The following is a 57,671-nucleotide window of genomic DNA, read 5'->3' as shown; positions in this document are numbered from 1 at the left end:
TGGCGAGTGGCGTCGCGCGGCGACAGCCCCTGCCGCGACATGATCCGTTCGACATTCTCGACGACGACGATGGCGTCATCGACGATGATGCCGATGGCGAGCACCATGCCGAACATCGTCAGCACATTGATCGAATAGCCGGCCGCCATCATCACCGCGAACGTGCCCAGCAGCGCGATCGGCGCAACGATGGTCGGGATCAGCGTATAGCGGATGTTCTGCAGAAACAGCAGGATCACCAGAAAGACCAGCACCATCGCCTCGACCAGGGTCTGGACGACCTTGGTGATCGACACCTTCACGAAGGGCGCGGTATTGTAGGAGATCGCGATCGCCATATCCTTCGGCATTGACGGTCGCAGTTCGGCCAGACGCTTTTCGATCGCGGCGGCGGTGCTGACGGCGTTTGCGCCGGGCCGCATCTGGATCGCGGCAGCGGCGGCCGGCTTGCCATTGCTGCTGACGCTGAAAGCCAGCGTCTGGGCGCCGAGTTCCACCCGCGCCACATCCGATAGCAGAAGGCGCGCGCCGTCAGCCTGCGACCTGAGCGGTATCGCCGCGAATTCCTCCGGCGTGTTCAACTGGCCATGCACGGTCAGCGGCGTCGAGATCATCGTCCCCGGAACCGTCGGCTCGTCGCCGACCCGGCCGGGCGAAACCTGCGCGTTTTCGCGCGTGATCGCTTCCGTCACGTCGGCCATGGTGAGGTTGTAAGCAGAAAGCTTCGCCGGATCGACCCAGACGCGCATGGCGCGCTCGGACCCGAACTGCTGGAGACGACCGACGCCGGGAAGGCGCTTCAGCTCCTCGCTCAGATTGCGGGTCAGGTAGTCGCCAAGAGCCAGTTCGTCGGTCTCGCCGCTGAGCGACTTCAGCGTGATGACCATCAGAAACCCGGATTCAGCGGCCTCGACGCTGACGCCGCCGCGACGGACCGCCGCCGGAAGACGCGGTTCGGCATTCTTCAGGCGGTTCTGCACATCCACCTGCGCCAGTTCCGGATTGGTACCGGGCTTGAACGTCACCGTGATGTTGGCGCCGCCGGTCGAGTCGGCGGTGGATTCGTAATAGAGCACGTTCTTGACGCTCGAGAGTTCCTTCTCGATGGGCGTCACCACGCTGTCATTGACGGTTTGCACGGTCGCGCCGGTATAGGTCGCGAAGATGCTGATGCTCGGCGGCGCAATGTCCGGAAAGCGCGCCACCGGAAGCTTCGGAATGGCGACAAGTCCAGCCAGTGCTATGAAGATCGCAATCACCCAGGCAAAGACCGGGCGGTCGATGAAGAATTGTGGCATGATCTCTGACCTTTAATGCTTGCCGGCCGCCGGTGCGGCTTCTTGTGAGGCGGTAACCGGGCTGACGCGCGTCCCGTCCTGCACGCGATCCTGACCGCGAATGACGATTGTCTCGCCGGCCTTCAGGCCTGACGTGACGACAAGACGTCCGCCGATGACGTCGCCCAGAACCACGTCGCGCCGCTCGGCCCGCCCGTCGACGGTCACCACCACGATCTGCGCCTCGCCGGCGCCGTTGCGCACGATCGCCTCTTCCGGCACCAGCAGCGCATCGGGAAGAACACCGCGCGGCAGTCGCGCACGAACATACATGCCGGGCAGAAGCCTGAGACCGGGGTTCTCCACCTCGACCCGAACCATGGCATTGCCGGTTCCCGGATCGACTGTGACGTCCGAGAGCACCACCCTGCCTGGACGGGGATGCGGCTTGCCGTCCGCGTCCAGAATCTCGACCGGGCCCAGGCCCTCGTCGGCGGCAGACTGCAACCCATCGAGCTTCGTTGCGGGCAGGCGCAGATCGACATAGACGCGGTCCAGTTCCTGCACCACGGCAAGCTCCGTCTGGCTGGAGGCAAGAGCGCCTTCGTCGGCCAGCGTGCGCCCGACATAGCCCTTGATCGGCGACCTTATGGTCGCGAAATCAAGGTCCAGCTTTCGGCGGTGAGCGACCGCTTGGGCCTCGGCAAGGTTCGCCTCTGCCATGGTCAGCTCGTTGCGGGCGTCTTCGTAATTCTTGCGGCTCGTCACGTTTTCCGCCACAAGCGCTTCGGCACGCGCCAACCCTTGCCGCGCATGCGCCAGCGCCCCTTCGGCACGCGTCACCCCTGCCCGCGCGGTTTCGAGATCGGCCTGAAGCAGGGCCGGGTCGATTTCGAAAAGGACCTGTCCGGCCTCGACCTCGGTCCCGCCTTCGGCATACCGCTTCTTGATGATGCCGCTCACCTGCGGCCGGATCTCGACCCGCCGATAGGCCGCCACGCGCCCGGGAAGCTCCTCGATCAGGACGATGCGCTCCAGTGCAAGCGTCAGGGTGGTGACCTGCGCGGGAGCCTGCGTATAAGAGGATGCGCCTTCCGGTTCCGTAACCGCACCGCCTCGGGAAATCAGGAACAATGAGAGGGCGATTACGCAAACGATGAAGGCGATGAGCGAAAAGCGGTGCGGCATGACAGGCGTCCGGATTGATGTATTTCGTCCGCAACTGACACGCGCCCTTCTATAGTCGGTCGAGAAATGATGGAGATTTGGTGGAGATTGTCGATCTGCGCTTGAAACAGCCCTTTCTCCAAGGCTGTGGTCAGCAGAGCGTTTGCGTCGCGATCGCGATCTACGGGGGAACGCCAACGACATCGTAGTGATCACCCGGCGTGCGCATGGTCTGCGCACGGCTCATGGAACAGAATGACGACCGCCGCGCCCTCCGGGGGGCTCAAGCGTGTGCCCAGGTGGCCGACCTTGGCTCCGCCGCGTGGCCGGATTTTAGTCCGTTAACGCGAATGGCGTTTTCTTCCACGCGGCGAAATACCAGAGGCTGTTTCCGGCTCGCTTGGGGATGTTGAAGGCAATGCGTTGCGGGGCGACGAACGTTTGGTGGTTCGGGAAATACCGCCTGTCGATCCTGCCTTTGATTGCGAATTTAATATCATGAGCTTCGAGCCTGGCGCGTCGCTTGCCTATGTCGAAACCCATTTCATGGAACATGGCCTTCTGATCCTTGATGGCGGCGGTGTTTATAGACTGGACAAAGATGGGTATCCGGTGACCGTCGGCGATGCGATCTGGATGGACCCGCATGTGCCGCAATGGTTTGGCGCGCTGGGGCGCAATCCGTCCCGCTATCTCATTTATAAGAACTATAACCGCTCACCACTGGATCCGCGTTGAAACGGGATTATCCGCCATACAGCGCAAAAAAAGCGCCTTGATGCCCCCGTTAAAGGCAAGTGACGAGGTGCTGGGCGTACGCCCCGCAATGCGGCAGCATGAAAGCGGTTTGCGGTCAATGGCGACATCGGTGATTTCGATGAAGGTGATCTGCTCGGTTTTGCGTTGCAGGAAGCGGCCAATGACCATGCTGACACCCATGCCATTTTCTACCATCTGCCTGAGCAGGGCGAACGAATTGGTGGTCATGCTGGGCCGGACATCGACACCGGAGCGGATGAAGGCATCATGAAGCATCTGATGCAACGTCAAAGACGGGTTAGGAAAGATGAACTTTTCACCAGCGACCTCCTCCAGCTTGACATGGCGTCGCTTGGCCAGAGGGTGGTTATTGGGTGTAATCAGGTAGGTGCGGCGTTCCAGGGTCGCCAGAATTTCAAACTCTTCTGCAAAGGGAATATTGTAGCCAAGCCCGACCTCAATATCCCCTTCGCGCAGCCGGGCCAGCATATCAGGCGTATTCTCCACCATGATCGTGTATTTTAGATTGGGGTAATTGCGGTGCAGACTATCCAAAACGCCTGGCAGCAGGTCTGTCGCAAGCACCTCATTGACCCCAAGGCGAAGATGGCCGCGCTGAATGCCATGCAGTTCCTGCAATTCTTCGCGCGCCACGACCAGCTCATTGATGACCGAGGTGCAACGACGCAGCAAAATTTCGCCGGCTTCCGTCAGTTCAAGTCCCACCCGGTCACGGTCACGAATGAAGAGCCCAACGCCCAGCGTTTCTTCAAGATTTTTGATCTGTTTGCTCACGGCAGACGGCGCGATATTCATCTTGTTTGCGGCTGCGCGAAAGGAACCTCCGCAGGCAACCTCGACAAAATGCCGGAGATTGGGAAGGCGGGAGAGAACCGCGCTGCCGGCCATGATCATCCCCTCAAAAGCGGGATACGCAACAATACGAAAAGCAAGTTAGACGGAGTTCCAACGGGGCAACAGCAAGAAGAGAAAAATAGCCTGATTACAAAGCTTTCCGGTATTCTCGCACCAGCCGGGCTCTTCATGGAGCCTGAGGATCTGGAGCGTTTTTCCAGTGATCAGTCTGGCTTCAAGCACCGTACACGACTCCATTGGATTAATTGCATTGGATAGGTCGCCTTGGGGCTTTTTCGATCCAGGCGTGGATTGCGCGCTCAGGATTGTTGATGATCCCTCGCCTGAGGGCGTCAAGGCCGACCCGGAACCATGACCTTTCCCGCCGGCCATGGGGCTTTCGGGCGATGGCTTTCATGGCCATTGTGCGTGTGGCGCACCGATAGGCCCATGTGATGGCGAGGGTGACGAGCAGGCAGTCGAGCTTCTCGGCGGCCCTGAGGCGGGTGTCCCCGAGGTTGAGTCCGCGCGTCTTGGCATCGGCGAACAGGCATTCGATGCTCCAGCGCCTGCGATAGAGGTTGAGGGCCTGCTTTGCCTCCTGCCGGTTTGTGGCAATGATCCGCCAACACCCTCAGGCTCTCTTGACTATGCTGTATTGCTCGACGGGTTGCCTCTATCGTAGTGGCGCTGCCATGCAGAACTTGTCCCATAGTGCTTCCTTCCATGCCATGGAAAAGATCGCACCATCAAATCTCGGGATCAAACACCTAGTTGCAACCTGATGAATTGCCTTCGACAGAGCCTTGTCGGAAATCCGCGCCTTCTTTGCCGCCTTAAGAGGCCGAGCCGGAAATATTCGCACGCTGGAAAAACGACATAAAGAGTGCCGCCGCCGCCGTTTCCGCGCTTTTCGGGTCACGGATGATGGCGATAGGGCGCGGCGCTATCGGATGAAGTTCGCGCAGCACGATCCTCGGATCATTCCGGAACGGCCGGCAGGCCAGTTCCGACAGCACGCTCACCCCCAGCCCATGGCCAACCATCCCTATCGTTGTCGGCACGAACGAACACTCGATCATGCTCTCGCCTTCTTCGATACGCAGTGTCTTCTGCACCATCGCGCGCGTGTTTGACCCCGCCGCGCCGCCAATGAAAGCCTCATTGCGCAGACAATCCCAGGTGAGGTCCTTGTCGTCTGCCAGAGGATGGTTCACGGGGATGACGGCGATAAAGCGGTCTTCATAGACGGTCACCTGCTCAATATCCGACATGGTTTCATCATGAGCGCCAATGCCGATATCGGCCTGGCCGGTGCGCACCAGCGCGACAACTTCTGCATTCAGCGCGTCGCGGACCGAGATCCTGATATCGGGATAGGTCGATTTGAACGCCGCCAGAGTCGGAGCCAGGATGTGGTCGACCGCTGATGGCAGGGTCGCGATCGAGATATGTCCCATGCGCCCTGCCGCAAGGTCACGCAGCCGCGTTGTGGCGCTTTTGACCTCGCCCAGGATCCGGCGCGCTTCCGGCAGGAGTAGAAGACCTGCCGCTGTCGGACGCGCGCGCCGCGCGCTTCGATCCAGCAACCGCAGTTCAACCAACTCTTCCGCCTGCTGGATCGTCGTGCTGAGCGCTGGTTGCGTCACCCCCAGCACAGCGGCGGCAGATGTGATCGATCCGCAGTCACAGACCGTGACAAAGGCTCTCAGATGCTTGGTCGACAAATCGCGCATACATAAGAAAAACATATGTCAGAATAAAATCAAACAATTTTATTTATCGAACCGTTGCGGTGATGATGGCTTCGGAGATGAACATCAGGGAGGATCATATGTTCACCAGATTTCGGGCCGTTGCGACGGCTGTGCTTCTTGTCGCGCCCTTGGCTTCACCGGCGGTTGCGGAAACGCAGCTGAACATGGGCGGGTCCACCAACACGTCGTCCTTCTATCCCTATTACAGCGCGCTTGCGAACGGGATCAGCGCCAATGACGACACGCTGAACGTCACCGTGGTGAGCGCGGGCGGGTTTGCCGCAAACTCCGTGCTGTTGCAGGAAGGCGATCTTGACTTCGGCGGCATATCCCCCGACATCATCGCTGATGCCGAGGAGGAGGGCTATGACGGGTTTCGCGTGCTGTGGTGGACGCTTCCCGCAATCCAGAACCTGATGGCCACCAAGGCCAGCGGCATCACGAACGTCGCGGAATTCGACGGAGAGTGCTTTCACCCCGGCACCAACGGCTCATCGCAGCAGAAGAACATGATGCGTATCCTGAAGGTGCTGGACATTCGTCCCGACCTCTACATGTCCGACAGCGGCGATGCGATCGACGCCATCAAGAACGGTCGCTGCGATGGCCTGATGATGGCCACCCAGGCGCCGCGGCTCGACAGTGCGTCGGCGGAACTGAACCTCACGCGGCCGCTGCAGCCGCTCGGCTATACGGACGACCAGATCGCCGAAATCCGCGAGGCCCTGCCCTGGATGGGGTTTTACGAAATGCCGGCGGGCGTGGTGGAGGGTTCGGAGCCCTACACCGTGCACGCGGTCTGGATCGGCTTTACCGCGACCGATCGCATGGATGAGGATACGGCCTACCGTCTGGTGAAAGGCATGCTCGAATCCCTGCCGCTTCAGCGGTCCGCCCTTCCGGCCATTGCGGACGTCGATATCGCGCAGCAGACGCTCGATGTCGCGGAACAGCCTCTTCATGCGGGAGCCGTGAGGGCTTATCGCGAAGCTGGCTATACCGTGCCTGATCGTCTGCTGCCGCCAGAGATGAAATAGGTCGTCGTGATGTGCCTTCGCCGGTAGGCGAGGGCGCTCGTCACTCCAGTATACGGAAATCGTCATGACATCAGATACCCCTGGGCGGGGCGCGACGCGTCTGCGCACGCTCCTGATTTTCGTCCTGTCTTCGCTGCTCGTGGGCATCACCGCCTGGGGCGCGGTGTTTGGACAACTGCCGAACCTCCAGCATCGCGCAATTGTTCTGTCCCTCGTGGCGGGGCTGGCGGTCCTGGTGACCCCGGCCGGACGCGGCTGGGCCGCAAGAGGCCTCGATGCGGTCATGCTGGGCGTCGTTCTGGTGGCCAGCTTCTGGGTGTACGTCAACTACTGGGACATCATGATGAACCCGGTGGCCAGACGGCCCGAGGCGATCATTCTGGGCCTGGCTCTGGTCGCGGCGATCCTGGAGCTGTCGCGGCGCGCGATCGGCTGGACCTTTGCCATACTGATCGCCATTTTCGCGGCCTATGCCCTGTTCGGGGACCTGTTGCCCGGGCGGATCGGTCATGGCGGCGTCAGCCTGCGGATGCTGACCTCGATGCTGTATCTGTCCACGGACGGCATCTGGGGCCAGGTCTTCAATATCTATGCCAGCTTCCTCATCCTGTTCATTCTGTTTTCCGCGCTGATGATGGCGACGGGCGCCGGCGAGACGATGATGGATATCGCCAAACTGGCCGGCGGACGCCTGCGCGGCGGCCCGGCCAAGATCTCGGTGATCTCCTCGGCGATGATCGGGTCGATGACCGGCTCTTCGGTAACCAATGTCGCGATGACCGGCACATTCACCATTCCAATGATGAAGCGGATGGGATACCGCCCCGAAGTTGCCGGCGCGATCGAGGCCACCGCTTCGTCCGGCGGGCAGATCACGCCGCCCCTCATGGGCGCCGGCCTGTTCCTGATGGCCGAGTTCCTCAACGTTCCCGTCAGTCACATGATGGCGGTGGCGCTGATGCCGGCATTGCTTTTCTACGCCGGCGTTCTGGCATCGGTTCATTTCGAAAGCCTGCGCGAAGGCGTCGGCGCCCTTCCGGCGGAAGAAATGCCCGACGCTACCCGCCTTCGCCGTCCTTCCGTTTGGCTGCCGTTGGCCGCACCCTTCGTCGTGCTGTTGGCCATGCTGTTGCTGGGCTATTCCGTCGCTCTTTCGATCCTGTCCGCCTGTGTCGTTCTGGCGGGTCTGCATCTGCTGTTCGATCCCGAAAACCGCGGCTTTCTCGCACGGTTGCGGGACCTCGCCTCGGCATTGGTGGAAGCCGCCGGCCCGCTGGTGATGCTGGGCGCGTTGTGTGCCGCGGCTGGAATTCTGATCGGCGTGATCGGTTTTGTGGGCATCGGGGTGAAGTTCGGCGACGCCATGCTCGGGCTGGCAGGAGGCCACCTTTTTCCGGCATTGATCCTGGCTGGGGTCGTGGCCATCGTGATCGGAATGGGCATGCCCACCACCGCCGCCTACGTCCTTGCCGCCTCCACCATCCTGACCTCGTTTGATATGCTCGGCGTGCCGGCCCTGAACGCGAACATGTTCGTGTTCTACTTCGCCACACTCTCGGCGATCACGCCGCCGGTCTGTACCGCCGTCTTCGTGGCCGCTGGCCTGGCAAACGCCTCCTGGTGGGCGACTGCGGTTCAGACCGTGCGGTTTGCGGTTATCAAGTACCTTCTGCCGTTCCTGTTCATCTTCCGTCCGGAAACCCTTCTCCAGGGCACACCGCTGGATGTCGCGGTCACGCTTGCCGCATGTCTTGCGGGAACAGTCGCCCTGTCCGCCGGTTTCTCGGGCTGGCTGGTCGGTCCGCTTCACAAGTGGGCAAGGGCTGTGACCGTGGTTGCCGGGGTGCTGCTGCTGTGGCCGACGCTGGCGGTAAACCTGGCAGGGCTTGTTCTGGTCGGGGTCGTCATTCTGGTGACCAGACGCGGCCGCGTGACATCGCTGATTGCCGACAATGCAGGAGCTGCCAAGTGAAGGACATTTTTGCAGACCTGCGTGAGGAACCGCTACCGGGCGGCGGGCGGCTCTGGCGCAGCCGCGACCTCCACGCAGGGCAGCCCTCCATCCTGTTTGTGCATGGCGCCTATCATGGCGCGTGGTGTTTCGGCGGATGGCTGAATGCACTCGCCGGAAAGGGCGTTGGCGTGGCGGCGGTCGACCTGCCGGGCCACGGCGGTTTGCCGCAGCCCGCAGACTATGCCCGACGCGGGATATCCGACTACGCGCGGTGCGTGCAGGAGGCTGCCACCCGTTTGAACGGCCCTCTGGTGGCGCTCGGGCATTCGCTCGGGGCCTTGGTTCTGACGAAGGCCGCGGAAACGGTCGACTTTGAAGCATTGTGCCTTGTTGCGCCTTCTCCCGCTGGCAACCTGCCCGGCGTGGCATCCGTTTCGCCCGTGCCCGCTGACGTGGCGAAACAGCCGCCGGCGCTGGCCGACTATCGCGCGGTCTATCTTGCGGGTTCTGATGTCGCGGAAAAGTGGCATGGGCATCTGGTTGCCGAAAGTCCGCGGGCGCTGAACGAACGCTACGGCCTGAAGATCTCGGTCCAGCCGAGGATTCGGCGCGGCATCGTCATCGAGGCGGGGCAGGAAGACGCGGCCCGTCATCCGCCGGGCCAGGACAAGGCGCTCGCCGCGTTTTACGGCTATCGCTACATTCTGCTGCCCGATGCGGCGCATTGCATGATGCTGCAACATCCTGGATCGGACTCATACCGGGTTTTCGAAAACTGGGCTCTGGAGGAACTGGGGCGGCTTACGCAAGCTGAAGGGATATAGCCGCGCATGTCCGCGCGCGTCGACGGAGCGGAGGCTTCACCGCTCGCTGAAAGGCAGGGTGATCCTGACCTCGGTGCCCTTCGCATTCGGCATGATCCCGATCGTTCCGCCATGACGCAGAACGACATCTTGAACGATAGCGAGCCCGAGGCCGCTGCCGGAGCCGGGTTCGATCTGGCCGAAACGCCTGAAAGCGATATCCGCCAGTTCCGGGGGGAGCCCCTTGCCGTCGTCCATAACCTTGAGCACAGCATTCGCCCCCTCGCGTTCGGTCTGAACGGTGATCGCGCTGAGCCGCGCGCCGCCGTGCTGAAGCGCGTTGTCGACGAGGTTTTTCACGGCCTCGCTCAAAAGGGTCTCGTCGGCCTGGACAACCAGCGCCCCGGGCGCGGCGTCGAGACTGAAAGCCAGATCACGGGACAGGATTTCCGGAGCCACGGCCTCGCATGCTTCTTTCACGATGACATTGAGGTCGCGCGGGTTCATCTGGGCCGGTGCGTCGTAGCGCAGGCGCTCAAGGGAGAGAAGCTGTTCGGCCAGACGCGCGGATTTGCGCGCGGCCATCACGAGTTCGGATTGAAGCTGGGCGCGATCTTCCTCGGTCCTGGCGTCCCTGAGCGCCTCGGCCAGGGACAGAAGAGCGGAGGCCGGATTGCGAAGCTGGTGGGCCGCATCCGAGATGAAGGCCTGGTGGTTCTCGATGCTTTGCTCGACCTGGCCGAGAAGCCTGTTCAACGTGGCGACAATGCCGGAGACCTCTTCCGGAACCGGCCTGCGGATACGGCGGAGATCTTCGGGCGAGCGCAGGGCGATGGCCTCCTGCAGCCCCCTGAGCGGCTTCAGGCCGATCTGGACGCCGAACCAGACCACAACCGCCAGCGCTACCATGAGAGCGGCCATGAGCGCGGCGGCACGGAGGGCCAGGGTGATCGCAAAGGCCCTGCGATCGCTTGCCCGCTGCCATATTGTCACGACCGTTTCGCCAGTCAGATTGCCGATGGTCGTGGTCTCCGACATCCGCAACACCCGCACCGGTTCGCCGCGATAATTGGCCATGTAATAGGTCGGCCCCTCATCGGAGGGCTTCGTTTCCGGGACAGGCGGATAGGCATATCCGGTCACGTAAATGCCGCCCGGGCCGGTGACATGGTAGAATATCTCGCCGCCGCCGGCATCGGAAATGATGCTGCGGGAGCGCTGCGATATGGCATCGCCTTCCGAAATCGCGACGTCGCGGGCAATCGCCAGGCCGGCGGCGAGAAGGGTGCGGTCAAACAGCTCTTCGGCTGTTCTTTTTGCGGCTTCGAACCGCCAGAGACCGAGAAGGCAGGAGACGCACAGAAGCGGTACAAGAATGAGAAGGAATAGCCGCGTGCGCAGCGATAGCGACTTCTTCATGCTGCGTCGACTTCGAGCATGTAACCCAGGCCGCGGGCGGATTTGATATGGATTCCGTATTCCTCGATCCGTCGGCGGAGCCTCGATATATGCGGCTCGATCGCGTTTTCGGCGACATCCGCGCCGGTGCCATAGACGTGCGAAAACAGATGGGATTTCGACACGATCCGTCCCCGCCGTTCCAGCAGACACTCCAGGATGGCGATTTCCTTGCGCGGGACATTCAGCACCCGGGTCTCAAACGACAATTGCCGGCTGGCGCGGTCGAAGACGAGTTTCCCGAGCGTTTCCTGCTCCGAGAAGACCAGGTTGCGTCGGCGCGCCACGGCGCGCACGCGCGCTTCAAGTTCATCCATATCGAACGGTTTCGTCAGATAGTCGTCGGCCCCGGCGTCGAGTCCGGCCACGCGTTCCTTGGTTTCGCCATGCGCGGTCAGCAAAATGACGGGCGTGCCATCTTCGCGCCGCCGGAGGGCGCGCAGGACATCGATACCGTTCATAGACGGCAGATCGATGTCGAGGACAATCAGGTCGGCCCCTTCCTGTGTCAGGAACGCATACGCTTCCTCGCCATCGTGCAGAAGGTCCACGGAATGTCCACGGCTTCGCAATCGGTGGGCAATCCCGTTGGCCAGAGACAGGTTGTCTTCCACGATCGCGATTCGCATGGACATGAATTTGTCACGAGGCGCAAGGTTTGCGCAAGGTTGGCTTGGCAACGTGCGTTCGTCGGAGGAGGGACGTGTTCCCTTATTGAAATTTTCGAATGCGCGCAGGCCCTACCTGCGGCACACTAGGTCCTAGGGAGGAACCAATGACCATTACGCAATTTGCGACTTCGGTAGCCGTGGCAGCTCTGGTGGCATCGCCAGCCGCCGCAGAGGTGGATCTCAGCGGCAAGACGGTTGAATGGGTGATCCCGTTTTCCGAAACCGGCGGCTCGGCAAAATGGGCGAACTTTTTTGCGCCGATGCTTTCCGAAGAACTGCCGGGCAACCCCACGGTTGTCGTCAAGTTCATGCCCGGCGCGGGCTCGACCAAGGGCGCGAACTGGTTTCAGGAGCAGGAATACGAAGACGGCACGCTCCTCTTCGGCACATCCGGTTCGACCCAGTTCCCCTATCTGCTCGATGATCCGCGGGTACGCTACGAATATTCCGACTGGGTGCCGGTGATGGCGTCCGGCACGGGCGGCGTGGCCTATATCAACCCGAAGGACGGCGAGAAGTTCGACGGTTCAGCCAATGCGCTGAAAGATATCAATTTCATCTATGGTTCGCAGGGCGCGACCCGGCTCGATCTGGTGCCGCTCTTGGCATGGCAGATGCTGGGGATGAATGTCGAGCCTGTATTCGGGATCAAGGGGCGCGGTGACGGCCGGCTGATGTTCGAGCGCGGCGAAGCCACGATCGACTATCAGACCTCCTCGAGCTATCTCGGCGCCTCGTCCGACTTGGTGGCCCAGGGCAAGGCCGTGCCGATGATGACCTGGGGCGCGCTCGACGAAGAGGGCAATATCGTCCGTGACCCAACCTTCCCCGACATTCCGACCTTCAAGGAAGTCTGCGAAGCCACCGAAGGCTGTGAAACCAGCGGCGACGCCTGGGATGCGTGGAAGGCATTCTTCGTTTCGGGCTTCCCGGTGCAGAAGATTGCCTTCCTGCCGGCAGGCACGCCCGATGAGGTGGCGCAGACCTATGCCGATGCCTTCGATGCCGTGCGCAAGCGTGACGACTTCGCCACAATTTCCGCGAAGGAAATCGGCAAGTACGAGATCTTCGTCGGTCCGAACGCCAAGAAGGCCACCGAGGCTGGAACCACCGTTTCGCCTCAGGCGAAGGAATACGTCAAGAACTGGCTTCAGCAGGCCTACGGCGTCTCGCTGAAATAGGTCCTCCCCGGAAAGGCCGGCTCGCTTCCTTCGGGACGGGCCGGCCTTGATGGTCCGCCGAAAATGCTTTCTGCGACCGCGGTGGTTGAAGACCATGGAAGGACGGCCGCTCCTGCGGCGCAGATCGTGACGGCGAGGCCATCGCGAGCAGGCCGCCGACCGGTTCGTCCGAACTCAGCCGTCTCAGAAATCGAGCCCGTTTACCGGTCGCAAAACCGCCTGACGCGTTGTCGGGCGGCGGGCAGGGGACGGGACCTAAACGCAATTCGAAGAGGCTTCTCCAATGGATATGTTTGCGAGCGCATTGCCTGCTTTGTCTGATGCCTGGCAGATGATCCTTCAGCCGGGGGTTCTCGGCTATCTGGTGCTTGGCGTGGTCATGGGCCTTGCCGTCGGGGTCTTCCCGGGACTTGGCGGGATCGCCGGGCTTTCGCTGCTGTTGCCGTTCATGTTCGGCATGGAGCCGCTCTACGGCCTTGCATTGATGATCGGCATGGTGGCGGTGGTGCCGACCTCCGACACATTCGCCTCGGTTCTGATGGGCATTCCCGGATCGTCGGCGAGCCAGGCCACCGTTCTCGATGGCTTTCCGCTCGCGCGCAAGGGCCAGGCGGCCCGCGCGCTTTCCGCCGCGTTCACATCGTCACTGTTCGGCGGGTTGGTCGGGGCGCTGTTTCTGACGATCTTCATCCTGTTCGCGCGTCCCGTTGTGCTCGCCTTCGGGCTGCCCGAAATGCTGATGATCACCATTCTCGGCCTGTCCATGGTCGCGGTGCTGGCGGGGCGCGTTGCGCTGAAGGGCCTGGCCGCGGCCGGCCTCGGCATGCTGATCGGCACCATCGGCGAGGCCGATGCCGGCGGCAGCCTGCGCATGGCGACCTACGATATCCCCTACCTCGTCGACGGGCTGGGGCTGGTGATCGTCGGTCTCGGCATATTCGCCGTGCCCGAGATCGTTTCCCTGTTGCGTCAGGACCGGTCAATCGCGAAGGATGCCAATCTCGGCGCGGGATGGGGCCAGGGCATTCGCGACTGGGTGGCCAACAAATGGCTTTCGGTCAGGTGTTCCATCATCGGCGTCATGGTCGGGGTGATCCCCGGTCTCGGCGGTTCCGTCGTGGACTGGATCGCCTATGGGCATGCGGTGCAGACCACCCCTGACAAGTCGAATTTCGGCAAAGGCGAGATCCGCGGCGTGATCGGGCCGGAAAGCTCGAACAACGCCAAGGAAGGCGGCGGGCTCGTGCCCACGCTGCTGTTCGGCATTCCCGGTTCCGGATCGATGGCGATCTTCATCGGCGCCATCGCGCTGCTGGGCAGCGGCGATATCGAGGTCGGGCCGTCGATGCTGCGTGACAATCTCGACATCACCTATTCCATCGTCTGGCTGCTTGCGCTTGCCAATGTCGTCGGCACGGTGCTGTGCATCGCCGCATCCGGCGGCATCGCCAGGCTGACCACCATCCGGTTTACCTATCTGGCGCCCTTCCTGTTCATGCTGATCAGCTTTGCGGCGTTCCAGTCGGGACAGAATTTCGAGGACCTGCTGGCGCTGTTCGGCATCGGCCTGATCGGCATCTTCCTGCGTCGTTTCGACTGGTCGCGCCCTGCCTTCCTGATCGGCTTCGTGCTCTCCAACCCGGTCGAGAAATTCTCCAACCAGGCTGTTCAGATCGCCTCCTTCCGCTTTCGCAACAGCTTCGAGGAGGGGATGTCGTATGTGTTCTCGCCGATCGTGATCGTGTTGATCATCGTCACGCTCGTTTCGGTCGTACTGGGCCTCCGTCAGGCCAAGAGCATCATGGCCGAGGGAGAGGTGCAGGCCGGCTCCAAACGCGCGCCTCTGGTTTTCCTTCTCGTGATTGCCGCTTACGTTGTGACGGCGCTCGTCAACGCGCAGATGATCCCCGACTACAACATGACCGACAAGATCGTACCGCTGGTGATCTGCGCAATCACGCTTGGATGCTGTCTGATCCTGCTGGCGCAGATGATGCTCCGGCCGGAAACGGATGCGATCTTCGCCGACAAGGAGCGTGCCGGGGAGGATGCCGATGCGCCCTACGGGCTGTGGTCGACGCTTGCCTGGTTCGCATCCCTGATTGCGGCGTCCTGGTTCGTCGGTTTCATCCTCGCCTTGACGGGCTTCCTGATCGCATTTCTGCGTGTTCGCGCCGGGGCTGGCTGGCCCAAGGTGCTGATCCTGACGGCTTGCGGAATAGCGCTGATGTGTGTCATGGCCGGAGCGCTTAATCGTGATTTCCCGCCGGGCCTGCTGCAGAGCGCCGTTGATCTGCCCTGGCCACTCAAATGATCGGAGACAGAAGATGACACAGACCGCCATTCCCTTCATTTTCATGCGCGGTGGTACGTCGCGCGGCCCCTATTTCCGCCGCGAAGACCTTCCGGAAGATCGCGATACCCTGGCTTCTGTGCTTGTCGCAGCCGTCGGATCGGGGCACTCGCTCAATATCGACGGCATCGGAGGGGGCGCCGCTGTGACCACCAAGGTCGCGATGCTCTCGCGCTCCGAGGATGAATGGGCCGATATCGACTACTTTTTTGCTCAGGTCTCGGTTGAGGACCGGCTGGTCGATTTCAAGCCCACCTGCGGCAACATCCTTTCCGGCGTGGGGCCGGCGGCGATCGAGATGGGCCTGATTACGCCCACGGGCGACGAGACCGAAGTCCGCATCCGGGCCGTCAATACCGGCGCGAAAGTGCTCGCGCGCGTCCAGACGCCGGGCGGAGAACTGACCTATGAGGGCGACGCCACGATTGCCGGCGTGCCGGGAACGGCCGCTCCGATTGCGCTGAACTTCATGGAGGTCGTCGGTTCGTCGACCGGCGCTTTCCTGCCCACGGGAAACCTGCGCGACGAAATAGACGGGATCGAGGTCACCTGCATGGACGTCGCCATGCCGATCGTCATTGCCCGTGCGTCCGACTTCGGGCTCAGCGGCCATGAAACGGCAGCGGAGATCGATGCAAATACGGATTTCTTCGCCCGCATGGAGAAAATCCGCGTCGAGGCCGGCAAGCGCATGGGCATGGGCGATGTCACGAAATCCGTCACCCCGAAATTCGGCCTGTTGGCGCCGGCCCGGGAAGGCGGCACGATCGCGACGCGTTACTTCATGCCGTGGAATACCCATCCGAGCATGGCGGTCACCGGCTCCCAATGCCTCGCCTCCTGCGCGCTGACCCCCGGCACGGTGGCCGATGGTCTGCTCGATCGGCCCGAACAAAGCCCGGCAAACGTGATCCTCGAGCACCCTTCCGGTCAGATCGAGGTGCTGGTCGAGTTCGACAATGCCGACGGTTTCAGCCTCAAATCCGCCGGGCTGTTGCGGACCGCGCGCAAACTGGCTGACGGCAAGATCTATGTTCCGGGTTCTGTCTGGAAAGGGTTCTGACTATGGCAATCCTGAATCTGCTCGTGGCGTTCAACGGATCCGAAGCGTCCGAGGCCGCGCTTCGCTATGCAGCCTCGCTGGCCAAACAGCGCGGCGCGCATCTGACGGCACTTCTGGTTCACTCGGCCCACGATACGTTCGATACGACCTCGCGCTGGATACCGCGCGAGGCGCGCAATCTGCTCGCCGATGCCAGAGAAGGAATCGTGTCGGAGATCGTGCAGCATTTCGAACGGTTGCGGCCGACCCTTGGCCTCGGCGACAATCTGGCGCTCAGGACGCAGAAGGGGAGAGTGGATATCGTTCTCTCTGATACGGCGCGCAGCTTCGACATGCTGATCGTCGGACGGCCGATGCGCGGCGATGACGAGCATGTGGTCCTGCATCCCGACCGGATCGCGCTGCTTGCCGGCCGGCCGGTGATCGTCGTGCCCGAAGGCTATGATGTCGAGGCCCGCCATTCCCATGCTGCCCTTGCCTGGGACGGCGGCCGGGCTGCCGCGCGGGCGATGTCGGACAGTCTGCGCCTGCTGGAACAGCAGGGAAAGGTGAGCGTGCTCACGATCGGCCCGCCCGCGGGTTCGCTTGACGATCTGATGATGCATCTGAAGCTTCACGATATCGAGACGGTTCATGAGGAGTGGCCGGCCGGCCATCCGCTGGTGGAGTCCATCGTTTCCTATTGCGGGAGGAATGATCCCTCGTTGCTGGTCATGGGCGCTTATGAGCATTCCAAGTTTCGGGATGACTTTCTTGGTGGACACACCGCCAAGATTCTGCGCGAGATCTCCATTCCGATTCTGCTGTCCCACTGATATCGTTGTGCGGGCATAGGGAGAGCCATGCGTATCCATATCCTCGATGACTGGTTCGAGACATTGCCCGACCTGCCTGGCTTCAGCCTGCTGGACGGTCACGGGGTGACGGTCTGGACGGATCACATCAGCGACGAGGCCACGCTTGCCGAACGGCTGAAGGACGCCGAGGCGCTCGTGCTGTTTCGCGAGCGCACGCATGTTACCCGCAGCCTGCTCGAACGTCTGCCGGCGCTGCGCCTGATCGCCCAGCGCGGCGCGTTCCCGCATGTCGACGTTGCCGCCTGCAGCGATCACAATGTGCTTTTGTGCTCCGGAAAAGGCGGCGACGAGCCCAATGTCGCCGCCGCCGAACTGACCTTCACGCTTATGCTTGCAGCCCTTCGCGACCTGCCCGGACAGATGGCCTCCGCCAAGGCGGGCCTGTGGCAGAACGGCGTCGGACGGACCGCAAAGGGTCTGACAATCGGTCTTTACGGTTACGGGCGGATAGCACGGCTCGTGGCGCACTACGCCCGCGCCTTTGGCATGTCCGTCGTCTGGTGGGCCTCCCCCGAAGGGTGCGAGAAGGCGCGCGGCGATGGCGAGGTCGTTGCCGACAGCCGTGAGGCCTTCTTTGCCGAAAGCGATGTCGTTTCGCTGCATCTTCGCCTGACGCCCGAAACCAAAGGAGCGATCACCGCCGACGATCTGGGATTGATGAAACCGGACTCGGTTCTGATCAATACCGCGCGGGCCGGACTGATTGCACCCGGGGCGCTGAAGGCGGCGCTCGATGCCGGCAGGCCGGGCCGGGCTGCGGTGGATGTGTTTGATCAGGAGCCTCTGACCGATCCGAACGATCCGCTGCTGTCGCATCCTCGACTGATCGCGACGCCGCATATCGGCTTCGTCACCGAACAGGAGTTCGAGAGCCAGTTCGGCGAGATCTACGAACAGATCATCGCCTATGTGGCCGGCGCGCCGATCAATATGGTCAATCCTCAGGTCTGGTCCCGCCGCCTCTACGGCCTATGAGAGACGCCGCCAGCGGGGCGCCGACGATCACCAGCACGATGCGGGTCAGATGATGGGTGACCACAAAGCCGAGATCGGCGCCGGTGACGATCGCCAGCACCGTCATTTCGGCCTGGCCGCCGGGCGCGAAGGCCAGAAACGCCTCGGTCGGGTGGCCGAGCGCGAGGGACGCGACGACCAGCGCAACCAGCGCCGCCAGCGCGGCGAGCAGGAAGACATAGGCCACGGCGGCGATCACGATCCGGCTCAGTTCCGACCAGGTTATGCCGGTAAAGTGTACGCCTATGCCGCAGCCGATGAAGAATTGCGCCACCAGGATGGCCTCTGCCGGTGGGCGAATGTGGATCAGGCCCGAGAGTGAAAGCGCGGCGGTCACAATCATCGGGCCAAGGATCGAGGCGCCGAACAGGCCGAGCTTTTCCCCGCCTTTCCAGCCGACAAGCGCTGCGACAACCATCAAGCCGAGTTCATGGATTGGAACGTCCTTGATCGGCGCTCCGATGGGGTTGGAGAGCGCTGCGCCGTAAAAATGCGTCAGGATAAACGGCGCCAGCGTCACCACAAGCAAAACCCGCGTGGCGTGGATCAGGGAGAGGGCGCGGGGATTGCCGCCGGCCTCCGTACCGAAGATCACCATGTCCTGAAGCCCGCCGGGCATGGCCGCGTAATACGCCGTCGGCGCGTCGAACCCCCATACTTTCCGGAAAAACGGAACGCCCACAAGCCCGATGAGCCCAATGTAGACCGGGATGATGGCGATGGATGCCGCCATACGCGGCAGCTCAGTGAAAAGCTGCGGTGTGATCGACGCGCCGACCGCCACGCCGAGGATGGTGCGCGCCGCAACCGAGACCTGACCGAAGCCCTTCAGCGGCGCTCCCAGCAGCGCCGCGCACAGGCACATCAGCATGGGGCCGAATAGAAACGGCAGCGGAAGCCCGAGCGCCCGGAACCCGGCCACGCCAATCGAAGCGAGAACAAATGTGACGGCGCGGCGCGCCTGAGAGTTTTTGAGTTCGAAGCGCATGAAGAATGGATTGACTCAAATTGTGTCCCTATGTATCCAATCGGATACAAGAATCATTAAGGCGAGTCCAGTCATGAACGATGATTTAGCTGCTCCCGGGTCATCGCAGGGAAATACTGTCTACCGGCAGCTTCTGGATGAAGTCCGTGAAGGCCGTCTCAATCCTGGCGACAGGCTGCGGGAAACGGATCTTGCGGAACGGCTTGGCGTGAGCCGCACGCCGGTTCGCGAGGCGATCCGCCTGCTGGAAACCGATGGCATCGTCACGCATGTGCCGCGCCTGGGTGCCACGATACGCACGCTCGACTATGCCGAGGTGATGGAGCTTTACGAGATGCGGGCGGTGCTGGAGGGCACGGCCGCGCGTCTTGCCGCGCGCGCCGCTTCGGAAATCGAAATCGACGAACTGTTCGACATGAACCGCGAGCTGGAACGGCTTGGCAACGATCCGGAGGCCTTTGTCCTGAACCGGCAGTTTCATGCCGCGCTTCTGGACGCCGCGAAGAACCGTTTTCTCAGCTGGTCGATCAGCAGCCTGCAGAAATCGCTGATGATCCTCGGTCCCACCACCTTGACCGAACCCGATCGCGCGGAAAAGGCCGTCGAAGAGCATTACGGCATTCTGGAAGCGTTGCGCGCGCGCGACGGCAAACTCGCCGAGGCGGCGATGCGGGCGCATATCGAAATGGCCCAGCGGGTGCGGGTCCGGTCCTTGCGCGCCCGCACGACTTATGACGGAGACCTATTGTGAGCAAGACAGTCGACATCGTCGTGATCGGCGGTGGCAACGCGGCGCTGTGCGCCGCTATGACGGCGGCGGAAGCCGGCGCCAGCGTGCTGATCCTGGAGACAGCGCCGAAATCCTATCGGGGCGGCAATTCCCGGCACACCCGCAATTTTCGTTGCATGCATCATGGGCCGCTCGGCCCGCTGGTCGAAAGCTACACCGAAGACGAGTATTTCGCCGACCTTCTCAAGGTGACGGGCGGCAAGACCGATGAAGGGCTTGCGCGGCTCGCGATCCGCACCTCCGAGGAATGTCTGCCCTGGATGGAAGAGCGCGGCGTCCGCTTCCAGCCCTCGCTTTCGGGAACGCTTTCGTTGGCACGTACAAATGCGTTCTTTCTCGGCGGCGGCAAGAGCCTGGTGAATGCCTATTACCGAACCGCCGCGAAACTGGGCGTCGAGGTTGAGTACGAAGCTGCCGTCAGCCATCTCGAACTGGACAATGGCAAGGTCGTCTGGCTGGAATACAAAAAGGGCGACCAGACACATCGGATCGCGCCCAAAGCGGTCGTCGTCGCCTCCGGCGGGTTTCAGGCCGATACGGACTGGCTGGCGCGGGCCTGGGGGCCGGCGGCGAAGAACTTTCTGATCCGCGGCACGCCCTATAACCGCGGCGTCGTTCTGGCGGATCTTCTTGGGCAGGGCATCGAACAGGTTGGCGATCCGACCCAGTGTCACGCGGTGGCCATTGACGGACGCGCGCCAAAATTCGACGGCGGCATCGTCACCCGGCTCGATTGCGTTCCGTTTTCGATCGTGGTCAACAAGAATGCCGAACGCTTCTACGACGAGGGCGAGGATGTCTGGCCGAAGCGCTACGCCATCTGGGGGCGGCTCGTCGCCGCCCAGCCGGATCAGGTCGGCTATGTGATCATCGACGCCAAATCGCTGGAACTGTTCATGCCGTCGGTGTTCCCGCCGATCAAGGCGCAGACGATCGAGGAACTGGCCGGCAAGATGGGGCTTCCCCCGGACCGGCTGCGCGAAACCGTCGACGGGTTCAACGCCGCCTGCGGGGATACGTCGAATTTCCATCCGACCGAGCTTGACGGGGTTGCGACCAGTGGCCTGACGCCGGCAAAGACGAACTGGGCCCGCCCGATAACCGAGCCGCCATTTTACGGCTACAGCCTGCGCACCGGCGTGACCTTCACCTATCTGGGCCTGAAGGTCGACGATCATGCGCAGTGTTCGATGGGCGGCCGGCACGTCGAAAATCTCTGGGCAGCGGGTGAAACCATGGCCGGATCCATTCTCGGACAGGGTTATCTGGCCGGTTTCGGCATGACCATTGGCACCGTCTTCGGACGGATCGCAGGCAGGGAGGCTTCCGCCTATGCAAATGCAGTCTGATTTCATCGGCGAGGCGCGTCGCCAGGCCGAAATCTGTAACGCGTGCCGTTACTGTGAGGGATATTGCTCGGTATTTCCGGCCCTGCACAGCCTCAGGACATTCTCCGATGGCGATATCACCCAACTGGCGAACCTCTGTCACAATTGTCGTGGGTGTTACTATGCCTGCCAGTATACGGCGCCGCATGAGTTCGACCTCAACCTGCCCGGCGCGCTGGCTGAGGTGCGCCAGGAAAGCTGGAAGCAGCATGCCTGGCCTGCAGGCTTTGCGGGGCTGTTCGACCGATCCGGAGTCGCGATGGCCGCGCTGATGACGGTTGCCTTCGCCCTGCTTTTCGCGCTGGCGCAGGCGATGCGTCCGGCAAGCGGGGAGGGCTTTTATGCCTATATGTCGCATGGCCTTATGGTCGCGATCTTCCTGCCGGCCTTCGTGCTTCCGCTTGTGGCCCTGGCCGTCTCGCTTCGCAATTACTGGCGCACAGTGGGCGGCGGGCGCATATCGCCGGTAGACCTTTGGGCGGCCATTGTCTCTGCCGGCAAGATGCGCAATCTCGCGGGCGGACACGGCGATGGCTGCAATTTCGAGGACACCGACCGGTTTTCCAACGCTCGCCGTCATGCCCATCAGGCCGTGCTTTACGGCTTTCTTCTATGCTTCGCGGCAACCTCGTCGGCAACGCTGCTGCATTACCTGTTCGCGATGGAGGCGCCTTACAGCTTCTTCAGCCTGCCCAAACTGCTCGGCGTAAGCGGCGGAATTCTGCTTTGCCTGGGAACCGGCTACATGGCCGCGCTCAAGCTGAAAGCCAATCGCAGTCTCGGCGCGGCCTCCGCATGGGGTGGGGAAATGGCGTTCGTGGCGCTGCTTTTCGCGGTTTCGGCGACCGGTCTTGTGCTCTATGCCGCTTCGGACACAGGGGCCGTCGGCGTGCTGTTGCCGCTTCATCTTGGAACGGTGCTGACCTTCTTCCTGCTCACGCCCTATTCCAAGATGGCCCACGGCTTCTACCGCATGGCCGCCCTGACGCTTGAGGCCCACAGGCGCGACTCAACGATCGTCTGAACCCCATCTGACCAGACGATTTTTGACGAGTGTCTCTCAAGAATGCATTGCGGGGCATTCGTAATTGCCCCGCAAGCAGCTATTGCCGCCTCACAAGCCGCCTGTGCGCATCAGCAGGCGGTTTATGCCATTCGTGAAGTGAATGTCTCAGATACGAAATATTCATTTCAGTCAAGCGAGACGGACTGCTACCGTTTTATGACAGCACGAGATCCAAAATGTCGGCCCCCTGTTCACGGGAACAGGGCGTACCGGGGGCAGTGCGTTAATCCTTGAAAAATGGGGGAACCATGAAAATCAAATCCTTACTCATCGCATCGGTCCTGACGGTGGCTCTTGGAGCTGGCGCGCTCGCGGAAGACCTGAACATCGGCGTCGGAGCCAGCATCACCTCGATCGACCCGCATTTTTATAATGCCTCGCCCAACAACAATATTGCGATGCAGATTTTTGACCGCCTGACCGAGCGCACGGCCGCCGGCAAGCTGGTTCCGGGCCTGGCGGAGAGCTGGGAAGCGACAGGCGACAGCGAATGGACCTTTCACCTTCGTGAGGGCGTGAAATGGCATGACGGCGAGCCCTTCACCTCCGACGATGTGATTTTCACGCTCTCCCGCGCAGGTGATGTTCCGAACAGCCCCGGCGGCTTCGGCGGCTTCATGCGGGCGGTCGAAAACGCTTCGGCGCCCGACGCGCAGACGGTGGTGATCACGACAGACGGGCCGGCGCCGAACCTTCCCGGCAACCTCGCGAATATCGCAATCGTGTCGCGTCACGCCGGCGAGGACGCCACGACCGCTGACTATAATGATGGCGTTGCCGCGATCGGCACGGGCGCCTTCAAGTTCAAGAGCTTCAGCAAGGGCGATTCCGTCGTACTGGAACGCAATCCGGACTGGTGGGGCCACGCCGTTGACTGGGACACCGCCACCTATCGCATGCTGACCAGCAATGGCGGTCGCACGGCGGCGCTTCTGTCCGGCGATGTGGATATCATCGACACCCCGCCGGCCGTCGATATTCCGCGGCTGGAGGAAACGGACGGGCTGCATGTGCGCTCGACCGCCGGATTGCGCGCCATTTACCTCATGCCCAACTACCGTTCGCTTGATGAGATTACCGGCGTATCGGGCAAGTCCGGCGCAGCGCTTGCGGAAAATCCGCTGACTAACGTCTCGGTGCGCAAGGCGCTTTCGACGGCAATCCAGCGCGAAGCCATCGTTGAGCGGATCATGGAAGGCACCGCGACCGCCTCGGCGCAGTGGCTGCCGGAGACGGCCTTCTCCTATGCGCCGTCGCAGACCGTGAAGGTACCCGACCTGGAGGCCGCGAAGGCGCTGCTGGCCGAAGGCGGCTATCCCGATGGCTTTGCGGTGACGCTTTACGTGCCGACCGACCGCTATCCCAACGCGCCCGCCGTGGCGCAGGCCGTGGCCCAGATGTGGACGCGCATCGGCGTCGAGACCTCGGTCGAGGCTTTGCCGTGGGCGACGTTCTCGGGCAAGCGTTCCGAATTCGGCATTCACCTGATCGGATTGGGCAACTCCACGTTCGACTCCAGCTCGATGCTCGTCAACGCACTGGGGACCATCAATCCCGAAGCCGGCATGGGCGCATCGAACCGCTCCAACTACAGCAATCCCGACCTGGACAAGATCACGCTTGAGGCTTTGCAGATATCCGACGACGATGCGCGCGAAGCTAAGTTGATCGAGGCGGTGGAGTTTGCGATGGAGGACCAGGCCATCATCCCGCTCTATCAGCAGTCGAACGCCTGGGCGATGCGCAACGGCATTGATTACGAGCCGCGCATCGATGAGCGCACGGTCGCCAAGGATGTCGTCAAGAAGTAATGGACGGTCTCTGAGCAGGCACGGGCTGCCGGCGGACTGATTTCGCCGGCAGCCGTTCCCGCCCATGAGACATAGAGGACGAGCAGATGTTTCTCTGGATCATCCAGCGGATTGTGCAGGCCGTTGGCGTGGCGTTTGCCATGATGCTGATCGTATTCTTCGGGCTACATGCCATAGGGGATCCCATCGAGACCCTTATTCCGCCTGAAGCCACGTTCGCGGATCGGGCGAAGATCATTGCCGATCTGGGCCTTGATCGACCGGTCTACGAGCAGTTCTTCTTTTTCGTGAAAGGCGTTTTCGAGGGCAATCTGGGCAACAGTTATGTGTTCAACGAGCCGGCCGTCGAACTGATCATCTCGCGCTTTCCGGCAACGCTCGAACTCGCCATCTGCGCCGTCGTGCTTTCGGTCATCATCGGTTTGCCGCTGGGGCTGCTGGCGGGCAACCGGCCGAACGGCCTGACCTCGAAGCTCATCATGAACGGCAGTATACTGGGTTTCTCGCTGCCGCTGTTTTGGGTCGCGATCCTGCTGATCCTGATCTTCAGCGTGACGCTCGGCTGGCTTCCAAGCTCGGGCAGGGGCGAAACGGTGTCGGTGTTCGGGGTCCAGTGGTCCTTTCTGACAATCGACGGCCTGCGCCACCTCGTCCTGCCAGCCGTCAGCCTTGCGCTGTTCAACATCGCCATGGTGCTGCGGATGACCGAAACCGGCGTCCGGGAGGCAAAGTCGAGCGAATACGTGAAATTTGCTCGCGCCAAGGGGCTGTCGCCGAGACGCATTCTTCTGGTTCACGTGCTCAAGAACGTGCTGATACCGGTCGTGACGGTGGTCGGCCTCGACCTCGGCACCACCATCGCCTTTTCTGTTGTGACGGAGACGGTGTTTGCGTGGCCGGGCGTCGGAAAGATCGTCATCGACAGTATCGCAGCCCTCGATCGGCCGGTGATCGTGGCCTATCTCATGCTGGTCGTCCTGCTGTTCGTCTTCATCAACATGGTTGTCGACATCCTCTATCGGATTCTCGACCCCCGAATCCGGCTGACGGAAAGCGAATGACACGGTTCCTTACTCAAGGCATTCATCTGCGTCGCGCAGGGCAGTTTCTGTACGATTTCGCACGCGACCGCACCGCCGCAGTGGGGCTGGTGATGCTGATCGCGGTTGTGCTGGCAGCGGTGTTTGCGCCGCTGATCGCACCGCAGGATCCCTACGATCTGATGACTCTCGATATCATGGATGGACGGTTGCCGCCTGGCAGCGCCTCGTTTTCGGGGCAGGTCTATCTGTTGGGCACCGATACACAGGGTCGCGATATGCTGTCGGCCATCCTTTACGGTCTGCGCATCTCGCTCGTGGTCGGGCTGGGTGCCGCGGGGCTGGCCTTCGTGATCGGCACCCTTGCGGGCCTGCTTGCCGCCTATATCGGGGGGCGCTTCGAAACCCTCATCATGCGGCTGGTCGATCTGCAGCTTTCATTCCCGACCATCCTTGCGGCCATGCTGATCCTCGCCTTTTTGGGCAAGGGCGTGACAAACGTCGTGCTCGCGATCGTGATCGTGGAGTGGGCGGTCTATGCCCGCACCGCGCGTGGCTCGGCCCTGTCGGTCATGCGCCGCGAATATGTCGAGGCGGCGCGCTCTCTGATGATCCCGCCGCGCAACATCATCCTGCATCATCTTCTGCCGAACTGCATGTCGCCGCTGATCGTGCTTCTCACCATGCAGGCGGCACGGGCGATAGCGCTCGAGGCGACGTTGAGCTTCCTGGGGCTCGGCGTGCCAATCACCGAGCCCTCGCTTGGTCTGCTGATCGCGAACGGGTTCGAGTTCATGCTGTCCGGGGCTTACTGGATCAGCATCTATCCGGGCATCGCGCTGCTGATCACCATCTATTCCATCAACCTTGTCGGAGATCGCCTGCGCCGCGTACTCGACCCCAAGGCTACGTTGCGCTGAGGAGGCATGATGCTGGATATTCGCAATCTCTGCGTGGATTTCGAGACGACCGACGGGCGCATAGGCGTGGTTCACGATGTCAGCTTTTCGGTGGCACGTGGCCAGGTGATGGGGCTGGTCGGAGAATCGGGCTCGGGCAAATCGGTGACCGGTTTCTCGATCATGGGACTGATTGACCCGCCGGGCGAGATTTCGGGCGGATCGATCCTGTTTGACGGGCAGGATCTGCGCGGCCTCCCCGAGCCTGCCATGCGCAAGCTGCGCGGCAATCGGATCGCGATGATCTTTCAGGACCCGATGATGACCCTGAACCCGGTGCTCAAGGTCGGCACGCAGATGATCGAAACCGTACGCGCGCATTTAAAATGCACGGTGGACGAGGCGCGCCAGCGATCACGCGATGCATTGGGACTTGTCGGCATTCCGAGCCCGGAGGAACGGTTGAACGCCTATCCGCACCAGTTCTCCGGCGGGATGCGGCAGCGCGTGGCGATTGCCATCGCGTTATTGCACGAGCCAGACCTTATCATCGCGGACGAGCCGACAACCGCGCTCGACGTCACCATCCAGGCCCAGATTCTGAACGTCGTGCAGGGTCTGATCGCCGACAAAGGCATGGGGCTGATCTGGATCACGCATGACCTGTCGGTGGTCGCGGGCCTCGCCGATACAATCGGCGTGATGTACGCCGGGCGCATCGTTGAACACGGGCCGGTTGAGCAGATCTTGCAGCAACCGCTTCATCCCTACACGCGCGGCCTGATCGGAAGCCTTCCCGGCGTTGCCGGACATGGCCGCCGTCTGCGCCAGATTCCCGGCACCACGCCTTCGGCGGCGCGCATGCCCAAGGGCTGTCCGTTCCGCCCGCGCTGCTATGCGGCAACCGATATCTGTGAGGAACTGCCGCCGGAGGAACGGCACAACGACACGCTTCTGCGATGCTTTCACCCTCAGCCAGGAGCTTTGCAATGACCACGCCCCGTCTGGAAATCAGCAATGTCAGCAAGGTGTTCGCGAGCCGTCCCGGCTTGATCGAGCGCGCCTTCATCAAGGCGGGCCTGGCCAGGCCGAGAGCATCCGTGCATGCGCTCGACGATGTCAGCCTGAGCGTCGGCAAGGGCGCGATCGTCGGTCTCGTCGGGGAGTCCGGTTGCGGAAAGTCGACGCTGGGCCGGGTGGCCTGCGGTCTGCTGCCACAATCCAGCGGCGCGATACTGCACAATGGCGCTGAACTGTCGACGGCAGCGCCGGCCGAGCGACGTGAGATGCAGCTCGGCACGCAGATGATCTTTCAGGACCCCTCCTCCAGCCTCAATCCGCGCATGCGGGTGCGCGATATCGTCGGAGAGGCGCCGCGCGTCCACGGCATGGCGAAAGGCCGCGAAGTTTCCGATCTTGTGGACCATTACCTGGAGCTCTCGGGTATCGATCCCTCGGTCAAAAACCGTTTCCCCCATCAGTTCTCGGGCGGTCAACGACAGAGGATCGGCATCGCCCGGGCACTGGCGGTCAACCCAGATCTGCTGGTCTGCGACGAAAGCGTCGCCGCGCTCGATGTCTCGATCCAGGCGCAGATCCTGAACCTGTTTCTGGACCTTCGGGAGAGACTTGGCCTGACTTATCTGTTCATCAGCCACGATCTTTCGGTGGTGAAACACATCTCGGACAGGGTCGCGGTGATGTATCTCGGCCGTCTGGTCGAGGAGGCTGCGACCTCCGAGATATTTGATGATCCCCGGCATCCCTATACGCAGGCCCTACTTTCCGAAATCCCCGAACTGGTTCCCAAACGGCGGACCTATGGCGCAATCAAGGGTGAGATCCCTTCGCCGCTCAATCCGCCGACTGGCTGCCACTTTCACCCCCGCTGTCCATTTGCGATGAAACGATGCCGCGAGGAGGTCCCGCAGCTGCGCGAGGTCACGCCGGGACATCGCAGCGCCTGTCACCTGAACACCTGATCCTATTCTCCCTGCGCTCGCTGCCGCGATGGCGCGCGATCGCATTCTCTATGCATGACTGAAGGTAAGACATGATCACAAAGTCCCCGTCCCAGACTTTCCCCGGCGCACATTGGGCCGCGTGCAAAGATAAATCGGCCTATGGTCTGACAGACGCCGTGGAACAGGCGGCGCGCGCCGCGCTTGATGCGCTGGAGACGTCGTCCTTCATCGCGGTTGCGGGCGGAGAAGTGCTTTTTGACTATGGCGATACCAGCGAAGTCAGCTATCTCGCCTCGACCCGCAAGAGCATTCTTTCCATGCTTTACGGCAAGTATGTAGAGGCCGGGGTCATCGATCTCGGCGCGACGGTTGCGGATCTGGGTATCGACGAAGCGGCAGGGCTTCTGGAGATTGAAAAAACGGCGACGCTGCGCGATCTGCTGATCAGCAGCTCAGGGGTCTATTTTCCGGCCGGTAGCCCCGGCGGTGACACGAATGGCGTACCTGAGCGCGGCAGCAAGGCGCCTGGCAGCTATTTTCATTACAACAACTGGGATTTCAACGTCCTTGGCGCCGCCTTCGAACAGTTCACGGGCAAATCCGTTTTTGCCGCATTCGAGGAAGATTTTGCCGGCCCGCTTGCATTGGAGGATTTCGATCCGAAACGCCAGCGCATGCTGGGTTACCGGGATCAGTCGCGTTACCTGGCCTATCATTTCTTCCTGTCGGGGCGTGACATGGCCCGGCTCGGGTTGCTGATGAGTCGCGGCGGGCGCTGGGGCGACAGACAGCTGATCCCTGCCGACTGGGTTCGCGAAAGCACCAGCATGCATGTGGTCGCCCGGGATATGGCACGGCCCAAGCCCCGGGTTGCCGGCTACAGCTATCTGTGGTGGATACCCCAGGTGCCCGAGGGGAAGTCCTGGTGGCAGGGGGCGTTTGTTGCCGCAGGGCATTTCGGTCAATTCATTCTGGTGCTTCCCGCGCTTGACATGGTTTTCGTGAACCGTCGCGCGGTAACCGACGAACAGGCTATCGGCCGCAATCAGGGCAGCTTTACGGAAGAATTGCCGACGGTCACCATGCCGAAGTTCCTGGACGTGTGCGACATCTTCGCGGATGCCTGTGCCGGTTAAACCGGGCTCAGACATGCGGAACCGCTCTATTCAGAGGGCGGCTCTCCGTCCGGGTCGCTACGGAAGCATTCCTCGATCTGGGTGCGCAACCATAGCTGGGCGCTGTCTTCCTGTTTGCTGCGCAGCCAGATCATGCTGGTCGATTGCGGCTCAACCAGAAAGGGCGGGCGATGCAGGGCGAGGGCGTGCGCGCTCTCGAAAAGCCGTGCGACGCTTGCGGGCATGATCGCCACGAGGTCGCTTTGCGCGACAATCGACACGGCCGAGGAAAAATGCGGAACCGTAGCGACCACCTGCCGTTCCACGCCGAGCGCGTCGAGCTTTTCGTCGAACCAGCCGCGCCGGCTCGGGTCGGAACTGACCTTGACATGCCCCATGCTCAAGAGGCGCTCCATCGTCAGAGGCGTGCCATTGGCGGGGTTGTCCGCCGCCATGATGCACACCCTCTCTTCGTTGAAGAGCGGTTGGCAGATGAAGCGGGGCGCGAATTTATCGGCAGTCATCACCGCCAGGTCGATGATCCCGTCATCGAGATAGTCCTGAACGAATGTGCGGTTCTGCGAGCGCGGATTGGTCGCCGTGCGCGGCGTGTGCAGCACCTCGATGCTGGAATTCGGCGCGAGCTCCCGCATGCGCCGGATCAGCGGCGGCAGCAGCACCACCGAAAAATAGTCGTTCATGCCGATGCGGAACACCTGCGCGTTTTCGGCCGGATCGAAAATTCCGCCGGAAATAAACACATGCTCGCATTCGGCCACGATCTTGCGGACGCTTGGCATGATGCGCTGGCAGGTGCCGGTCATCTGCAGCCCGGTGGAGGTGCGATGAAACAGCTCGTCTCCGAAAATGCCGCGCAGCCGCTTCAACGCGTGGCTCATTGCCGGTTGCGAAAGGCCTAACATTTCGCCGGCAGCGGTCAACTGTCCCTTGGTGGCGATCGCGTTCAGCACCTTGATCAGGTTGAGGTCGACGGTGTTCAAAGAGTTCAGCATCCGCGCGCGGCTCCGCCTGTGGCAACTCCGGGAAAGCGGGACCAGTTTCTGTTCGGATTGCTTCAAGAAAGTGAGGTCCCGATTTCCCGCCTCAAAAGAGCGCAATTTGTCCCGGCGGGCAAGGGCGGGACCGGCAAGGCGGCTGTCCCGGAGCATTTCGCAGTCGGTCAGGCAAGGCTGGGGCCGCGACGATGCGCGAAAACAAATGGATAGAGGAGCCCGGCGTTGCAATGACACGCCGAGCCTTTCAATCGTTATCCTCGGCCAGCAGATTGAGCCGCGTGCTGTAGCCCGAGCGGACATGCTGGCGCGCGGCGTTTTCGGCACGCTCCCCATCTCGGCTGGCCACCGCATCGACAATGGCCTCGTGTTCTTCCTGCGCCTGCACCAGCCGGTCCCGCATCGAATAGGTCGAGCCGGGAAGCAGGCTCAGATGGATGCGCAGGTTCGCCAGAGCATCGATCATATAGACGTTGTGCGAGGACCGCACGATATGCTGGTGGAGATGCTTGTTGCGCGTCTTGAGGATATCGGGATCGTCGATTTTGCGGTCCTGAACCACCATCTGCTGCATGAGCTCGATCTCCGCCGGGGAGGCATATTCCGCGGCAAGTCGCGCCGCCATGCCCTCCAGTCCTTCCCGGACGGCGAAGAGCTGGCGCAAATGGTCGTATCCCAGGTGCGAGACCACCAATCCGCGCTGCGGCCCGTGCTCGGCGAGACCCATCGCATGCAGCCGGTGCAGCGCTTCGCGCACCGGCGTACGGCTGACACCGAGCTTTTCCGCCAGATCGGTCTCAAGCAGACGCGTGCCGGGCAGAAGCTCGCCGTCTTCGATTGCTGCAAGCAATTTTTCAAGCGGTGTGCCGCGTTGACCGTTCTTTTCCATCAGGGCTTTCATTTTGACCAATGCTCTTTCCGGCTTTGGAAGGGGATAGATCGGCCCCTCCTGCGCCACACACTGTATACTTACCAAAACAACAGGAGCCAAGTGGATGAGGTGCGGAACCGCGCGCGGCGAGAATGCTCAGGCGGCCTTCAACCGGTCGAACCCGGCGCGCAGGTCGCGGATGAGATCCGCAGGATCTTCAAGTCCCACATGGATGCGCACGGTCTGACCCGCCGGCGACCATTCCGTTGCAGAGCGGTAGACGCCCGGATTGGCCGGAACCAGAAGGCTTTCGAAACCGCCCCAGCTCGAGCCCATGCCGAACAGTTCGAGATGATCGAACATCCGCGCAAGCTTCGAGCGGTCGGTTTCGGTGATCACGAAGCCGAACAGGCCGGATGCGCCAGAGAACTGCCGTTTCCACTGGGCGTGGTGCGGGTCCTGCGGGAGGGCCGGATGCATCACCCGGATGACCTCGGGTTGCTGTACCAGCCACTCCGCGATCTCAAGGCCGCTGGCATGATGCTGACGCATCCGCAACGGCATCGTGCGAAGCCCGCGCATGGCAAGGAAGGCGTCATCGGCGCCGACGCAAAGCCCGAGCCGCAGATAGGTTTCGCGCAGTTCCGGATACGCCTCCTCGTTACAGGCAATGGTGCCGAGCATGAGATCGGAATGCCCCGATATATATTTCGTACCGGCCTGCATCGAAATATCGACGCCCTGTCTTATCGGCTGCAGGAAGAAGCCGCCGCTCCAGGTGTTGTCGATTGCAGTCTTGATGCCGTGGCGTTTGGCAACGGCAACGATTGCGCCGATATCCTGCACCTCGAAGGTCTGGGAGCCGGGGCTTTCCATCCAGATCAGCTTTGTCTCGGGCTGGATCAGCGCCTCGATCCCCTCGCCGATGATCGGATCGTAATAGGTCGTGTCAACGCCCAGCTTCCGCAGCACGAATTCGCAGAATTTGCGGGTCGGGCCATAAGAACTGTCACTGACGAGGAAATGCGCGCCCGGTTCCGCAAAGCTCATCAGAATGTTGGAAATCGCGCTGACCCCCGAAGGCGTCACCAGCGACTTGTCCGCGTGTTCCAGAGCGCAGATCGCGTCTTCGAGCGCATGGGTCGTGGGGGTGCCCCGACGACCGTATCGCAGGCGAGCACCCTCCTTGGCGTCGAGCGATGCGAGATCGGGAAACAGAATGGTGGAAGCGCGATACACCGGCGTGTTGACCGCGCCATGATGCTCTTGGGGTTTTCTGCCGCAGTGGGTGAGGCGGGTATCTGTTCCGAGGTGATCAATGTCCATTGTCTGCTTTCACGATAGGATATTTCTGGAAACCGTTGCACTTTTATGAAAACACTTGTATACATAGCTTCAAGAAACGTCAATATTGGATCGCAACCCGCGGAAAAAGCGGGAAGATCCGAGGCTTTCGACTTCCAACAGAAGAGGGAAAAATGACCAATATTTACAAATCCATGCTTTCTGGCCTCGCTGTCGGGACAGCGCTTCTTGCCCCCGCGGCACACGCTGATTCGGGGGATACGCTCGCGACGGTGAAGGAACGCGGCGAGCTGCTTTGCGGCGTGCATCCAGCGCGTCACGGCTTTGCGGCGCCGGACAGCCAGGGCAACTGGGCCGGGCTTGAAGTCGATTATTGCCATGCCATTGCGGCCGCGATTTTCGGTGACGCGAGCAAAGTCCGCTTCGTCGCGCTGTCCTCGCAGCAGCGCTTTCCGGCCATCCAGTCCGGCGAGGTTGACGTTCTTGTCCGTAACGTCACCGCGACGCTGGGTCGCGACACGGCGCTCGGCCTGAATTTCGCGCCGCCGATCTTCTACACCGGCACGGGCTTTCTCGTGCATGCGGGCTCGGGGGTCGAGACGGTTGAGGATCTGGACGGAGCAACGATCTGCGTGGCGCCGGGTTCCACGACGGAGCGGAACGTTGCGCAGATCTTCAAGTCGCGCGGCATGGATTACACGCCCGTCGTGATCGAGAACAACAAGCAGCTCGTCGATGCCTATGTTACCGGCCGCTGCGATGCGCTGACCAAGGACAAGGCCGCTCTGCCGGGCGTTCGCGCCTATGACACGACCGACCCGGAAGAGCACGTGCTCCTGCCCGGCATCTTCTCCAAGGAACCGCTTGCTCCCGCCGTCCGCCAGGGCGACGACCAGTGGTACGATCTGGTGAAATGGGTGGTCTATGCGACCTTCGATGCGGAAGAACTGGGCGTCACCTCGCAGAATGCCGAGGAAATGAAGGCGTCGGATGACGTCAACATCCAGTCGCTGCTGGGAACCACCGGCGATTACGGGGCAAAACTCGGCCTTGACGAGGACTGGGCCTACAACATCGTGACTCAGGTCGGAAACTATGGCGAGATATACGAGCAGCACTTCGGGCCGGACAGCGCGACGCCGCTTGATCGCGACCTGAACAGTCTCTGGGTCGACGGCGGCCTCTTGTACGGTTTCCCCATCAAGTAAGCCGACAACTCGGGACCGTCGCCGCGGCATGGCTGTCAGGCGGCGGTCACCCGATCATGCGGGAACCACTTTCCAGGCAGGAGCGACAAGTGTCTCACCTCGATGAGAGCGTACACGGCGGCAGGCCCCGCCCGACGCTCGGCAATATTCTCTACAGCAAGACGTTTCGCACGATTGCGGCCCAGGTGGTGATGGCGTTCCTCGTCATCATGGCGGGGCTGTACCTGTATCGCAACATCATTGAAAATCTCAATGCACAGAGTATCGCAACCGGCTTCGGGTTCCTGGAGCAGGATGCGCAGTTCGATATCGGCGAGACGGTCATCCCCTACAGCGCCACCGATACGTTTGGCCGCGCATTTCTGGTGGGCCTCTTTAACACGCTCACCGTTTCGGCGGCGGGCATTGTTCTGGCCACCATTCTGGGGTTCCTGGTCGGTTTCGCGCGGGTTTCGAGCAACTGGCTGCTGTCGAAGGTGGCCACCGGCTATGTCGAGATTGTTCGCAATATTCCGGTGATCCTTCAGGTGATCTTCTGGGCGGTGGTGCTGCGCAACCTGCCGAGCGCGCGCGACGCCATCGATTTCGGCGGATTTGTCTTTCTCACAAACCGTGGCCTCTCCTTTCCCGTACCAAGCACGGATCCGATCCATGCGTTCATGGGTCTGGCCCTGGCGGCAGGCATCATCCTTGCGATTGTCGGTAGCCATCTGGCGCGCCGGCATCGCGAGAAGACCGGCCAGTACATCGATATGCTTTGGCCGTCGGTCGCGCTTATCGTCGGCCTGCCGGCTTTGGTCTGGCTTGTCGGGGGAACGCCCACCGAACTCAGCGTTCCGGCCCTGAAAGGGTTCAATTTCAAAGGCGGCGCAACGATCTCGCCGGAGTTCACGGCGCTGCTCGTCGGGATCTCGCTCTATGCCTCGGGCTTCATCGCCGAAATCGTGAGGGCAGGCCTTCAGGCAACGCCGAAGGGGCAGGTTGAGGCGGCCCGTTCGATCGGGCTCAAGCCGCGCTTCGTGATGCGTTACGTGGTGCTGCCGCAGGCGCTGCGGGTGATCGTGCCGCCGCTCACAAGCCAGTATGTCAGCCTGATCAAGAACAGCTCGATCGCCGTCATCGTCGGCTATCCCGACCTCGTCAATATCGGCAACACGGTGATGAACCAGACCGGCCAGGCCGTGGAGGCCATCGCCGTGATGATGCTGGTCTATCTGACCATCAGCATTGTCACCTCGACCCTTATGAATTTCTACAACCGCCTCGTGGCGATCAAGGAGCGGTAACGGCGATGACACATTCTCTGAGCGCGCCAAAGGTGGCCGCGACCGTCCACACCATGGAAGAGTTCGACCCCAATGCCAAACTGTCCTTTGGCGAGTGGGCCGGAAAGAACCTGTTCAACTCCATCCCGCAGACCATTCTGACGGTGGTCGTGGCCGCATGCCTGCTGCGTTTCTTCTGGTTCGTGCTGAACTGGGGCATTCTCGACGCGGTATTCTATACCACCGATCCCGCCGTCTGCCGCGCGGCGACCGGAGCATGTTGGGCAGTGATCGTCGAAAAGCACCGACCGATGCTGTTTGGCCTCTACCCCTACGACCAGCAGTGGCGTCTGGTGGTGATGATGGCGATCTATCTCATCACCGTGGTCGTCTCGCTGCCCCCGCGGTTCTGGAACCTCAAGCTGCTTGTTCCGTTCTGGATCGTCTCGGTGACATCGATCTTCGTGATGTTGTTCGGCGGCGTCTTCGGGTTGCCGTTCGTGCCCAGCACCGATTGGGGCGGGCTGCCGCTGACCATGATCCTGTTTTCGGGCACGGTGCTGATCGGCATGCCGGTGGCGGTGCTGCTGGCGCTTGGGCGACGCTCTCCGCTGCCGGTGGCCAAGGGCTTCTCGGTGGTCTTTATCGAGGCGCTGCGCGGGGTGCCGCTGATCACCATCCTGTTCGTGGCGGTCAACGTGTTTCCGCTGTTTCTGCCGGCAGGCGTTGAGGTCAACAAGCTGCTCAGGGTGGTGATCGGCATTGCGATCTTCTTCGCCTGCTATCAGGCCGAGGTGATCCGCGGCGGTCTACAGGCCATTCCGAAGGGGCAGTACGAGGCCGCAGCCTCGCTCAACCTGACCTATTGGCAGACCACGACCCGCATCATCCTGCCGCAGGCACTGCGGATCAGCCTGCCGGCGATCACCAATCATATCATCGCCGCGATGAAGAATACCTCCTTCGTCATCATCATCGGCCTCTTCGACATCCTGACGGCAACCACCGCGGTCATGCAGGACCCGCTCTGGCGCCGCTACTATGTCGAGGCCTATCTCTTTGTCGCCGCCATCTACCTCTTCTTCGGCTATTCGCTGTCGCTCTATGCGCGTCAGGTCGAGAAATGGGTCAACACGGGCCGTATCTGAACATGGCTGGAAAGGATGACTTTCATGTCCGCAAATCTTTCTGAAACCTCTGTCGCGACCACGCCGGCGCACAGACAATCCGACGCCGCCGCGATGATCGAGATGCGCAACGTTTCGAAGTGGTTCGGTAATTTCAAAGTGCTTCAGGATGTGAGCCTGGATGTGGCCAAGGGCGAAAGGGTCGTGATCTGCGGGCCTTCCGGATCGGGAAAATCCACGCTGATCCGCTGCATCAACAGGCTGGAGGAGCACCAGCAAGGCACGATCATTGTCGATGGCGTCGAGATGAACGAGAACATCAAGAACATCGAGGCAATCCGCCGCAATATCGGCATGGTGTTCCAGTCGTTCAACCTGTTCCCGCATCTGAGCGTGATCGACAATCTGACGCTCGGCCCGATGCTGGTGCGCAAGATGAGCAAGAAATCCGCCGAGGAACTGGCGATGCAGTTCCTCGAAAAGGTCCGCATTCCTGAGCAGGCGCAGAAGTACCCGCTGCAACTCTCGGGCGGGCAGCAGCAGCGCGTGGCGATTGCCCGCTCGCTGTGCATGCAGCCCGAGATCATGCTGTTCGACGAGCCGACCTCCGCGCTTGATCCCGAGATGATCAAGGAAGTGCTCGATACCATGATCGAACTGGCCGAAAGCGGCATGACCATGGTCTGCGTCACCCACGAGATGGGCTTTGCCCGCACCGTGGCCGACAATGTGGTGCTGATGGCGGACGGCCAGATCGTTGAAAGCGGGGTCCCGGAAGAGTTCTTCGGCAATCCGAAGCACGCGCGCACACGCAACTTTCTCGACCAGATTCTCAAGCATTGACGCTAGCCGGAGCGTCCGGCCGGACGCTCCGTTTTTTCAGGAGACTATCCCGTGTCCTCTTTGACACTCACCCTCGCGGGTCTCGCGGCAGGGCTTTGCAGGCGTGACCTGACTGAAGCCGCGGCCGACTGGGCCACGCGCGCCTTTACCGACACGTTGGCCTGTGCGCTCGCCGGCACGGGTACGCCGGTCGCGCAATTGGCTGGCTCCGTCCTTTCCGCAGCGCCCGGACCCTGCCAGGTGTTCGGCTCCGTCGATCGGCTGCACCCGCTGGATGCGGCGCAACGCAACGGTATCGCTGCCCACGCGCTTGACTATGACGACTGCAATCTCGAGATGGACGGGCATCCCTCCGTCTCGATTGTGCCCGCGTTATTTGCGCTGGCCGAGGCACGCAACAAGCCCGGCAGCGAAGTGTTGACGGCCTTTGTCGCCGGGCTGGAAGTCGAGATACGGCTGGCCCGGATCGCCAATCCGGCCCATGCCGAGCGAGGCTGGCACCCGACCGTGACCTTCGGCGTTATCGGGGCGGCAGTCGCCTGTGGTCGATTGATCGGCCTCGATCAGGAGCGGCTGGCGATCGCCATGGCAATTGCGGCCTCCAGCGCTGCAGGCCTCAGGGCCAATTCCGGCACCATGACCAAGCCGTTTCATGCCGGACAGGCCAATCGGAACGGGCTTCAGGCGGCGCTGCTGGCGGAGGCCGGGTTTACGGCGCGCGATACCGCGCTCGAACATCGCTTTGGCTTTCTCAAGGCGTTCGGCGGCAGCGACGACCCGGATATCGAGCCCGCAATCAGGGGCTGGGGGAGGGCCTACGCTCTGTTGTCTCCGGGTATCGCGGTCAAGCAATATCCCTGTTGCGCATTCGTGCATTGCGCCATCGACGCGGCGGCCTCGCTTCGGGCCGAAATCGGCGCGACGCTGGTGACCGAGGTCGAGGTCGTGCTCAACGGCAAACGTCTGGGCAATATCGACAGGCCGCGCCCTACGGACGGGCTCGATGCGAAGTTCTCGACGCAGTACCTGACGGCCCGCGCGCTGATCGACGGCGCCGTCGGCCTTGGGGATTTCACACCGGATCGGCTTGGCGAGCGGGATGTGACGAGGCTCGCCGAAAAGGTGACCTTGCGCGCGCATGATGACGATCTTTCGCTCGGCCACGTGCATGTCAGCCTGGAGGACGGTCGACGGCTCACGGCGTCCGCCAGGGTCGCCATGGGCCGCGATCCGGCCAATCCCATGACCACGTCGGAGTTTCGGCGGAAATTCGACGATTGCGTTTCTCACTGCCTGATGCCCGCGCAGGGCGAGGCGCTTTTCACCATTCTCATGTCGCTCGACCAGCACGCCGATTTCGCCCCCGTCTCAGAGGCGGTCGCGGGCGCTGCGGATCGGGCTGCCCTACAGACGGTATCTTCGGAGGAATAGGATGTCGCTTTCTCATGAACTTGCAACCCGCGCGCTGGCGCTCGATCCGGGCGGTTTCGACCCGACGGCGCTCGGCTTTGCCCGCGACGCGATTGCCGACATGATCGGCTGTGCGCTGCTCGGCGCGCCGACAGCCACCACCGAAGCAGCGCTTCTGAGAGGCGTTCAGGGAGACGGTCCCTGCCATGTCCTTGGACGGACCGAAAGGCTCGGGCGACTGGATGCGGCCTTCGTCAACGGCGTTTCGGGTCACGCGCTGGATTATGACGACACCAGCAAGTCGCTGTCCGGCCATCCCACCGTGATCATCATTCCCGCCATCCTGCCGCTTGCCGAGTCCTTGGAGATCTCCGGTCGCGCGTTTCTCGACGCTTATGTAATCGGCGTCGAGGCCGCGACCCGCTTTGCCCGCGGCGTCAATTTCGCCCATTATGAAAAGGGCTGGCACCCGACCGCCACGCTCGGGATTTTCGGCGCGGTGGTTTCGGCGGGCATCCTCCTGAAGCTGGACGCGAAACGCATGGCCGACGCGATCTCGATGGCGGCCTCGCTCGCCTCCGGCATCAAGGCCAATTTCGGTACCGACACCAAGCCCCTGCATGCCGGCCTTGCAGCGCGCAACGGTCTTTTCGCCGCGCTGATGGCGGCCGAGGGCGTCAATGCTGCTGCCACTGCCCTGGAACATCCGCAAGGCTTTCTCGAGGTTTTCAACGGCAAGGGGAACTACGACGCGGACCGGATGCTGACCGGCTGGGGCGAACCGCTGGATCTGATGAACCCCGGCATCTCGATCAAGAAATACCCGTGTGTCTACAGCGTTCATGCTGCGATCGACGCGGTGATCGCGCTGCATGACGGGCCGGTGCCGGATAGCACCGCCGTTGAGGATGTCGTCGTGCGCATGCATCCGCGCCGCCTGCTGCCGCATGTGCGCAACCCCGCAACCAGCGCGCTGAACGCCAAGTTCAGCCTGTCCTACGCGGTGGCGCGCGGCCTTGTGAACGGCACGGTGCGGCTCGATCATTTCGAGGACGCCGCGCTCGGCGATCCCGAGGTGACGCGGATCATGGAACTGATCCGGATTGAAGAGATGCCGGAGGATTTTTCCGACTATGGCGCCGATGTCGTGGTGCGCATGAAGGACGGTCAGGTTTTCGAGAGCCATATCGAGGTGCCGCTTGGTCGTGGTCCGGAATCGCCGCTTCCTATGGAAATGCTCGAAAAGAAGTTTCTCGATTGCGCGTCCCGAAGCCTAACCGCCGGCGGGGCGGCCGAAGTATTCAGGATGCTGATGAAGCTGGACCGGCTTGCAAGCCTCTCCGATCTGGTCGCCGCAATCGAGACCTCGACCCGTCCGGTAAAAGGATAAATCCCATGAGCTTTGCAAAAAAACTTTCCGAAAAGGCCCTGACCCTGTCGGTGGACACGGTCCCCGCCGAGGCCGTCCATATCGCTCGCCGCGCCATTATCGATACCATCGGCGTCGCGCTGGCCGGGCGGTCTGCATCCTATCTCGGGGCGCTCGAGTCCGTTCTCGACGTCGCATCGGCGCCGGGCGAAGCGACCCTTTGGGGGGGCGGAGGCAGAAAAGCTTCGGTTCTGCATGCGGCGATGATCAATGGCGTCGCCGCCCATGCGCTCGATTTCGACGATTGCTCGACAACGATGGGCGGCCATCCCTCCGCGCCGGTGGTGCCTGCCGTTCTGGCGCTCGCCGAAACGCAAGGGGCAACGGCCGCTGAGGTGTTTACGGCCTATCTGACCGGCGTCGAGGTTGAAACCCGGCTGGCGCGCGGCCTGCTGCCGCATCACTATGAGAAGGGCTGGCATCCGACCGCAACGCTGGGCGTGTTCGGCGCGGCGGCGGCCTCGGCGCGGTTGCTGGGCCTTGATGCCGACGGCATGGCGACGACGCTTGCAATGGCGGTGTCCATGGCCTCGGGCCTGAAATCGAACTTCGGAACGCCGGTCAAGCCCATGCATGTCGGCCAGGCGGCACATAACGGCGTGCTTGCAGCACTTCTGACCCGCAACGGCATGACCGCAAACGTCGAGGCATTCGAGCACAATTACGGCTTCTTCAACCTGTTCAACGGCGCCGGCAATTTCGATGCCGATGTCATTCTCGATGGCTGGGATGGACCACTGGAGCTGCTCGATCCCGGCATCGCGATCAAGCAGCATCCATGTTGCGGCAGCGCGCATTCGGCGATCGACGCGGCTTTGAAGCTGGTGGCGGAGCACGGCGTGTTCGCACCCGAAAGCATCGCGGCGATCACGACCCGCACCCATGAACGCCGTCTGGCGCATACCAACCGGCCCGAGCCGAAATCCGGGCTGGATGCCAAGTTCTCCGTTCAGTTCCTGACCGCCAAGGCGCTGACGGCAGGCCGATTGCAGCTCGGCGATTTTGCCGACGACAGCTTCATGACCGATGACGTTGCCGCCCTCTTGCCGCTGGTAACCTCCACCGCCCATCAGGAAGATAACGCCTATCACGGCGAGGTTGTAGTGACGATGACAGGTGGTGCCGTTCTCACTGCCGAGGCCTCCACCTGGTTCGGACGCGGACCTTCAAACCCGATGAGCGATGATGAACTGCGCGAAAAGTTCGTCGATTGCGCTGGCGCGCTACTCGGTGAAAAGGAAGCGCATGCCGCCTTCGACGCTGGTCTGTCTCTAGCGACGACAGACCGGCTGGACGAATTTCTGGCCCGCACCGCCGGGTCGCTTGGCTGAATGGAGGATTGATATGCTGACAGTATACGGACGACGGAATTCGTCGAACTGCGCCAAGGTTTTCTGGCTTCTGGAGGAGATCGACAGACCGTTCGATCTCGTGCCCATGGGGCGCGGGTCGGGTGCTGAAAACCCTGAAGAGCTCGCGCGGCTGACGCCCTTTGGCAAGGTGCCCGTGATCAGGGACGGCGATTTCGTGACGTGGGAGTCCAACGCCATTTTGCGTTTCCTCGCCTCCGGCGCTTCCTGCGGTGAACTCTGGCCGGAAGACGCGCCCGGCAGGGCCCGCATCGACCGCTGGATGGACTGGGCGTCGCTATCGCTCACCCCGCCGCTGACCCGGTTGCGAAAAGCGCGTCAGGCCGGCGGCGAGGGCGATCTGGGCCCCGTTGTCGAAGCATTCAGGCATCTGGATGGGCAACTCGGTCGTTCCGCATATCTTGCGGCGGATGTTCTGACTTTGGCGGACATAGCGGCCGCCCCGGCTATCCATCGCTGGGGGCTCTTGGCGGTGGCCGACAGCGACTCGCTTCCGGATCTGCCGCATCTGGCGGCCTATCGCTCGCGGCTCAAGGCGTATGAACCCTATCGCCGCCACATCGAAGACGCGCTGTCTTAACCGGTATGGAGAGTTTCTCGGGCCTGTCGCTAATTTTCGGGGTTAACGGTATGTTGACCATAGGTATGGATTTTGCCGCTCCGAAAGTTGCGGAGCGAGCCCATGATTCTGAATACCATTGCCGAAAAGCCGAAGCGCCAGTCGAAGGATGATTTCAAAGGCAGGCATTTCGAGGCATGGCTGATTGTACAGGCGATTGCCTGGTACTTGCGCTACCCGCTCAGCTATCGGGACTTGGAGGAAATGTTTCGGGAGCGGGGCTTCGAGGTCGACCATAGCACGATCAACCGCTGGGTATTGGCTTATGCGCCGATGATGGAGAAACGGTTGCGGCAGTTTCGGCGACCGCATTGCGGCTCGGTCCGGATCGATGAGACCTACGTCAAGATCCGCGGCAAATGGCGCTATATGTACCGAGCCATCGATAAACACGGTAATCCGGTGGGTTTGCTGTTGACCGCTAAGCGCGATCTCGACGCCGCCAGGCGGTTCTTCCGCAAGATGCTCAAAGATGAACCCTTGTTGTAGCCGAACAGGATCGGGACGGACGGGGCCAACATCTTCCCGGCTACGATCAAAAAGTCGGTTGATGACGGGTTTCTCCATCCGGACCCCGTCCACTATGTCACCAAGCACCTCCAGCAAGGCATCGAAAGTGACCATTTCCGGGTAAAAGGAACATGCCAAAGATCGATAGCTTCCAATCTTTCAACACGGCGCGGCAAACCATCGCGGGTTTCGAGGCTATGCTGTGGTTGAGGAAAGGCTTTGGCTTTTTCCGGCGGCTGGACTGTCAACGACCAGAACGATTCGCGTGCGCGCCGGTGCCTCTTCGGACTGCAAAAAGTTAACAAAGCATGAAAATGAAGATGCTTAAGGGATAATCGCGCGCTCCGAGATTGTTTGCGACAGGCCCAATCGAAGCCCACACTCTGACCGGCGTATCTTCACCGGAACGCCCTTGTAGGCCGGCGTACCGTATTTCTTGTCATAGTCGGACAGCACAATGACCTGGTTCATTTCGGGATAGTATCCGGCCACCGAGCCAGGCGGGATGTCATAAGCAACGGCGGTAAATCCATGGACTGTCCGGGCATCACTCGCTGCGATGGCTTCGATGTCGATCATGTCGCCGTCTGCCAGACCATGCACTTCAAGATCCCTTCGGCTCATAAACACAACATCGCGGCGGCCGAAGACTCCGCGATACCGGTCATTGAGGCCGTAGATCGTGGTGTTGTACTGGTCGTGGCTGCGCAAGGTGCGTCAGCACAAGGGCACTGGGGTCTCGCAGGCGAACCTCCTCGTCCAGGCCGGGTGCAACGAGAAATTCAGCTTTGCCGGACGGCGTCTTCCAGATGCGATCCGATGCTGCGACAGTGAGGCGAAAGCCTCCGGGCGTTTTCACGCGGGTTTGAAATCATGAAAATCCGGAAAGACGATCTCAATCTTGTCGCGGACCAGGCCGTAGTCGCCGACCATCTCCTCCCAATCGATATCGTACCGGTCGCCGAGCGTCGCTTTGGCTATGCCGGCAACGATCCAAGGTTCCGAGCGCAACTGGTCACTCGGTGGTTTTAGAAAACCCGCGACGCGTGCACCATCGACATTGAGTCCTCCACCGTAACAGATTGACGTCCTGTCGCCTGAATGTCCAGATCCGTACGGCCTAGAACCGGCAGGATGATCGACGTCTTTGCCAGGAACAAATGCGAGCGATTGAGCTTTGTCGCCAAATGGACGGCAAGATCGAGCTTACGCATGCCCGCGAAAGTCGCTTCCGGATCCGACATGGCGACGGCGAGATTGCCGCCGAGGCAAACGAGCGCTTTCGACTTGCCGTCGATAGTGGCTTCGATGGCCTTCACAGCATTGTGCCCCTTTTTCGAAGGCGGTCGAAAACCGAAGGCCTTTTCCATGCCGTCGAGAAGCACGGCATTCGGAATTTCAGTGATGCCGACGATACGATCGCCCTGGACATTGGAATGGCCGCGCAGTGGACATATTCCGGCACCTTGGCGTCCGATATTACCCCGCAGCATAAGGAAATTGGCAAGCTGCCGGACATTGACCGTGCCATTGGCGTGCTGGGTAATTCCCATGCCATAACAAAGGATAACGTTCTTTGCCTTGAGATAGACATCGACGGCGCTGTCGAGAGCCTCAAGCGTCAGGCCGGATTTCTCGAAGATTTCAGGCCATTCGGTCCGCGCGACATCAGCTTTCAGCGCTTCGAGGCCAATAGTATGGGTCGCAATGAAATGCGGTCGAGCACGCCCGCACCGCCGGCTGCGATATCGGCCGCATCCCGTTCAAAGATGCGCTTCATCATGCCCTTGAGCGCAGCGCGATCGCCACCGGTGCGAACTTGATGATAAGCAGACGCGATCGGGGTCGAGGACAGGGTCGTCATCTCGATCGGGTCCTGCGGGGCGGCAAACCGTTCCAGGGCGCGTTCTTTCAGCGGGTTGAACACAACGATTGGCACGCTGCGGCGGGAAGCCTTGTGTAGTGTCGTCATCATGGGCGGATGGTTGGTGCCGGGATTGTGGCCGAACGAAAAGATCGCATCGGTATGGTCGAAGTCCTCAAGGGTCACTGTGCCCTTGCCGACGCCGATAGACATCGGCAGGCCGACGCTGGTAGCCTCGTGGCACATGTTGGAACAATCGGGGAAATTGTTGGTGCCGTAGGCGCGGACGAACAGCTGGAAGAGGAACGCCGCCTCGTTGGAAGCGCGGCCAGACGTATAGAACTCGGCCATGTGCGGGCTTGGCAGGCTATTGAGCCCCGAAGCGATCCGCGCGAATGCCGCATCCCATTCAATCGGAAGATAACGGTCACTGGCATGATCGTAGATCAGGGATGGGTGAGCCGCCCCTGGTCTTCGAGCTTGTGGTCGTTCCATTGCCAGAGGTCCGCCACGGGATGCGCTGCGAAGAAATCCGGAGCGGCGCGCTTGGATGTTGATTCCCAGGTGATCGCCTTGGCGCCGTTCTCGCAGAACTCGAACGAGCTGGTATGTTTCGGGTCTGGCCAGGCGCAGCCGGGGCAATCGAACCCGGACGGCTGAGCGGCGGTGGATCTCGATGTGCGATGACGGGGCATGGCAGACCGTGCCCGCTTTGTCGCCGCCATCGTTTCCCGGCCGAGATCATCGCCCACGCCGTGTGGCTCTAATTCCGTTTTCCTCTCAGCTTGCGAATGGTCGAGGACATGCTGGCGGCCCGGGGGATTATTGTCTCGCACCAGACAGTCCGGCTGTGGGCAGAGACGTTCGGCCGCGCCTTCGCCAGCGAGATCCGCCGCCGCTCAGCCGGCCGGCTGGGTGACAAGTGGCATCTCGACGAGGTCGTCGTTTCGATCGGCGGCGAGAAGCACTGGCTCTGGCGTGCTGTCGATCAGGACGGTTTCGTTCTGGAGGTTCTGGTGCAAAGCCGCCGCAATGCCAAGGCGGCCAAGCGCCTGATGCGCAAGCTGTTGAAGGGCCAGGGCCGCGCGCCGCGGGTGATGATCACCGACAAGCTTCGATCTTGCGATGCTGCAAAGCGCGAGATTATGCCAACTGTCGTTCGCATAAAGGCCTGAACAATCGGGCGGAGAATTCCCATCAGCCATTCCGACGATGGGAACGGATCCTGAAACGCTTCAAGTCTCCGCGCCATTTGCAGCGCTTCGTTTCCATCCAATTGCCAACCTGTTCCACATCCCCCGACACGACATCTCATCCAGCCATCATCGTGACCTGCGTTCAGAGGCGATGAACCTGTGGGCGGAAATCGCTCGGACATGAACCGCCGTGAGGCAAGCGGGCTATAGCTGTCTCCCGCACGTTAAGTTTACAATGCCCTTTCAGCGCCTCATTTGCCCCCGGATATCGCTCGGACCACTCTCCAGATTCTGACGGAAGTTTGCAATCTCATGCGATAACCGTTGCGTTCAGGAGGCGATTTCAGTCGAGCACCAGCGAGGGCAGCCAACCTGTGAGGAAGGGAACGTAGCCGACGATCAGCGTTGCCGCGGCCCACCAGAGGATGAACGGAGTCAGCATACCGAAGGTCTTGGTATACTCCACATTCGCGATCCGGCAGGCGACCATGGCAAGAATGCCGACCGGCGGCGTCAGTCCGCCCAGAACCAGCGCCATCAGCGTGAAGATGCCGAACTGCACGCCGTCGTAACCGTAGAACTGGGCGATCGGCGTCAGAATCGGCACCACCAGAATGAGGGCCGACACCGTTTCCACGAACATGCCGAGGATCACGAGCAGGATGAAGATCAAGAGCAGCGCGATCTGCGGATTGTCGGTCAGGGCGACGAAGCCCTGCAACGTGGTCTCGGCGAACCCGCTCGAGACCAGGACATAGCTGAACAGCGATGCGCCGGCCAGGATGATCAGGGCGCTTGCCGTGGTCACGCCCGCCGACAGCAGCAGGCGGTAGCCGCCGGCAGCCGTGAAGCGACGGGCGATGATGCCGTAGAGGGCGGCATAGGCGACCGCGACCGCGCCGGCTTCCGTCGGCGTGAAGATGCCGGAAAGAATGCCGCCGACGATGATGACGGGCACCATCAGGGCGGGCAGGGCGCCGCCTCCGGCTTTCATGAACTCGGCACGCGTTGCCCGCCGATGCCCGCCGGCCCCGCCTCTGGTCGCCATGACCCGCGCCAGGACCATGATCCCGAGGCCGGCCATAAGACCCGGCAGCGCCCCGCCGAGAAACATCGCCCCGATGGAAATACCGGTCATCGAACCGTAGATCACGGCAATGATGCTCGGCGGAATGATCGGAGCCATCAGCGCCGCGCACGAGGTCACGGCAACCGAATAGGATTTCTTGTAGCCCTCCCGGGTCATGGCCGGAATCATCATCGAGCCGATCGCCGACAGGTCGGCGAGCGACGAGCCCGAAAGTGCCGCCATGAACATGTTCGACAGGATGTTGGCCTGGGCGAGCCCGCCCTTGAGATGGCCGATGGCCGCGCGCGAGAAGGCGACAATCCGCTGGGTAATGCCGCTCGCGTTCATCAGTTCACCGGCGAGAATGAAAAGCGGAACGGCCAGCAGCGCGAAACTGTCGAGCGAGGCGACGATGCGTTGCGGAACGATCAGGATCGACTGGTCGCCGGAGGCGAGGATGGCGATGACCGCCGACAGACCCATGGAAAAGGCGAGCGGAACGCCGAGAACGAGAAGAATGCCGAAACCGGCAAACAGGATCGCGATTGTCATGCCGGATGCTCCGTATTGCCGTCGGTTCGTGGTAAGCTGTAGGTGCCGGCAATGGTGTGGATGACAACGAACACGGAGATCAGCACTGCTCCGACAGGAAGGGCGGCAAACACGTAGCGCATCGGAATCTGGGCTGCGGGCGACGTCATGAACCAGAGCTGGCTTATGTAGCGCCAGCCGGCATAGCCCATGATCGCGCAAAACAGCACCACGGCCGCGGCAACGATCCACTCCATCGTCGCCACCGCGGCCGGCGCGCGCACCGTTCCCTGAAGCGGCGCCAGCGCGATATGCAGCCCCCTGTCGGCAGCGATAGCGGCGCCGATCATCACGCCCCACAACAGGCCGTAGCGCACCAGCTCTTCCGACCAGACCAGCGAATCGTTGAGGATGAAGCGATAGAACACCTGCGCGCAGGTGATGATCGCATAGCTCGCGACGATTAGCGCCAGAGCGATTTCGCAGACAAGCCGCAATATCCGCACCGGAAGCGATCGGGCGAGTTCGTGTCGTGATGTCATGGGGACCTCCTCGAAAAGAATGGGGCGCCGGCAAACCGGCGCCCGGATGGAAGGCGGACCCGCTCAGGTCGGGTCGGCTGCAACCACGAGATCGATCCACGCCTGGCCAGGCTCGCCCGCGCGTGCGACGAATTCATCCCAGACCGGAGCCATGGCCTTCTGGAAGGCGGGGCGATCGGGGTCGTCGATCGCCTCCATGGTCTCTGCTAGCTGGGCCCAGTATTCGTCCGAGGCCTCGGCCGTGGCGTCGTTGAATTCCGCGAGGGCGGTCTCGGCCGCGCGGTGGATCGCGTCCTGCTCGCCGGCGTCAAGGGCGTCAAACTTGCCGGCATTGGCGAACAGATTGACGTCGGTCATGATGTGGTTGGTCTTCGAGATGTGGTGGGCAACCTCGTTCAGCGCGCCGTTGACGAGTCCCTCGGCGGGATTTTCGACGGCATCGATCACGCCGGTCTGCATTGCGGTATAGACCTCGCCCCAGGCGAGCGGCGTCGGGTTGGCGCCGACGCTCTTGAAGGCGCTGATATAGATCGGGATTTCAGGCACGCGGATTCGCACGCCCTTCAGGTCGGCGGGCTCGCGCACCGGCGTCTCGCGGGTAGCGACCACGCGAAAGCCGGCATTGCCAAAGCCGAGTACCTCGATGTTGAGGTTCCGGCGCAAGCTCTCGGCGACCTTTTCGCCGCCCTCGCCGTCGAAGAACGCCGCGAAATGCTCATTGCCCGAGAACAGGAACGGCAGGCTGACGAAGCCGTATTCAGGCCGCCAGTTGCCGAGCGTACCCATGTCGGTCCAGACGAAATCGACGGTGCCGAGTTGGACCGCCTCCGCGCCCTGACGCAGGCCGGCGATCTGGCCGGAGGGGAAAACCTCCACGCTGACCGCGCCATCGGTATACTCCGATACGAGATCGGCAAACCGATGCGAGGCGACATCGACCAGATGGCCGGGGGCCAGATGGTGCGACAGACGCAGTTTGGTTTCCTGGGCCTCAGCGCCGCTTGTGGCGAGTGCGGCGAAGGTCAGGCCTCCCGCCACAAGCTGCAGCAGTGCGCGTTTGTTGAGTTCAAGTTTCATTCGGTATCCTCCCTTGTTATCGAATTCTTTCGACGGGTTCGTCCGCCCGTCAGCGGCGGTCGAGCCGTGCGGACGCGACCAGGTCCTCGTTGATCACGATCCCGAGGCCCGGTCCTTCCGGCATGGTGACGAAGCCATTGACGTGGCTGACGGGCCGGTCGACGAGGTCGCGCTGGGCCGGGCCATAGACCGGCTGCAGCTCGAGCAGGCGGCAGGCGGTGGACGCGAAGCTCAACGCCTGGCTCGCCGCGCCGACGATCGCGGTTGAAAAATTGTGGGCATTGGCCTGACGGCGGTTGCGGGCGCAGATATCTGCGGCCTTGCGGAAGCCGGTGATGCCCTCCACCCGGCCGGGATCGAGGCCGATCACATCCACGGTGCCGCTCATCACGATCCGCTCCACGCCGCGGGCGTTCCATTCGCGCTCGCCATAGGCGATGCGGATTCCGGTCGCGGCCCTGAGCGCCCGGTAGCCCTCCGGATCGTCGTTGCCGAGCGGCTCCTCCAGCCAGCCGACCCTATAGTCCTCGAAGGCGCGCGCGCGGGTGATCGCGGTGGCGACATCCCAGTGGTTCTTGACGCCGAGATCGACCATCAGCTGCTTGTCCGGACCCATCGCCTCGGTCACGGCTCTGACGAAGGCGACATCGCGGTCATGGTCGAAGCCGAGATGGGCGTCGCCGGCCTTGCCGAACCCGATCTTGGCGCCGTGCAGCCCGGTCGCGGTGTAGCCGGCGATCTCCTCGGCCATGGCGTCGATATCGCGTTTGGTGCCGTGCAGGCTCGCGATCGCCGGCAGACGCTCGTGCACCGGCCCGCCCAGGAGATCGAGCACCCGCGTGTTCAAGAGCTTGCCCTTGAGATCCCAGAGGGCGATATCGATGCCCGAGATCGCCATGGAGGCGATGCCGGCGCCGGTGCCGTACCACCAGCTATGGCTTTTCAGCTTCTCCCAGATCGCCTCGGTCTCAAGTGCGCTGCGGCCGATGACGATTTCGGCCATGCCCTCCACGAGGCAGGCCGCCGCACGGCTCGCCTCGGGAAAATAGGTGCAGCATTCGCCCCACCCGGTCGCGCCGCTCTCGGCGGTGATTTTCACGAGGCAGACGGAACGCGTCCGGTTGTGGTCGACCGGCTCGGGGTAGGCGACGGGGATTGCCTCGACGCTGCGGATCTTGAAATCGTCAGACATCGGCGACACACACCTGGTGCTGTGAACCAAGCCCCTCTATTCCAAGATCGACGCGGTCGCCGGGCTTGAGGTAACGCGGCGGTTTGAGGCCGAGCCCGACGCCGGGCGGCGTGCCCGTCGAAATGATATCGCCGGGATGAAGCGTCATGAACCGGCTGAGATAGCTCACCAGAAAGGCAACGCCATAGACCATCGTCCGGCTCGACCCGTCCTGCAGCCGCTCGCCGTTGACATCCAGCCACATGCCGAGGTTCTGCGGGTCGCCGGCTTCGTCCGGGGTAACCAGCCACGGCCCGATCGGGCCGAAATTGTCGCAGGACTTGCCCTTGGTCCACTGGCCCTGCCGCTCGATCTGGTAGGCCCGCTCGGAGACATCGTTGATGACGCAGTAGCCGGCAACGTGGCCGAGCGCATCGGCCTCGCTGACATATTTTGCCGGCCTGCCGATCACGACCCCGAGTTCGACCTCCCAGTCGGTCTTTTCCGAACCGCGCGGAATGATGATCGGATCGTTCGGGCCGCAGATCGCCGAGGTCGCCTTCATGAACAGCACCGGCTCGCTCGGCACGGCCATGCCGCTTTCGGCGGCGTGGTCGGCGTAATTGAGGCCGATGCACATGAATTTGCCGGTGCCGGTCACGCAGGGGCCAAGACGCGGCGATCCATCGACCAGCGGCAGGCTTTCGATATCGAGATCGGCGAGGCTTTCGGGGGCGGCGAGGAGCGCCGGGCCGATATCCCCGACGATGCCGCCAAGATCGCGGATGCGGCCTTCGGAATCGAGCACGCCGGGCTTTTCCCGGCCGGGATCGCCGTAACGGAGCAGTTTCATGGACTTGGTTCCTTTGTGTTCTGATGCATCAGGTTTCAGGCATCCGGATCGAGGTAGTCGTAGAGGACCCTGCCGGGCACCAGCGTAAAACTGCCCTTCCAGAAGAAGCCGTCGAGCATTTCGCGCACCGGCAGCCGGTGCACCGGCGCCTGTGCGTTGGGCCGCAGTTCAGTGGTGCACGGCCCGCGCCAGCATTCGTTCACCTTCACGTCGGCAAGGCTGCGCGAGGTCAGTTGCCGGATCGCGGGCGTGCCGTCGATATGGTCGATGGCCTTGAGGTTGATGTTGGTGGCGAAGGGGAAGATTTCGGAGAGTTCCGAAATATCGGCGCGCTGCTGCTTGTAGGCCATGGTGCCGGTGAGGATGTCGATGCCGTTGCGCTCGACCGTGCCGACGATCAGGTCGCCGCGGAAGGTGATCTCGGGATTGGCAAGCTTCTTTGGCTGACCGTGGATTTCGCGGCCATGGGCGACGCCGATATCGGTCGACAGGAACAGATAGGGCGAATAGGCGCCGGTGGCGACGCCGGGCAGTTCCGCGCCGAACATGATATTGGCCTCGGCATAGGGACCGATCCATTCGGTGTCGTTCATCTTGTAGATATGCGCCATCACCATGTCGCCGGTAGGCTTTAACGGCTCGGGCAGCAGCGCTTCCATCGCCGAAACATCGGTGCGCCAGACGAGGGTCATCACCTCGACGCTGTGGAAGGTGAAGGGGAAGGGCGGGATCATCGGGGCGTCGAGCGGGGTCGAAAACCCGCCCTTGACGATGTCTTCCTTGCGCGTTTTCCAGGCCATGGTCAGACTTTCTCGGGCTTGCCGGAGGAAAACGAGCGGTACATCGCGTCGAGCACCTCGATGGCGCGCAGGCCGACCGTGCCATTGGCCTCGATGTCGTCGGGTGAGCAGGTGCCAAGGCAGACCTGCGCCAGCCGGTCGATCGGCTTGACCGCCTCGTAGTGTCCCGCATCGGCGGGCAGATCGAGGACGATGTCGTTGCCGTCGAAACGGCGCAGTTCCAGCCGGGTGCGCTCCATGTCGAGGGTCACCATGCCCTCGGTGCCGAAGATCCTCAGGTCCATCTGATAGGTGCAGTGCTTGGGCAGAAGCGCCGAACCGGAAACGGAAGCCCGCGCGCCGTTCTCGAAGGTCACGACCGCCGCATTGGTGAGGTCGACATTGACGGGGGACTTGGTGTCGCAGGCATAGACCTCGACGGGCTTGAGATCGACGAGGCGGAACAGCAGGCCAAGCGAATGGCTCGACTGACCCCAGCCATAGCCGCCGGCCTGATCGGGATCGGCCCAGGTGGATTTGTTCGGCTGGAACATGTGGCCGGCTGATTCCTGCAGGCCCTCGCCGCTGAACAGGTCGAAGGTGTAGGTGGCCATATGGCAGGCGACATGGCGCACCTCGCCGATATGCCCTTCGGCGATCAATCGGGAGGCTTCGGTGGCGAAATCCTTGTAGTTGTAGCCATAGGGCACAATGATCTGAAGGCCCTTTTCGGCTGCCAGTGCGACCAGCTTGCGGGCATCCTCCGCCCGCGTTGTCATCGGCTTGTCGATCAGCACATGGCAACCGGCCTCAAGCGCCGCCACGGCGTGTTCGTAATGCAGTGTGTGCGGCGAGGTGATCACCACGGCGTCGAGGTCTTCCTCTGCCAGCATCTGCCGGTAATCGGTGTAACCCTTCGGCCCGTTGTGGGCTTCGAGGATCTTGTCGAGCGCCTCGCGGTTGCGCCGATTGATCGCCACCAGCTCGATGTCGGGATGCGCGATCATTGCCGGCACATAGACTTCCACGCCCCACCAGCCGGCGCCGATCAGCGCGATTCTTGCTTTTGCCATTGATATTGCCTCCCTTTGTGATTGGACTCAGACCATCAACTGGCCGCCATTGACATGCATCGTCGTCCCGGTGATGTAGCCGGCCCAGGGGCTGAGCAGGAATGCCGTCGGGGCCGCAAGCTCGACCGGATCGGCGAACCTGCCCATCGGGATCATCCTGCGGAACGCCTCCAGATCGGCATCGCTCATGCCGCCGCGCAACATCGCCGTGTCGGCCGCGCCGGGCGCGACCGCGTTGACGGTGATGCTGTGGGGCGCGCCGTGGCGGGCGAGCGACTTGACCAGCGCGGTCACCGCCGCCTTGTTCATCGCATAGGGGATCGAGCCGTTGAAACCGCCGGTGAAGGCGCCCTGGCTGGTGTAGAGCACCAGCCGCCCGATGCCGTGCGGGATCATCGCCGCCATCGCGGCGCGGGCGAGAAAGAAGGTGCCCGACTGGTTCACCGCAGTCTGTCGGGCGATCTCCTCCTCACTGGTCTCGTCAAGCGGCCGTCTGAGGAGCAGGCCGGCGCAATTGACGACTCCGTAGAGCGGTTTGTCGCTGTTGGCCGCCTCGACCGCGGCCGTAACGCCTGCGGTGTCGGTCATGTCGAGGATGTGGGTGCGGATGCCGCCGCCCGCCATGCTGACGGTTTCCGTGCACGGCTTGATGTCGACGGCGATGACATCGGCCCCTTGAGCGGCGAGCCAGACGGCGGTTGCCTGTCCTATCCCTTGTGCCGCGCCGACGACGAGGATCCTTCGGCCGGAAAGGCCGGGATCGTTGGGGTTGAGATCCATTACCATTGGGCGCGTTCCTCCAGTCCAACCAGTTTGCGCAACTCGGGATCGCGGATCGACTGCTGGACGCCCTCGACGCGCCCCTCGTCGACCAGCCAGGCGATGCATCTTGCCGGCACGTCGGCCGGCAGTTTGGCGCCCTCGTCCAGGCGGGCGATGGCGTTATCGAACCGCTGCTGCGCACCGTTCAGCATGTCGGTGCTGACCACGCCGGGAATGAAATCATGCACCCGCACGCCGCGACCGCCATATTCTGCGGCAAGGCAGCGGCTGAACATCGCAAGCCCCGCCTTGGACGTGCAGTAGGCGCTCCAGCCCTCGACCGGGTTGTGGGCCGCGCCGGAGGAGAGGTTGACGATGACGCCGCTACGGGCCGCGATCATGGCCGGCAGCACCGCGCGCGACATGTTCATGACGCCGCCGATATTGATGTGCATGAGCTGCATGAAGGCGTCGGGGTCGAGTTCGTGGATATGCCCGATCGGGTCGATGATGCCGGCATTGTTGACGAGCGCGGTGACCGGCCCGAAACGCCCGGCGACCATGCTCACGGCGTCCTCGACCTCGGTCGGATCGGCGACATCGCAGGCGATCGCGATGGCGTTGGCGGTTCCAAGGCGGTCCGCCGCCTCTTCGAGTTTTTGACGCCCGCGGGCGGTGATGCCGAGTTTCCAGCCGCGCTCCACGAGAAGCCGTGCGATTTCGAACCCGATGCCGCGAGATGCGCCGGTGACGATGGCCACTTTGTTGTCAGCCATGAGGACTCCTTCCGGATGCTATTTCAGTGACGGCGTAGCCGGTAAGCCGGCCGAGCCAGCCTATGGCTTCGCCAAGATGTCCACGGCTGAGCGCGCCGTGATGGGTGGCGTGGGCATTGGCCCAGGCCTCGAACGCGTCGAGCGCCGGCCGCCTGTTCGTGCGGAACCAGCCATGGGTGACCTGAAGGGCGGTCCGGGCTGGCGAAAGCGTGTCGCCTTCCAGCGCGAGCAGACGGAATTTGCCCGCGCCTTTGTCGGGGACGACGCCGAGCATGGTTGCGGGTCCCATGGAAAGATCGTGCGCCAGCACCACGCCCGGCAGATCGCGTCCCGAGTGCGCGGCGGCCGGGCGGATGGTTGCCGCGCCGCCGGCCGGCACAAAGGCGAAATCGCCTTCCCCGGTATTGGCGACGAGAAACGCATCCCGCTTGCGATCGACGGCGTCGAGTTCGCAATAGAGCGTCGCGCCGCCGAGATATTTGCCGATATGCATCGCCACAGCCGTCACCAGATCGCCGGTGGCGCTGAACGGACGGCCGGAACCGGTCATCAGCGTGGTTGCGAGGCAGCCGATCGACCCGTTTGGCAGTTCGACGCCAAACGGTCCCCGGCAGGTCAGCGAGCCGCAGGCGATATCGCGCTCGCAGGCCATGCGATCGAGCGCGATCGCCATGCGGATCGCCCGTTCGAGATCCTCGCTCGCGCTCCATTCGGTGCCCTCGGGCAGAAGCGCCGGCAAGCGGTCGCCACGGAACGCGGCGATCTCTTCAACGGTCACGGCGGCATGGCAGGAAGCCCAGTCGTCAAGCGCAATGTCGATGACCTCGACCCCACCCATCGCCGCCTCTTCTTCATTGAGACCGACATGGTCATAGCCGGGCATCACCGGTCCGAATCGGCCGATCCTGAGCCCCTTCATCCGCCGCGCCAGCACGGCGACGCGCAGCGCCATGGCGAGCCGTCGGTGAAATTCGGCGTCGTCGAGAAAGCCGGCGATCACGACATGGCCGGGCGCGTCGGGCACCCGCGCCAGCATCGCGCCGAGCATGGTCGCCCCGACATTGGTCGAGTGGCGGCAGAGCGCGCGCATGTCGTAGGCATCGGTGATTTCGGACAGGTCGTGCGTGCAGGCGATGACCACGGGAACGCCGGCCTCGCGGGCGAGTGCGGCAATCGCGGCGGGCGGCGTCGCCATCGTCGGCACCAGCAGCAAGGCCTCGGGCGGATTGGCGCGAAGGCGCTGCGCCATGCGCGCCGTGTCGCCGTCATCGGCCCACAGTCCGAGCTCGTCGAGCATGAATTCGTCGCCAAGCGCTGCCGTTGCCGCGCCGACATGCCGGCCGAGATCGTCCCGAAAACCTTTCGGCATGATGGTCTCGAAATAGGCCATCATGCCGCCGATGACGGCGATTTTGGCGGGTTTTTGTATATTGGTGAAAGGCTCAGCCATCGGCGCGCCCCATCTTCGCCAAAGCCTCACGCGCGGCCCGTCCGGAGGAGCCCAGCGGGGCATGGGCGGCGGGCTTCCTGGCGCCCACGCGGGCATAGGCCCATTCGGGGATAGCGCGCAGGTCGCGGTAGACCGTCCACGAGCAACGGCTTTCTTCGGTGAGCGGGGCTTTCGGCGCTTCGGTGACGCGCACGGGATAGCCGAAGGCGGCGATCGGCAGGGTTTCGTGCAGGATGCAGCAATGGGCGCAATAGCCGCATATGCCGGTTTCGTTCCAGGTGAAGTCGTGCGCGCCCTTGAGTTCCGGCCAGTTGAAGGGCGGGGCCGAAAGCGGCGGCAGTCCGTCGCGCGCCTCGCCCTGCATCGAACGGCCGCCCGAGCCGCAGGGCGCGAAGCTGATGGTGACCTTTTCAGCGTCCTCGAACACGTCAATCGTGCCGTCCCGGTCGCGCCCGCTCAGATGGCCCTGATGCCCCTCGAAACCCAGATAGACCAGCAGCCACTCAGCCGTCTCCCACGGCATTTCCGAGACGTCGAAGCGCCGGTAGCGCTTGGCGAACCAGTCGCCGATCACCCAGCCCTCATACATCTCGCGCAGAGCCTCTTCGCCGTGCTCGGCGACGACCAGGCTGAAGAGGCCGGCAAGCTGGTCGACCTCGCCGTCGTGCAGATCCCGCCAGAGGGCCATGGCCTTGTCCAGGGCTGCGCTTTTCGCGGCGCCCGGCGTCCCGGCCTCGTCGAAAACGGCGAGCGCGGCGGCGATCTCCGCCCAGACCTCGGCGCGATCGTGCGAGACGGACCGGTGATAGGGCGCAAGCTTTGTACGGATTTCGCCGTGATGGCGATCGAGACTATCTTCGTCCATGCCGTTGTCGGAAAGATAGCGTCGGGTATCGTGGAACCATTGGGTGTAGATGTCGTGGACCACCCGCATCTCGGACAGGAAGAAGGCCGAAAGCGCCGCCGCGCCCGCATCGTCGCCACCGGCGAGCGCCCGGCGGATCAGCCGGGGCGTACCTTCGGCAAGCTCCGCCCAGCCGCCCTTGCGGATCAGGCGGCCAAGCGTTTCATTGTGGACGAGGTCGGCGGTCATCGCGGTCAGTCCATACGCCACTGCAACGGCAGCAGGTAGGCAAAGCCGGTGCTCGGATCGGCCTCGATCTTCATGATCGGGGCCATATATTCGCCCCAGCGCCGGTTGGCGTCGCTCTTGGCGAGCGCGGCGATCGAGGCGTCCAGATCGTCGGTTTCGAAATAGCCGAACAGCGTCAGCCCGTGCCGGAAGATGTTGTAGTTGCGCAAGCCCGCCTTGCTGATGTCCTCCACCAGTTCGGGCCAGATCTCGTCGTGGCGCTTCTTGTATTCCTCCTCGTATCCGGGGCGGACTTCGAGGACCCAGGCATAATGTCCCATGATCGCAAATTCCCTTGTTGGAGCGCGTCGCGGTTTGCGGCCCGACGCGCGAGTTCAGAAAGTCAGGCCAGCCAGCCGCGCACGAGGTTGCGCATCTTGACCGTCTCGCTCAGCACATCGTCATAAAGCGTGTTCATATAGGCCTGATGGACATATTCGATGGCGAGCCAGCCGTCGTAGCCGGCGTCACGCAGCGCGCCGAGCAGCGAGGGAAAGTTGATGGTTCCCTCCTCAAGCTTGGCCTGCAACGCGCCTTGCCGCGCCTGGCGCAGATGCACATGGCCGGCATAAGGCGCGAGCGTCTCGATTTCGTCCTGACGGTAGCCCATCGACACGAAATGGGCGAGATCCAGCGTCAGCTTCAGACCCGGCACCCGCGAGACCATCTCGGCGGCCATGTCGACGCTTTCGACAAGCCCGTGCACATGCGGCTCCACCGTCACCGCAACGCCTTCACGCTGTCCCGCCTCGACCAGCGGCTTCAGCGCCTCGACGGAATTGTCGAGCGCCTGCCGCCGGCTCTGGCCGGAATTGATCAGGCCGGGCAGGACGAAGATGCTCGGCGCGCCCGCTGCCTTCGCGAATGTGAGAACGGCCTTGAGATCAGCGAGGTTTTGCGGATCTGCCGGGCCAGCGGCGAGGTTGCGTTCGGCTAGATCTGCGCCGAAGAGATGGTAATAGTTGGCCACCGGCAGTTTCACCGTGTCGGCAATCTCGGCGCCATAGCATTCGGGATCGGAAATGATCCGGCTCTTGTCGAGCGCCGATGCGTAGAAAAGCCCGACATCGACGCCATCAAGGCCAAGGGTTGCGGCAATGCCGCCAACCTCGGCAAGGGTCAGTTGCGGGAATGACCATGCAGTCACACTGAGTTTCAT

50 protein-coding genes and 3 pseudogenes (1 of these 53 running past the window's edge) are annotated in these 57,671 nt (G+C 62.3%); 28 read left to right on the top strand and 25 right to left on the bottom strand.

The genetic code is table 11. The features are described from left to right. Positions 1-1,298, bottom strand: the 5' end (the start) of a protein-coding gene (locus HQ843_RS00265) for a multidrug efflux RND transporter permease subunit (RefSeq protein WP_180900349.1). It extends 1,822 nt beyond the left edge of the window; only the first 1,298 of its 3,120 coding nucleotides appear in the window; the start codon lies at positions 1,296-1,298; the stop codon falls past the left edge of the window. Between the two features lie 12 nt (positions 1,299-1,310). Continuing rightward, on the bottom strand, positions 1,311-2,465 hold the full coding sequence (locus tag HQ843_RS00260) for an efflux RND transporter periplasmic adaptor subunit (RefSeq protein WP_180900350.1): 1,155 nt from the start codon (positions 2,463-2,465) through the stop codon (positions 1,311-1,313). A gap of 402 nt (positions 2,466-2,867) precedes the next feature. Between HQ843_RS00260 and HQ843_RS00255 the strand changes: the two genes are divergently transcribed. After that, positions 2,868-3,182: a cupin domain-containing protein gene (locus tag HQ843_RS00255; RefSeq protein WP_210275275.1), complete on the top strand. Its 315-nt coding sequence runs from the start codon at positions 2,868-2,870 to the stop codon at positions 3,180-3,182. Here HQ843_RS00255 and HQ843_RS00250 read toward each other — a convergent pair. The 3 genes from HQ843_RS00250 to HQ843_RS00240 form a co-directional block, all read right to left on the bottom strand. Next, positions 3,162-4,112, bottom strand: a complete 951-nt coding sequence (locus tag HQ843_RS00250) for a LysR family transcriptional regulator (RefSeq protein WP_180900351.1) — start codon at positions 4,110-4,112, stop codon at positions 3,162-3,164. The genes HQ843_RS00255 and HQ843_RS00250 overlap by 21 nt on opposite strands. Positions 4,113-4,320: 208 nt before the next feature. Then, positions 4,321-4,677 (bottom strand): transposase, encoded by a 357-nt coding sequence (locus HQ843_RS29875; RefSeq protein ID WP_371824625.1) that lies wholly within the window; start codon positions 4,675-4,677, stop codon positions 4,321-4,323. A gap of 217 nt (positions 4,678-4,894) precedes the next feature. Beyond that, a complete protein-coding gene (locus HQ843_RS00240; RefSeq protein WP_180900352.1) occupies positions 4,895-5,794 on the bottom strand; it encodes a LysR family transcriptional regulator in 900 nt (299 codons plus the stop codon). Between the two features lie 98 nt (positions 5,795-5,892). Between HQ843_RS00240 and HQ843_RS00235 the strand changes: the two genes are divergently transcribed. The 3 genes from HQ843_RS00235 to HQ843_RS00225 all read left to right on the top strand — a co-directional run bounded on the left by HQ843_RS00235 (position 5,893) and on the right by HQ843_RS00225 (position 9,630). Continuing rightward, entirely contained in the window at positions 5,893-6,852 is a 960-nt protein-coding gene (locus tag HQ843_RS00235) for a TAXI family TRAP transporter solute-binding subunit (RefSeq protein WP_180900353.1), read from the top strand. A gap of 64 nt (positions 6,853-6,916) precedes the next feature. Further along, a complete protein-coding gene (locus HQ843_RS00230) occupies positions 6,917-8,824 on the top strand; it encodes a TRAP transporter permease (RefSeq protein WP_180900354.1) in 1,908 nt (635 codons plus the stop codon). Then, positions 8,821-9,630, top strand: a complete 810-nt coding sequence (locus tag HQ843_RS00225; RefSeq protein ID WP_180900355.1) for an alpha/beta hydrolase — start codon at positions 8,821-8,823, stop codon at positions 9,628-9,630. Before HQ843_RS00230 ends, HQ843_RS00225 begins: the two co-directional genes overlap by 4 nt. A gap of 36 nt (positions 9,631-9,666) precedes the next feature. Here HQ843_RS00225 and HQ843_RS00220 read toward each other — a convergent pair whose 3' ends face one another. Both HQ843_RS00220 and HQ843_RS00215 read right to left on the bottom strand, forming a co-directional pair. After that, positions 9,667-11,028, bottom strand: coding sequence for a sensor histidine kinase (locus HQ843_RS00220; RefSeq protein WP_180900356.1), 1,362 nt, complete (start codon positions 11,026-11,028; stop codon positions 9,667-9,669). Further along, the gene (locus tag HQ843_RS00215) at positions 11,025-11,702 is read right to left on the bottom strand and encodes a response regulator transcription factor (RefSeq protein ID WP_210275276.1); all 678 of its coding nucleotides are present in this window, start codon (positions 11,700-11,702) and stop codon (positions 11,025-11,027) included. The genes HQ843_RS00220 and HQ843_RS00215 overlap by 4 nt, the downstream gene beginning before the upstream one ends. Before the next feature lie 140 nt (positions 11,703-11,842). Here HQ843_RS00215 and HQ843_RS00210 point away from each other — a divergent pair, with 140 nt between their 5' ends. From HQ843_RS00210 to HQ843_RS00190, 5 genes are all read left to right on the top strand, one after another. Beyond that, complete coding sequence (locus HQ843_RS00210) at positions 11,843-12,919, top strand: type 2 periplasmic-binding domain-containing protein (RefSeq protein WP_180900357.1); 1,077 nt, start codon at positions 11,843-11,845, stop codon at positions 12,917-12,919. Between the two features lie 283 nt (positions 12,920-13,202). After that, on the top strand, positions 13,203-15,233 hold the full coding sequence (locus HQ843_RS00205) for a tripartite tricarboxylate transporter permease (protein WP_180900358.1): 2,031 nt from the start codon (positions 13,203-13,205) through the stop codon (positions 15,231-15,233). A gap of 13 nt (positions 15,234-15,246) precedes the next feature. Beyond that, entirely contained in the window at positions 15,247-16,335 is a 1,089-nt protein-coding gene (locus HQ843_RS00200) for a 4-oxalomesaconate tautomerase (protein WP_180900359.1), read from the top strand. A 2-nt stretch (positions 16,336-16,337) separates the two neighbouring features. Then, entirely contained in the window at positions 16,338-17,150 is an 813-nt protein-coding gene (locus tag HQ843_RS00195) for a universal stress protein (RefSeq protein WP_180900360.1), read from the top strand. A gap of 27 nt (positions 17,151-17,177) precedes the next feature. Next, on the top strand, positions 17,178-18,167 hold the full coding sequence (locus HQ843_RS00190) for a D-2-hydroxyacid dehydrogenase family protein (RefSeq protein ID WP_180900361.1): 990 nt from the start codon (positions 17,178-17,180) through the stop codon (positions 18,165-18,167). Here the strand turns inward: HQ843_RS00190 and HQ843_RS00185 are convergent. Then, the gene (locus tag HQ843_RS00185) at positions 18,127-19,194 is read right to left on the bottom strand and encodes an AbrB family transcriptional regulator (protein WP_180900362.1); all 1,068 of its coding nucleotides are present in this window, start codon (positions 19,192-19,194) and stop codon (positions 18,127-18,129) included. The genes HQ843_RS00190 and HQ843_RS00185 overlap by 41 nt on opposite strands. 73 nt (positions 19,195-19,267) lie before the next feature. Between HQ843_RS00185 and HQ843_RS00180 the strand changes: the two genes are divergently transcribed. The 9 genes from HQ843_RS00180 (at position 19,268) to HQ843_RS00140 (ending at position 29,288) form a co-directional block, all read left to right on the top strand. Then, positions 19,268-19,945: a GntR family transcriptional regulator gene (locus HQ843_RS00180; protein ID WP_180900363.1), complete on the top strand. Its 678-nt coding sequence runs from the start codon at positions 19,268-19,270 to the stop codon at positions 19,943-19,945. 56 nt (positions 19,946-20,001) lie between these two features. Further along, positions 20,002-21,333, top strand: a complete 1,332-nt coding sequence (gene tcuA, locus HQ843_RS00175) for an FAD-dependent tricarballylate dehydrogenase TcuA (protein WP_246710461.1) — start codon at positions 20,002-20,004, stop codon at positions 21,331-21,333. Next, complete coding sequence (tcuB, locus tag HQ843_RS00170; RefSeq protein WP_210275277.1) at positions 21,317-22,396, top strand: tricarballylate utilization 4Fe-4S protein TcuB; 1,080 nt, start codon at positions 21,317-21,319, stop codon at positions 22,394-22,396. Before tcuA ends, tcuB begins: the two co-directional genes overlap by 17 nt. A gap of 290 nt (positions 22,397-22,686) precedes the next feature. Then, positions 22,687-24,249, top strand: coding sequence for an ABC transporter substrate-binding protein (locus HQ843_RS00165; RefSeq protein ID WP_180900365.1), 1,563 nt, complete (start codon positions 22,687-22,689; stop codon positions 24,247-24,249). An 86-nt stretch (positions 24,250-24,335) separates the two neighbouring features. Next, a complete protein-coding gene (locus tag HQ843_RS00160) occupies positions 24,336-25,310 on the top strand; it encodes an ABC transporter permease (RefSeq protein WP_180900366.1) in 975 nt (324 codons plus the stop codon). Then, a complete protein-coding gene (locus tag HQ843_RS00155; RefSeq protein WP_180900367.1) occupies positions 25,307-26,209 on the top strand; it encodes an ABC transporter permease in 903 nt (300 codons plus the stop codon). The genes HQ843_RS00160 and HQ843_RS00155 overlap by 4 nt, the downstream gene beginning before the upstream one ends. Before the next feature lie 6 nt (positions 26,210-26,215). Further along, complete coding sequence (locus tag HQ843_RS00150) at positions 26,216-27,181, top strand: ABC transporter ATP-binding protein (protein ID WP_180900368.1); 966 nt, start codon at positions 26,216-26,218, stop codon at positions 27,179-27,181. Then, positions 27,178-28,170 (top strand): ABC transporter ATP-binding protein, encoded by a 993-nt coding sequence (locus tag HQ843_RS00145; RefSeq protein ID WP_180900369.1) that lies wholly within the window; start codon positions 27,178-27,180, stop codon positions 28,168-28,170. Before HQ843_RS00150 ends, HQ843_RS00145 begins: the two co-directional genes overlap by 4 nt. A gap of 71 nt (positions 28,171-28,241) precedes the next feature. Next, a complete protein-coding gene (locus tag HQ843_RS00140) occupies positions 28,242-29,288 on the top strand; it encodes a serine hydrolase domain-containing protein (RefSeq protein ID WP_180900370.1) in 1,047 nt (348 codons plus the stop codon). Positions 29,289-29,314: 26 nt separating this feature from the next. Here the strand turns inward: HQ843_RS00140 and HQ843_RS00135 are convergent, their stop codons facing one another. The 3 genes from HQ843_RS00135 to metC form a co-directional block, all read right to left on the bottom strand. Then, on the bottom strand, positions 29,315-30,280 hold the full coding sequence (locus HQ843_RS00135) for a LysR family transcriptional regulator (protein ID WP_180900371.1): 966 nt from the start codon (positions 30,278-30,280) through the stop codon (positions 29,315-29,317). Between the two features lie 247 nt (positions 30,281-30,527). Continuing rightward, positions 30,528-31,181, bottom strand: coding sequence for a GntR family transcriptional regulator (locus HQ843_RS00130; protein ID WP_246710460.1), 654 nt, complete (start codon positions 31,179-31,181; stop codon positions 30,528-30,530). Between the two features lie 126 nt (positions 31,182-31,307). Beyond that, on the bottom strand, positions 31,308-32,477 hold the full coding sequence (gene metC / locus HQ843_RS00125) for a cystathionine beta-lyase (protein WP_180900372.1): 1,170 nt from the start codon (positions 32,475-32,477) through the stop codon (positions 31,308-31,310). A 161-nt stretch (positions 32,478-32,638) separates the two neighbouring features. On the opposite strand from metC, the gene HQ843_RS00120 reads away from it, so the two are divergent. The 9 genes and pseudogenes from HQ843_RS00120 to HQ843_RS00080 all read left to right on the top strand — a co-directional run bounded on the left by HQ843_RS00120 (position 32,639) and on the right by HQ843_RS00080 (position 42,549). Continuing rightward, entirely contained in the window at positions 32,639-33,664 is a 1,026-nt protein-coding gene (locus HQ843_RS00120) for an amino acid ABC transporter substrate-binding protein (RefSeq protein ID WP_210275338.1), read from the top strand. Between the two features lie 89 nt (positions 33,665-33,753). Continuing rightward, on the top strand, positions 33,754-34,950 hold the full coding sequence (locus HQ843_RS00115; RefSeq protein ID WP_246710233.1) for an amino acid ABC transporter permease: 1,197 nt from the start codon (positions 33,754-33,756) through the stop codon (positions 34,948-34,950). A gap of 5 nt (positions 34,951-34,955) precedes the next feature. Further along, positions 34,956-36,077 (top strand): amino acid ABC transporter permease, encoded by a 1,122-nt coding sequence (locus HQ843_RS00110; RefSeq protein WP_210275279.1) that lies wholly within the window; start codon positions 34,956-34,958, stop codon positions 36,075-36,077. A 24-nt stretch (positions 36,078-36,101) separates the two neighbouring features. Then, complete coding sequence (locus HQ843_RS00105; RefSeq protein WP_371822103.1) at positions 36,102-36,899, top strand: amino acid ABC transporter ATP-binding protein; 798 nt, start codon at positions 36,102-36,104, stop codon at positions 36,897-36,899. A 51-nt stretch (positions 36,900-36,950) separates the two neighbouring features. After that, positions 36,951-38,330, top strand: a complete 1,380-nt coding sequence (locus tag HQ843_RS00100) for an MmgE/PrpD family protein (RefSeq protein WP_180900375.1) — start codon at positions 36,951-36,953, stop codon at positions 38,328-38,330. Between the two features lies 1 nt (position 38,331). Beyond that, positions 38,332-39,699, top strand: a complete 1,368-nt coding sequence (locus HQ843_RS00095) for an MmgE/PrpD family protein (RefSeq protein ID WP_180900376.1) — start codon at positions 38,332-38,334, stop codon at positions 39,697-39,699. 5 nt (positions 39,700-39,704) lie between these two features. Then, on the top strand, positions 39,705-41,069 hold the full coding sequence (locus HQ843_RS00090; RefSeq protein ID WP_180903362.1) for an MmgE/PrpD family protein: 1,365 nt from the start codon (positions 39,705-39,707) through the stop codon (positions 41,067-41,069). 13 nt (positions 41,070-41,082) lie between these two features. Then, a complete protein-coding gene (locus HQ843_RS00085; RefSeq protein ID WP_180900377.1) occupies positions 41,083-41,688 on the top strand; it encodes a glutathione S-transferase family protein in 606 nt (201 codons plus the stop codon). A 102-nt stretch (positions 41,689-41,790) separates the two neighbouring features. Next, a pseudogene (locus HQ843_RS00080) lies at positions 41,791-42,549 on the top strand (IS6 family transposase). 12 nt (positions 42,550-42,561) lie between these two features. On the opposite strand, the pseudogene HQ843_RS00075 reads toward HQ843_RS00080, so the two are convergent. Continuing rightward, a pseudogene (locus HQ843_RS00075) lies at positions 42,562-44,766 on the bottom strand (FdhF/YdeP family oxidoreductase); the annotation flags it as partial. An 18-nt stretch (positions 44,767-44,784) separates the two neighbouring features. Between HQ843_RS00075 and HQ843_RS00070 the strand changes: the two are divergent. Beyond that, positions 44,785-45,481: pseudogene (locus tag HQ843_RS00070) on the top strand (IS6 family transposase). A 159-nt stretch (positions 45,482-45,640) separates the two neighbouring features. Here HQ843_RS00070 and HQ843_RS00065 read toward each other — a convergent pair. The 13 genes from HQ843_RS00065 to HQ843_RS00005 form a co-directional block, all read right to left on the bottom strand. After that, on the bottom strand, positions 45,641-46,918 hold the full coding sequence (locus HQ843_RS00065; RefSeq protein WP_180900378.1) for a TRAP transporter large permease: 1,278 nt from the start codon (positions 46,916-46,918) through the stop codon (positions 45,641-45,643). Further along, the gene (locus tag HQ843_RS00060) at positions 46,915-47,439 is read right to left on the bottom strand and encodes a TRAP transporter small permease (protein ID WP_180900379.1); all 525 of its coding nucleotides are present in this window, start codon (positions 47,437-47,439) and stop codon (positions 46,915-46,917) included. Before HQ843_RS00060 ends, HQ843_RS00065 begins: the two co-directional genes overlap by 4 nt. A gap of 63 nt (positions 47,440-47,502) precedes the next feature. Continuing rightward, on the bottom strand, positions 47,503-48,516 hold the full coding sequence (locus HQ843_RS00055; protein ID WP_180900380.1) for a TRAP transporter substrate-binding protein: 1,014 nt from the start codon (positions 48,514-48,516) through the stop codon (positions 47,503-47,505). Between the two features lie 49 nt (positions 48,517-48,565). Further along, a complete protein-coding gene (locus HQ843_RS00050) occupies positions 48,566-49,708 on the bottom strand; it encodes a mandelate racemase/muconate lactonizing enzyme family protein (protein WP_180900381.1) in 1,143 nt (380 codons plus the stop codon). Next, complete coding sequence (locus tag HQ843_RS00045) at positions 49,701-50,540, bottom strand: fumarylacetoacetate hydrolase family protein (RefSeq protein ID WP_180900382.1); 840 nt, start codon at positions 50,538-50,540, stop codon at positions 49,701-49,703. The genes HQ843_RS00050 and HQ843_RS00045 overlap by 8 nt, the downstream gene beginning before the upstream one ends. 35 nt (positions 50,541-50,575) lie before the next feature. Next, positions 50,576-51,340, bottom strand: a complete 765-nt coding sequence (locus tag HQ843_RS00040; protein WP_180900383.1) for an acetoacetate decarboxylase family protein — start codon at positions 51,338-51,340, stop codon at positions 50,576-50,578. A gap of 2 nt (positions 51,341-51,342) precedes the next feature. Continuing rightward, positions 51,343-52,392: a Gfo/Idh/MocA family protein gene (locus HQ843_RS00035; RefSeq protein ID WP_180900384.1), complete on the bottom strand. Its 1,050-nt coding sequence runs from the start codon at positions 52,390-52,392 to the stop codon at positions 51,343-51,345. A gap of 27 nt (positions 52,393-52,419) precedes the next feature. Next, the gene (locus tag HQ843_RS00030) at positions 52,420-53,178 is read right to left on the bottom strand and encodes an SDR family NAD(P)-dependent oxidoreductase (RefSeq protein WP_180900385.1); all 759 of its coding nucleotides are present in this window, start codon (positions 53,176-53,178) and stop codon (positions 52,420-52,422) included. Continuing rightward, complete coding sequence (locus tag HQ843_RS00025; protein ID WP_180900386.1) at positions 53,172-53,930, bottom strand: SDR family oxidoreductase; 759 nt, start codon at positions 53,928-53,930, stop codon at positions 53,172-53,174. The genes HQ843_RS00030 and HQ843_RS00025 overlap by 7 nt, the downstream gene beginning before the upstream one ends. After that, positions 53,923-55,380, bottom strand: coding sequence for a hypothetical protein (locus tag HQ843_RS00020; RefSeq protein ID WP_180900387.1), 1,458 nt, complete (start codon positions 55,378-55,380; stop codon positions 53,923-53,925). Before HQ843_RS00020 ends, HQ843_RS00025 begins: the two co-directional genes overlap by 8 nt. Continuing rightward, positions 55,373-56,473 (bottom strand): hypothetical protein, encoded by a 1,101-nt coding sequence (locus HQ843_RS00015; RefSeq protein WP_180900388.1) that lies wholly within the window; start codon positions 56,471-56,473, stop codon positions 55,373-55,375. The genes HQ843_RS00020 and HQ843_RS00015 overlap by 8 nt, the downstream gene beginning before the upstream one ends. Before the next feature lie 5 nt (positions 56,474-56,478). Next, on the bottom strand, positions 56,479-56,793 hold the full coding sequence (locus tag HQ843_RS00010; RefSeq protein ID WP_180900389.1) for an L-rhamnose mutarotase: 315 nt from the start codon (positions 56,791-56,793) through the stop codon (positions 56,479-56,481). 62 nt (positions 56,794-56,855) lie between these two features. Then, on the bottom strand, positions 56,856-57,671 hold the full coding sequence (locus tag HQ843_RS00005) for a sugar phosphate isomerase/epimerase family protein (protein WP_180900390.1): 816 nt from the start codon (positions 57,669-57,671) through the stop codon (positions 56,856-56,858).

The sequence above is a fragment of the Martelella sp. NC20 genome (assembly GCF_013459645.1).
Lineage (GTDB): Bacteria > Pseudomonadota > Alphaproteobacteria > Rhizobiales > Rhizobiaceae > Martelella.
The sequence above is the reverse complement of the archived record's forward strand: the minus strand, read 5'-3'. Positions and strand labels throughout refer to the sequence as shown.

Excerpts from the sequence above, each read along its gene's own strand:
- HQ843_RS00260 (WP_180900350.1), bottom strand. The coding sequence starts at position 2,465 with ATGCCGCACCGCTTTTCGCTCATCGCCTTCATCGTTTGCGTAATCGCC.
- HQ843_RS00250 (WP_180900351.1), bottom strand. The coding sequence starts at position 4,112 with ATGGCCGGCAGCGCGGTTCTCTCCCGCCTTCCCAATCTCCGGCATTTT.
- HQ843_RS00240 (WP_180900352.1), bottom strand. The coding sequence starts at position 5,794 with ATGCGCGATTTGTCGACCAAGCATCTGAGAGCCTTTGTCACGGTCTGT.
- HQ843_RS00235 (WP_180900353.1), top strand. The coding sequence starts at position 5,893 with ATGTTCACCAGATTTCGGGCCGTTGCGACGGCTGTGCTTCTTGTCGCG.
- HQ843_RS00230 (WP_180900354.1), top strand. The coding sequence starts at position 6,917 with ATGACATCAGATACCCCTGGGCGGGGCGCGACGCGTCTGCGCACGCTC.
- HQ843_RS00220 (WP_180900356.1), bottom strand. The coding sequence starts at position 11,028 with ATGAAGAAGTCGCTATCGCTGCGCACGCGGCTATTCCTTCTCATTCTT.
- HQ843_RS00215 (WP_210275276.1), bottom strand. The coding sequence starts at position 11,702 with ATGTCCATGCGAATCGCGATCGTGGAAGACAACCTGTCTCTGGCCAAC.
- HQ843_RS00210 (WP_180900357.1), top strand. The coding sequence starts at position 11,843 with ATGACCATTACGCAATTTGCGACTTCGGTAGCCGTGGCAGCTCTGGTG.
- HQ843_RS00205 (WP_180900358.1), top strand. The coding sequence starts at position 13,203 with ATGGATATGTTTGCGAGCGCATTGCCTGCTTTGTCTGATGCCTGGCAG.
- HQ843_RS00200 (WP_180900359.1), top strand. The coding sequence starts at position 15,247 with ATGACACAGACCGCCATTCCCTTCATTTTCATGCGCGGTGGTACGTCG.
- HQ843_RS00195 (WP_180900360.1), top strand. The coding sequence starts at position 16,338 with ATGGCAATCCTGAATCTGCTCGTGGCGTTCAACGGATCCGAAGCGTCC.
- HQ843_RS00190 (WP_180900361.1), top strand. The coding sequence starts at position 17,178 with ATGCGTATCCATATCCTCGATGACTGGTTCGAGACATTGCCCGACCTG.
- HQ843_RS00185 (WP_180900362.1), bottom strand. The coding sequence starts at position 19,194 with ATGCGCTTCGAACTCAAAAACTCTCAGGCGCGCCGCGCCGTCACATTT.
- HQ843_RS00180 (WP_180900363.1), top strand. The coding sequence starts at position 19,268 with ATGAACGATGATTTAGCTGCTCCCGGGTCATCGCAGGGAAATACTGTC.
- tcuA (WP_246710461.1), top strand. The coding sequence starts at position 20,002 with ATGACGGCGGCGGAAGCCGGCGCCAGCGTGCTGATCCTGGAGACAGCG.
- tcuB (WP_210275277.1), top strand. The coding sequence starts at position 21,317 with ATGCAAATGCAGTCTGATTTCATCGGCGAGGCGCGTCGCCAGGCCGAA.
- HQ843_RS00165 (WP_180900365.1), top strand. The coding sequence starts at position 22,687 with ATGAAAATCAAATCCTTACTCATCGCATCGGTCCTGACGGTGGCTCTT.
- HQ843_RS00160 (WP_180900366.1), top strand. The coding sequence starts at position 24,336 with ATGTTTCTCTGGATCATCCAGCGGATTGTGCAGGCCGTTGGCGTGGCG.
- HQ843_RS00155 (WP_180900367.1), top strand. The coding sequence starts at position 25,307 with ATGACACGGTTCCTTACTCAAGGCATTCATCTGCGTCGCGCAGGGCAG.
- HQ843_RS00150 (WP_180900368.1), top strand. The coding sequence starts at position 26,216 with ATGATGCTGGATATTCGCAATCTCTGCGTGGATTTCGAGACGACCGAC.
- HQ843_RS00145 (WP_180900369.1), top strand. The coding sequence starts at position 27,178 with ATGACCACGCCCCGTCTGGAAATCAGCAATGTCAGCAAGGTGTTCGCG.
- HQ843_RS00140 (WP_180900370.1), top strand. The coding sequence starts at position 28,242 with ATGATCACAAAGTCCCCGTCCCAGACTTTCCCCGGCGCACATTGGGCC.
- HQ843_RS00135 (WP_180900371.1), bottom strand. The coding sequence starts at position 30,280 with ATGCTGAACTCTTTGAACACCGTCGACCTCAACCTGATCAAGGTGCTG.
- HQ843_RS00130 (WP_246710460.1), bottom strand. The coding sequence starts at position 31,181 with ATGAAAGCCCTGATGGAAAAGAACGGTCAACGCGGCACACCGCTTGAA.
- metC (WP_180900372.1), bottom strand. The coding sequence starts at position 32,477 with ATGGACATTGATCACCTCGGAACAGATACCCGCCTCACCCACTGCGGC.
- HQ843_RS00110 (WP_210275279.1), top strand. The coding sequence starts at position 34,956 with ATGACACATTCTCTGAGCGCGCCAAAGGTGGCCGCGACCGTCCACACC.
- HQ843_RS00105 (WP_371822103.1), top strand. The coding sequence starts at position 36,102 with ATGTCCGCAAATCTTTCTGAAACCTCTGTCGCGACCACGCCGGCGCAC.
- HQ843_RS00095 (WP_180900376.1), top strand. The coding sequence starts at position 38,332 with ATGTCGCTTTCTCATGAACTTGCAACCCGCGCGCTGGCGCTCGATCCG.
- HQ843_RS00090 (WP_180903362.1), top strand. The coding sequence starts at position 39,705 with ATGAGCTTTGCAAAAAAACTTTCCGAAAAGGCCCTGACCCTGTCGGTG.
- HQ843_RS00085 (WP_180900377.1), top strand. The coding sequence starts at position 41,083 with ATGCTGACAGTATACGGACGACGGAATTCGTCGAACTGCGCCAAGGTT.
- HQ843_RS00065 (WP_180900378.1), bottom strand. The coding sequence starts at position 46,918 with ATGACAATCGCGATCCTGTTTGCCGGTTTCGGCATTCTTCTCGTTCTC.
- HQ843_RS00060 (WP_180900379.1), bottom strand. The coding sequence starts at position 47,439 with ATGACATCACGACACGAACTCGCCCGATCGCTTCCGGTGCGGATATTG.
- HQ843_RS00055 (WP_180900380.1), bottom strand. The coding sequence starts at position 48,516 with ATGAAACTTGAACTCAACAAACGCGCACTGCTGCAGCTTGTGGCGGGA.
- HQ843_RS00050 (WP_180900381.1), bottom strand. The coding sequence starts at position 49,708 with ATGTCTGACGATTTCAAGATCCGCAGCGTCGAGGCAATCCCCGTCGCC.
- HQ843_RS00045 (WP_180900382.1), bottom strand. The coding sequence starts at position 50,540 with ATGAAACTGCTCCGTTACGGCGATCCCGGCCGGGAAAAGCCCGGCGTG.
- HQ843_RS00040 (WP_180900383.1), bottom strand. The coding sequence starts at position 51,340 with ATGGCCTGGAAAACGCGCAAGGAAGACATCGTCAAGGGCGGGTTTTCG.
- HQ843_RS00035 (WP_180900384.1), bottom strand. The coding sequence starts at position 52,392 with ATGGCAAAAGCAAGAATCGCGCTGATCGGCGCCGGCTGGTGGGGCGTG.
- HQ843_RS00030 (WP_180900385.1), bottom strand. The coding sequence starts at position 53,178 with ATGGTAATGGATCTCAACCCCAACGATCCCGGCCTTTCCGGCCGAAGG.
- HQ843_RS00025 (WP_180900386.1), bottom strand. The coding sequence starts at position 53,930 with ATGGCTGACAACAAAGTGGCCATCGTCACCGGCGCATCTCGCGGCATC.
- HQ843_RS00020 (WP_180900387.1), bottom strand. The coding sequence starts at position 55,380 with ATGGCTGAGCCTTTCACCAATATACAAAAACCCGCCAAAATCGCCGTC.
- HQ843_RS00015 (WP_180900388.1), bottom strand. The coding sequence starts at position 56,473 with ATGACCGCCGACCTCGTCCACAATGAAACGCTTGGCCGCCTGATCCGC.
- HQ843_RS00010 (WP_180900389.1), bottom strand. The coding sequence starts at position 56,793 with ATGGGACATTATGCCTGGGTCCTCGAAGTCCGCCCCGGATACGAGGAG.
- HQ843_RS00005 (WP_180900390.1), bottom strand. The coding sequence starts at position 57,671 with ATGAAACTCAGTGTGACTGCATGGTCATTCCCGCAACTGACCCTTGCC.